The organism is Tateyamaria armeniaca (genome assembly GCF_045797845.1).
Lineage (GTDB): Bacteria > Pseudomonadota > Alphaproteobacteria > Rhodobacterales > Rhodobacteraceae > Tateyamaria > Tateyamaria armeniaca.
Genome location: NZ_JBHDIY010000002.1, coordinates 340,526 through 398,196 on the forward strand (window position 1 = coordinate 340,526; position 57,671 = coordinate 398,196).

At 59.9% G+C, this 57,671-nt stretch carries 48 protein-coding genes, 1 tRNA gene and 3 pseudogenes (2 of these 52 running past the window's edge); 27 read left to right on the forward strand and 25 right to left on the reverse strand.

Annotated features, from left to right (window positions below; all coding sequences use genetic code 11):
* Both ACERZ8_RS01760 and ACERZ8_RS01765 read left to right on the forward strand, forming a co-directional pair.
* Nucleotides 1–637: the 3' portion of an ABC transporter permease gene (locus ACERZ8_RS01760; protein ID WP_407590399.1), read on the forward strand. The gene continues 284 nt to the left of window position 1, outside the view; 637 of the gene's 921 nt are visible here — the last part of the coding sequence; the start codon falls outside the window, past its left edge; its stop codon occupies nt 635–637.
* 53 nt (nt 638–690) lie between these two features.
* Nucleotides 691–1,773 carry a BMP family ABC transporter substrate-binding protein gene (locus ACERZ8_RS01765; protein ID WP_407590400.1) on the forward strand — a complete coding sequence of 361 codons (1,083 nt, stop codon included), beginning with the start codon at nt 691–693 and terminating at the stop codon, nt 1,771–1,773.
* 478 nt (nt 1,774–2,251) lie between these two features.
* On the opposite strand, the gene ACERZ8_RS01770 is transcribed toward ACERZ8_RS01765, so the two are convergent.
* Nucleotides 2,252–2,449 carry a hypothetical protein gene (locus tag ACERZ8_RS01770; protein WP_407594331.1) on the reverse strand — a complete coding sequence of 66 codons (198 nt, stop codon included), beginning with the start codon at nt 2,447–2,449 and terminating at the stop codon, nt 2,252–2,254.
* On the opposite strand from ACERZ8_RS01770, the gene ACERZ8_RS01775 reads away from it, so the two are divergent.
* The 9 genes from ACERZ8_RS01775 to ACERZ8_RS01815 all read left to right on the forward strand — a co-directional run bounded on the left by ACERZ8_RS01775 (nt 2,391) and on the right by ACERZ8_RS01815 (nt 12,232).
* The gene (locus tag ACERZ8_RS01775; protein ID WP_407594129.1) at nt 2,391–3,125 is read left to right on the forward strand and encodes a DeoR/GlpR family DNA-binding transcription regulator; all 735 of its coding nucleotides are present in this window, start codon (nt 2,391–2,393) and stop codon (nt 3,123–3,125) included. The genes ACERZ8_RS01770 and ACERZ8_RS01775 overlap by 59 nt on opposite strands.
* Complete coding sequence (locus ACERZ8_RS01780) at nt 3,122–4,141, forward strand: ABC transporter ATP-binding protein (RefSeq protein ID WP_407590401.1); 1,020 nt, start codon at nt 3,122–3,124, stop codon at nt 4,139–4,141. Before ACERZ8_RS01775 ends, ACERZ8_RS01780 begins: the two co-directional genes overlap by 4 nt.
* Before the next feature lie 48 nt (nt 4,142–4,189).
* Nucleotides 4,190–5,458, forward strand: coding sequence for an ABC transporter substrate-binding protein (locus ACERZ8_RS01785; RefSeq protein WP_407590402.1), 1,269 nt, complete (start codon nt 4,190–4,192; stop codon nt 5,456–5,458).
* 61 nt (nt 5,459–5,519) lie between these two features.
* A complete protein-coding gene (locus ACERZ8_RS01790; RefSeq protein WP_407590403.1) occupies nt 5,520–6,413 on the forward strand; it encodes a carbohydrate ABC transporter permease in 894 nt (297 codons plus the stop codon).
* Entirely contained in the window at nt 6,410–7,219 is an 810-nt protein-coding gene (locus ACERZ8_RS01795; protein WP_407590404.1) for a carbohydrate ABC transporter permease, read from the forward strand. Before ACERZ8_RS01790 ends, ACERZ8_RS01795 begins: the two co-directional genes overlap by 4 nt.
* On the forward strand, nt 7,216–8,007 hold the full coding sequence (locus tag ACERZ8_RS01800; RefSeq protein WP_407590405.1) for a phosphodiesterase: 792 nt from the start codon (nt 7,216–7,218) through the stop codon (nt 8,005–8,007). Before ACERZ8_RS01795 ends, ACERZ8_RS01800 begins: the two co-directional genes overlap by 4 nt.
* Before the next feature lie 43 nt (nt 8,008–8,050).
* Nucleotides 8,051–9,691 (forward strand): Na/Pi cotransporter family protein, encoded by a 1,641-nt coding sequence (locus ACERZ8_RS01805; RefSeq protein WP_407590406.1) that lies wholly within the window; start codon nt 8,051–8,053, stop codon nt 9,689–9,691.
* A 245-nt stretch (nt 9,692–9,936) separates the two neighbouring features.
* Entirely contained in the window at nt 9,937–11,085 is a 1,149-nt protein-coding gene (locus ACERZ8_RS01810) for an amidohydrolase (RefSeq protein WP_407590407.1), read from the forward strand.
* A gap of 1 nt (nt 11,086) precedes the next feature.
* Nucleotides 11,087–12,232: a M24 family metallopeptidase gene (locus ACERZ8_RS01815; protein WP_407590408.1), complete on the forward strand. Its 1,146-nt coding sequence runs from the start codon at nt 11,087–11,089 to the stop codon at nt 12,230–12,232.
* 100 nt (nt 12,233–12,332) lie between these two features.
* On the opposite strand, the gene ACERZ8_RS01820 is transcribed toward ACERZ8_RS01815, so the two are convergent.
* From ACERZ8_RS01820 to ACERZ8_RS01890, 15 genes and pseudogenes are all read right to left on the reverse strand, one after another.
* Complete coding sequence (locus ACERZ8_RS01820; RefSeq protein ID WP_407590409.1) at nt 12,333–13,457, reverse strand: Gfo/Idh/MocA family protein; 1,125 nt, start codon at nt 13,455–13,457, stop codon at nt 12,333–12,335.
* Between the two features lie 82 nt (nt 13,458–13,539).
* Nucleotides 13,540–14,598: a sugar phosphate isomerase/epimerase family protein gene (locus ACERZ8_RS01825; RefSeq protein ID WP_407590410.1), complete on the reverse strand. Its 1,059-nt coding sequence runs from the start codon at nt 14,596–14,598 to the stop codon at nt 13,540–13,542.
* A 25-nt stretch (nt 14,599–14,623) separates the two neighbouring features.
* A complete protein-coding gene (locus ACERZ8_RS01830; protein WP_407590411.1) occupies nt 14,624–15,676 on the reverse strand; it encodes a LacI family DNA-binding transcriptional regulator in 1,053 nt (350 codons plus the stop codon).
* Between the two features lie 19 nt (nt 15,677–15,695).
* Complete coding sequence (locus tag ACERZ8_RS01835; protein ID WP_407590412.1) at nt 15,696–17,321, reverse strand: dihydroxyacetone kinase subunit DhaK; 1,626 nt, start codon at nt 17,319–17,321, stop codon at nt 15,696–15,698.
* Between the two features lie 14 nt (nt 17,322–17,335).
* A complete protein-coding gene (locus tag ACERZ8_RS01840) occupies nt 17,336–18,331 on the reverse strand; it encodes an ABC transporter ATP-binding protein (protein WP_407590413.1) in 996 nt (331 codons plus the stop codon).
* A pseudogene (locus tag ACERZ8_RS01845) lies at nt 18,324–19,420 on the reverse strand (ABC transporter ATP-binding protein). The gene ACERZ8_RS01840 and the pseudogene ACERZ8_RS01845 overlap by 8 nt, the downstream one beginning before the upstream one ends.
* 6 nt (nt 19,421–19,426) lie before the next feature.
* The gene (locus ACERZ8_RS01850; RefSeq protein ID WP_407590415.1) at nt 19,427–19,615 is read right to left on the reverse strand and encodes a hypothetical protein; all 189 of its coding nucleotides are present in this window, start codon (nt 19,613–19,615) and stop codon (nt 19,427–19,429) included.
* Nucleotides 19,612–20,550: a carbohydrate ABC transporter permease gene (locus tag ACERZ8_RS01855; RefSeq protein WP_407590416.1), complete on the reverse strand. Its 939-nt coding sequence runs from the start codon at nt 20,548–20,550 to the stop codon at nt 19,612–19,614. Before ACERZ8_RS01855 ends, ACERZ8_RS01850 begins: the two co-directional genes overlap by 4 nt.
* 107 nt (nt 20,551–20,657) lie before the next feature.
* Nucleotides 20,658–21,605: a carbohydrate ABC transporter permease gene (locus ACERZ8_RS01860; RefSeq protein WP_407590417.1), complete on the reverse strand. Its 948-nt coding sequence runs from the start codon at nt 21,603–21,605 to the stop codon at nt 20,658–20,660.
* A 97-nt stretch (nt 21,606–21,702) separates the two neighbouring features.
* Entirely contained in the window at nt 21,703–23,022 is a 1,320-nt protein-coding gene (locus ACERZ8_RS01865; protein WP_407590419.1) for an ABC transporter substrate-binding protein, read from the reverse strand.
* 367 nt (nt 23,023–23,389) lie between these two features.
* On the reverse strand, nt 23,390–24,121 hold the full coding sequence (locus ACERZ8_RS01870; protein ID WP_407590420.1) for a hypothetical protein: 732 nt from the start codon (nt 24,119–24,121) through the stop codon (nt 23,390–23,392).
* Between the two features lie 96 nt (nt 24,122–24,217).
* Entirely contained in the window at nt 24,218–25,417 is a 1,200-nt protein-coding gene (locus ACERZ8_RS01875; protein ID WP_407590421.1) for an RNA polymerase sigma factor, read from the reverse strand.
* Nucleotides 25,414–25,767 carry a YciI family protein gene (locus ACERZ8_RS01880; RefSeq protein ID WP_407590422.1) on the reverse strand — a complete coding sequence of 118 codons (354 nt, stop codon included), beginning with the start codon at nt 25,765–25,767 and terminating at the stop codon, nt 25,414–25,416. Before ACERZ8_RS01880 ends, ACERZ8_RS01875 begins: the two co-directional genes overlap by 4 nt.
* Before the next feature lie 13 nt (nt 25,768–25,780).
* Nucleotides 25,781–26,290, reverse strand: a complete 510-nt coding sequence (locus tag ACERZ8_RS01885; RefSeq protein ID WP_407590423.1) for an SRPBCC family protein — start codon at nt 26,288–26,290, stop codon at nt 25,781–25,783.
* A gap of 168 nt (nt 26,291–26,458) precedes the next feature.
* On the reverse strand, nt 26,459–27,124 hold the full coding sequence (locus tag ACERZ8_RS01890; RefSeq protein WP_407590424.1) for a TIGR02453 family protein: 666 nt from the start codon (nt 27,122–27,124) through the stop codon (nt 26,459–26,461).
* Between the two features lie 95 nt (nt 27,125–27,219).
* Here ACERZ8_RS01890 and ACERZ8_RS01895 point away from each other — a divergent pair.
* From ACERZ8_RS01895 to ACERZ8_RS01905, 3 genes and pseudogenes are all read left to right on the forward strand, one after another.
* Nucleotides 27,220–28,147: pseudogene (locus ACERZ8_RS01895) on the forward strand (aldo/keto reductase).
* Nucleotides 28,144–29,217 (forward strand): NAD(P)/FAD-dependent oxidoreductase, encoded by a 1,074-nt coding sequence (locus ACERZ8_RS01900; protein WP_407590425.1) that lies wholly within the window; start codon nt 28,144–28,146, stop codon nt 29,215–29,217. Before ACERZ8_RS01895 ends, ACERZ8_RS01900 begins: the two are co-directional and overlap by 4 nt.
* Nucleotides 29,211–29,975 (forward strand): GH25 family lysozyme, encoded by a 765-nt coding sequence (locus ACERZ8_RS01905; protein WP_407590426.1) that lies wholly within the window; start codon nt 29,211–29,213, stop codon nt 29,973–29,975. The genes ACERZ8_RS01900 and ACERZ8_RS01905 overlap by 7 nt, the downstream gene beginning before the upstream one ends.
* 12 nt (nt 29,976–29,987) lie before the next feature.
* Here ACERZ8_RS01905 and ACERZ8_RS01910 read toward each other — a convergent pair whose 3' ends face one another.
* From ACERZ8_RS01910 to ACERZ8_RS01930, 5 genes and pseudogenes are all read right to left on the reverse strand, one after another.
* Nucleotides 29,988–32,489, reverse strand: coding sequence for a GcvT family protein (locus tag ACERZ8_RS01910; RefSeq protein ID WP_407590427.1), 2,502 nt, complete (start codon nt 32,487–32,489; stop codon nt 29,988–29,990).
* 198 nt (nt 32,490–32,687) lie between these two features.
* Nucleotides 32,688–33,332, reverse strand: a complete 645-nt coding sequence (locus ACERZ8_RS01915; protein ID WP_407590428.1) for a spondin domain-containing protein — start codon at nt 33,330–33,332, stop codon at nt 32,688–32,690.
* 4 nt (nt 33,333–33,336) lie between these two features.
* Nucleotides 33,337–34,749, reverse strand: a complete 1,413-nt coding sequence (locus ACERZ8_RS01920; protein WP_407590429.1) for an FAD-binding oxidoreductase — start codon at nt 34,747–34,749, stop codon at nt 33,337–33,339.
* Nucleotides 34,750–34,776: 27 nt separating this feature from the next.
* Nucleotides 34,777–36,559 (reverse strand): annotated as a pseudogene (gene ggt / locus ACERZ8_RS01925) (gamma-glutamyltransferase).
* Nucleotides 36,560–36,629: 70 nt separating this feature from the next.
* The gene (locus ACERZ8_RS01930) at nt 36,630–37,616 is read right to left on the reverse strand and encodes a 2-hydroxyacid dehydrogenase (RefSeq protein ID WP_407590430.1); all 987 of its coding nucleotides are present in this window, start codon (nt 37,614–37,616) and stop codon (nt 36,630–36,632) included.
* A gap of 98 nt (nt 37,617–37,714) precedes the next feature.
* Here ACERZ8_RS01930 and ACERZ8_RS01935 point away from each other — a divergent pair, with 98 nt between their 5' ends.
* On the forward strand, nt 37,715–38,224 hold the full coding sequence (locus ACERZ8_RS01935; protein ID WP_407590431.1) for an SH3 domain-containing protein: 510 nt from the start codon (nt 37,715–37,717) through the stop codon (nt 38,222–38,224).
* Here the strand turns inward: ACERZ8_RS01935 and ACERZ8_RS01940 are convergent.
* Nucleotides 38,221–38,622 carry a Rid family hydrolase gene (locus ACERZ8_RS01940; RefSeq protein ID WP_407590432.1) on the reverse strand — a complete coding sequence of 134 codons (402 nt, stop codon included), beginning with the start codon at nt 38,620–38,622 and terminating at the stop codon, nt 38,221–38,223. The two genes, ACERZ8_RS01935 and ACERZ8_RS01940, sit on opposite strands and share 4 nt — an antisense overlap.
* Before the next feature lie 96 nt (nt 38,623–38,718).
* On the opposite strand from ACERZ8_RS01940, the gene ACERZ8_RS01945 reads away from it, so the two are divergent.
* From ACERZ8_RS01945 to ACERZ8_RS01980, 8 genes are all read left to right on the forward strand, one after another.
* On the forward strand, nt 38,719–39,711 hold the full coding sequence (locus ACERZ8_RS01945; RefSeq protein WP_407590433.1) for an NADPH:quinone reductase: 993 nt from the start codon (nt 38,719–38,721) through the stop codon (nt 39,709–39,711).
* Nucleotides 39,708–41,030: a mechanosensitive ion channel domain-containing protein gene (locus ACERZ8_RS01950; RefSeq protein WP_407590435.1), complete on the forward strand. Its 1,323-nt coding sequence runs from the start codon at nt 39,708–39,710 to the stop codon at nt 41,028–41,030. The genes ACERZ8_RS01945 and ACERZ8_RS01950 overlap by 4 nt, the downstream gene beginning before the upstream one ends.
* A gap of 63 nt (nt 41,031–41,093) precedes the next feature.
* Nucleotides 41,094–41,168: transfer RNA gene (locus ACERZ8_RS01955), tRNA-Gln, on the forward strand.
* Nucleotides 41,169–41,327: 159 nt separating this feature from the next.
* A complete protein-coding gene (locus ACERZ8_RS01960; protein ID WP_407594130.1) occupies nt 41,328–43,826 on the forward strand; it encodes a cation:proton antiporter in 2,499 nt (832 codons plus the stop codon).
* Between the two features lie 138 nt (nt 43,827–43,964).
* Entirely contained in the window at nt 43,965–45,266 is a 1,302-nt protein-coding gene (locus tag ACERZ8_RS01965; RefSeq protein WP_407590437.1) for an MFS transporter, read from the forward strand.
* 96 nt (nt 45,267–45,362) lie between these two features.
* On the forward strand, nt 45,363–46,619 hold the full coding sequence (locus tag ACERZ8_RS01970) for a cation:proton antiporter (protein ID WP_407590438.1): 1,257 nt from the start codon (nt 45,363–45,365) through the stop codon (nt 46,617–46,619).
* Between the two features lie 122 nt (nt 46,620–46,741).
* The gene (locus ACERZ8_RS01975) at nt 46,742–48,466 is read left to right on the forward strand and encodes an AMP-binding protein (RefSeq protein WP_407590439.1); all 1,725 of its coding nucleotides are present in this window, start codon (nt 46,742–46,744) and stop codon (nt 48,464–48,466) included.
* 6 nt (nt 48,467–48,472) lie between these two features.
* A complete protein-coding gene (locus ACERZ8_RS01980; protein ID WP_407590440.1) occupies nt 48,473–49,354 on the forward strand; it encodes a bile acid:sodium symporter family protein in 882 nt (293 codons plus the stop codon).
* A 49-nt stretch (nt 49,355–49,403) separates the two neighbouring features.
* Here ACERZ8_RS01980 and ACERZ8_RS01985 read toward each other — a convergent pair whose 3' ends face one another.
* Genes ACERZ8_RS01985 through ACERZ8_RS01995 form a run of 3 tightly spaced genes read right to left on the reverse strand, consistent with a single transcriptional unit; the run spans nt 49,404 to nt 53,728 of the window.
* Nucleotides 49,404–50,711 (reverse strand): efflux RND transporter permease subunit, encoded by a 1,308-nt coding sequence (locus ACERZ8_RS01985; protein ID WP_407590441.1) that lies wholly within the window; start codon nt 50,709–50,711, stop codon nt 49,404–49,406.
* The gene (locus ACERZ8_RS01990; protein ID WP_407590442.1) at nt 50,669–52,570 is read right to left on the reverse strand and encodes an efflux RND transporter permease subunit; all 1,902 of its coding nucleotides are present in this window, start codon (nt 52,568–52,570) and stop codon (nt 50,669–50,671) included. The genes ACERZ8_RS01985 and ACERZ8_RS01990 overlap by 43 nt, the downstream gene beginning before the upstream one ends.
* Before the next feature lie 3 nt (nt 52,571–52,573).
* Nucleotides 52,574–53,728 (reverse strand): efflux RND transporter periplasmic adaptor subunit, encoded by a 1,155-nt coding sequence (locus tag ACERZ8_RS01995; protein WP_407590443.1) that lies wholly within the window; start codon nt 53,726–53,728, stop codon nt 52,574–52,576.
* A 491-nt stretch (nt 53,729–54,219) separates the two neighbouring features.
* Here ACERZ8_RS01995 and acs point away from each other — a divergent pair, with 491 nt between their 5' ends.
* The 4 genes in view from acs to ACERZ8_RS02015 are tightly spaced (at most 57 nt apart) and all read left to right on the forward strand, a layout consistent with a single transcriptional unit that may run on beyond the window.
* Nucleotides 54,220–56,190, forward strand: a complete 1,971-nt coding sequence (acs, locus tag ACERZ8_RS02000) for an acetate--CoA ligase (protein WP_407590444.1) — start codon at nt 54,220–54,222, stop codon at nt 56,188–56,190.
* On the forward strand, nt 56,190–56,876 hold the full coding sequence (locus ACERZ8_RS02005) for an adenylate kinase (protein WP_407590445.1): 687 nt from the start codon (nt 56,190–56,192) through the stop codon (nt 56,874–56,876). Before acs ends, ACERZ8_RS02005 begins: the two co-directional genes overlap by 1 nt.
* 57 nt (nt 56,877–56,933) lie before the next feature.
* Nucleotides 56,934–57,194, forward strand: a complete 261-nt coding sequence (locus ACERZ8_RS02010; RefSeq protein WP_407590446.1) for a DUF4212 domain-containing protein — start codon at nt 56,934–56,936, stop codon at nt 57,192–57,194.
* A 4-nt stretch (nt 57,195–57,198) separates the two neighbouring features.
* A protein-coding gene (locus tag ACERZ8_RS02015; RefSeq protein WP_407590447.1) for a sodium:solute symporter family protein crosses the window boundary here: on the forward strand, nt 57,199–57,671 show its 5' end (the start). The gene runs 1,312 nt beyond the window's last position; 473 of the gene's 1,785 nt are visible here — the first part of the coding sequence; the start codon lies at nt 57,199–57,201; its stop codon lies beyond the right edge, outside the window.

Genomic DNA, 57,671 nt, shown 5'->3' on the forward strand with positions numbered 1-57,671 from the left:
CGGTCTCGCGCTCACCCTCTTTGGCCTCGGCCTGTCGGCACTGATGGGGCAAAGCTATGTGGGGATCAAGCCGCCCCGGACCGAAGCAACGCCCCTGGGTCCACTGGCCGAAATCCCGGTCATCGGGCCAATCGTCTTTGGCCATGACCTCGTTGTGTACCTCGGCCTCGCCATTGTCGCCGCCACCTGGGCGACGCTGAAATTCACGCGGGTCGGTCTGATTTTGCGGGCTGTGGGGGAAAACCATGACGCGGCCCACGCCCTTGGCTACAAGGTCAAGCGCATCCGCACGGCTGCCATCTTTTTCGGCGGTGCCTGCGCGGGACTGGGCGGGGCCTATATCAGCCTGATCCGCGTGCCCCAATGGACCGAAGGGATGACGGCTGGTGTGGGCTGGATCGCTCTCGCGCTGGTTGTTTTTGCATCATGGAAACCGTGGCGGGTGTTGCTGGGTGCCTATCTTTTTGGCGGAATCACCCAGTTGCAGCTGAACCTGCAGGGCGCAGGCGTTGCCATTCCGGTCGAGTATTTGGCAATGTCCCCCTACATCGTGACGATCATCGTTCTGGTGATTCTGTCGAGCGACAAATCGCGCGCGCCGGGATCGCTGGGGCGTACATTCCACGCCTCGGGATAAGGGGCGAAAGTAAACCGTGCCCCGATGGGGCGACAACAGGGGGAAACCTACACATGAAATTCACCACACTGATGGCCAGTGCGGCGCTTGCGCTCGGCTTTGCCGGGACGGCGATTGCCGACGGACACGAAAAGACCAAGGTCGGCTTCGTCTATGTCGGCCCCGTCGGCGACGGCGGCTGGACCTACGAACATGACAAGGGCCGCCTCGCGGTTGAAGCGGAATTTGGCGATGCGGTCGAAACCGTCTTTGTCGAAAACGTCGCCGAAGGCCCGGATTCCGAGCGGGTGATGACGCAGATGGCGCTGGACGGTGCGGACCTGATCTTTACCACGTCCTTTGGTTATATGGACGCCACCAACAACGTGGCCGCCAAATTCCCGGATGTGAAGTTTGAGCACGCCACTGGCTACAAGCGTCTGCACCCCAATGTGTCGACCTATTCGGCAAGGTTCTATGAGGGGCGCGCCATTCAGGGCCACATCGCGGGCAGCATGACGGAAAGCAACATCATCGGCTATATCGGTTCGTTCCCGATCCCCGAAGTGATCCGGGGCATCAACTCGGCCTACATCCACGCCTCGCGCGTGAACCCTGACGTCGAATTCAAGGTGATCTGGGTCTACACATGGTTCGACCCCGCCAAGGAAGCGGACGCTGCCAAGGTGCTGATCGAACAGGGTGCCGATGTTGTGCTGCAGCACACCGACTCGACCGCCCCACAGGCAGCCGCGCAAGAGGCGGGTAATGTGATCACTTTCGGTCAGGCGTCGGACATGGGCCAGTACGCGCCCTTCCCGCGCGTGTCGTCGATCATCGATGATTGGGCCCCCTATTACATCGCGCGCACCCGCGCCGTGATGGACGGGACGTGGGAAAGCACGGACACGTGGGATGGCATCGGTGCTGGTATGGTCGGCATTGGTGAGATCACGGATGCTGTGCCCGAAAAGGTCCGCGAAGAGGCACTGGCCCTCAAGGCCTCTCTGGCCGACGGGTCCTACCACGCCTTCACAGGCCCCCTGAACAAGCAGGACGGCTCACCCTTCCTTGCCGAAGGTGAGACGGCGGATGATGGCACGCTGGCGGGGATGAACTTCTATGTCGAAGGCATCGAAGGCGAAATCCCGCAGTAAGCGACGCCCCTAAACTGAAACGAAAGGCCTCGCAATTTGCGGGGCCTTTTGCTTTAGGGCGGTTGCTGAGCAACAGTCCTTGTTCTGAAAAGTGCATCCGGACGCACAAATGTGCATGGATCGCAGCGATCAGAAAAACAGGCGCGTGGCGGTGCGAGGCTGTTCCAATGCCGTTGAGACGCCAATAGGCGAAAAGGCACAACTGTGCTGAGTGCGACTGCTTCCTTAGGGTCACGTCACGGCGGCTGATGCCTTTGTCGCTCTGCACTTACAGCCCGAGACGTTTGGACCTGGCAGTGGCGCAGCCGCGGTCATAGCTGGCGGCGTTGATCGGAACGCGTCTCGCTTCGCCTTCTGTTTGTTTACTGCGTTACACCTTCGAGAAAACCACAGAAGTTGAAATCAAAACAACAAAGCAACAAAGTTTGAGGAGAGGTAATCATACTTAGCTCTTATTTTGCGGCCTATTTTCCAATTTCTATGGCAGATCGCTGAAAGAAGAGGCAACAATAATGTTGTTTTGTTGCTTTTTTCCTCCTAACGTCACCGCAGACACAGGGCCCGGGGGCGGAATGTCATCAAAAAAGAAAAAACGACGCCACGCGATCTCGACTTTGGTGTTGGAGCGCGGCGCGGTCACCGTGGGCTCATTGGCGGAGCGGTTCGATGTTTCCATGCAAACCATCCGCCGTGATGTGGATGCCTTATGCGAAGGTGACATGCTGCACCGCGTTCATGGCAGGATCGAGCTGAGCAAAGAGTTTCTGAACACGCCATTCGATCAACGTGCCGCGACCAACCTGTTGGGCAAGCAGGCCATCGGCAGTGCAGCGGCAAGTCTGATCCCGGATGGATCGACAGTTTTTATCTCCATTGGATCGACGCCGCTGAGCGTCGCACAAGCCCTGTGCAGCCGCAGCAATCTGACGATCATCACAAACAACCTGAGTGCGGCCATGGTTCTGAGCGAAGAGGTGTCCAACCGGATCATCCTGCCAGGGGGCGAGTTGCGTTTGCCCGATCGCGATATTCTGGGCGATGACGTTCTGGAATTTTTCGGCCGGTACCGGGCGGATTTCGGAGTATTTGGTGTCGCTGGCATCGCCGAAGACGGTGCGCTGTTGGACTTTCACTCGACCGAGGTCCGGGCGCGCCAGAAAATTCGAGCCAATTCCAGCACGTCCCTTCTGGTTGTCGATCAATCCAAATTTGGCCGTCCGGCACCTGCGCTTGGCGACAACATCGCAGACATGGATGTGACGATTGTCGACCGGATTCCGGCAGGGCCTTACGCGCCTCTGACGCACAACATCAATGGCAGGCTGCTTGTGGCCGAAGGAGATTCAACATGACGACGCCTCCCTTTGTGGTGCTGAAGGACGTGGCAAAGCGTTGGAACGGCCAATTGGGTGTTGAGGGCATAACTTTGGATATCCCCGAAGGCAGCTTTACCGCATTGCTGGGGCCGTCAGGCTGCGGGAAATCAACCACGTTGCGATTGCTGGCAGGGCTGGAATTGCCGGATGAGGGGCACATCCTGATCGATGGCAAGGACGTCACGACCAGTGCCGCATCCGACCGGAACCTGTCGATGGTGTTTCAGTCTTACGCACTGTTCCCCCACCTTTCCGTGGCCGAAAACGTCGTGTTCGGTTTGAAAGTCCGCCGCGTCCCCAAGAAAGAGCGGATGGAGAAACTGCACCGCGCGCTGGAAATCACCGGGTTGCTTGGCCTTGAGAATCGCAAGCCGGGTGAGTTGTCCGGTGGTCAGCGCCAGCGCGTCGCCCTCGCCCGTGCAATTGTGGCTGGACAACGCCTGTGTCTGATGGACGAACCACTGTCCAACCTTGATGCAAAACTGCGCAACGCGGTGCGCAAAGACATCAAGAAACTGCAACGTGATCTGGGCATCACGGTCGTCTACGTCACTCACGATCAGACCGAAGCGATGAGCATGGCCGACACGGTCGTGTTGATGAAAGACGGGCATATCCAACAGGTCGGTGCACCCGAAGACCTATACAGCAGGCCCAACAATACGTTTGTCGCCGAGTTCGTGGGAGCACCGCCCATGGCCCTGCTTCAGTCCGGCGTTGTCGATGGGTTCGGCGACGACAAGACAATCGGCATCCGGGCTGAGAACATTCAAATCGTCCCCAAGGGCGATGGCCGGATGCGCTGCACCGTCACGGAAAGCGAGTTTCTGGGTGCAGAGACCTTGATCGGGCTCAATCACGCAGGCGCCACAGGGCTTTGCGTGCTGAAACCCGGGCTGCCGATGATGGCCGAAGGCAACGAGATCGACATCACATTCAACGATGAAAACCTGCACGTCTTTGACGCGGCGGGCCAAAGGTTGGCGGGATAATCCCTGCCCAACCAAGACAATGAAGACTGAAAACCAAGGGAGAGAGACATGAAACTATTTTCGAAAACGGGATTGGGGCTGGCCACTGCGATGGCGGTTAGCCTGACCGCCCCGGCAAGTGCTGAGACTGAACTGACGATGTATTATCCGATTGCGGTCGGGGGCGCATTGACCGAGGTGGTGGACGGCATCGTGGCCGATTTTGAGGCGGCCAACCCGGATATCAAGGTGAATGCCATCTATTCGGGCAACTATGACGACACCCGCGTGCGCGCATTGTCTGCACTTGCTTCCGGCGAACCTGCACAACTGGCGGTGATGTTTTCCATCGACGCCTATGACCTGATCGAGCAGGAGTTGATCATTCCGTTCGAGGACGTCGCGACCACGGACGCCGACAAGGCATGGCTGAACAGCTTTTACCCCGCGCTGATGGCGAACGGCAAAATCGAAGGCAAGACATGGGGCATTCCGTTCCAACGCTCGACCATCGTGGCCTATTACAACAAGGACATGTTCCGCGCCGCAGGCCTTGACCCCGAAGCCCCGCCAACAACCTGGGACGAGATGATCGAGATGGGCAAGGCCCTGACCGAAGGCGACACCTACGGCGTGATGATCCCATCCACCGGATATCCCTACTGGATGTTTCAGGCGCTCGCGATCCAGAACGGCAAGGAAGTCATGTCCGGCGACGGTCTGACCACATATTTCGACGATCCGACGGTCGTCGAAACGCTGGAGTTCTGGAAATCGTTGTCGGCTGAGCACGGCATCATGCCGACGGGCACTGTCGAATGGGGCACATTGCGCCAAGCGTTTCTTGAAGGTCAGACCGCAATGATGTGGCATTCGACAGGCAACCTGACGGCGGTGAAAAACGGTGCAAGCTTTGACTTTGGCGTCGCAGAACTGCCTGCCAATGTGCGCAAAGGCTCACCCACGGGGGGCGGAAACTTCTATCTGTTCAAGGAGACGACGGATGAAGAACGTGCCGCAGCCCTCAAGCTGATGCAGTTCATGACCTCGCCTGAGCAAGCCGCTGCATGGTCCATCGGGACCGGTTACATGGGCGTGTCACCTGCCGCCTATGAGACAGAGGCGCTTCAGTCTTACACGGCTGAATTCCCGCCTGCTCTGGTCGCGCGCAACCAGCTCGAAAACGCTGTCGCCGAATTCTCGACCTTCGAGACGGCGCGTGTGCGGGATGGTCTGAACAACGCGATCCAGTCTGCATTGACCGGCGCCAAGGAACCGGCAGAGGCCCTGGCCGAAGCGCAGGCCGCCGCCGAACGCCTGTTGAAAGACTACCAGTAAAATTTGGATGGGCCGGTGCGTCATGCGCCGGCCCATCCCTTGCTGAAACCGGAGACGCGCAATGTCAGCCCATGCCAACCTAGAACGCCGCAGGCAGGCCATCTGTGGCTGGCTTTTGCTTTCACCTGCCGCCGTTCTGCTGACGTTGTTTGCGTTCTATCCGTCTGTCGCGACCCTGTGGTCGAGCATGTTTTCGCGCGGCACCCGCCGCAACCCGACAGAGTTTGTCGGCACCGAGAACTACGCCGACCTGTTCGCGGACCCGACTTTCTGGATCGTGGTCAAGAACAACCTGCTTTACGCAGGCGTCACGATCCCCGTTTCGATCTTCATCGCCCTGTCGATGGCACTTTGGGCCAATGGCAAGATCCGCGCGCGCGGCTTTGTCCGCACCGCCTATTTCACACCAACTGTCCTGCCGATGATCGCCGCGGCAAACCTGTGGCTGTTCTTTTACACCCCCGGCCTTGGCGTTCTGGACCAGATCGGCAGCCTTTTCGGCCTCCCTTCCGTGAACTGGCTCGGACAGCCGGAAACCGCCCTTTGGGCGATCATCATCGTGACCATCTGGAAAGAGGCGGGGTTCTTCATGATCTTTTACCTTGCCGCCCTGCAGACGATTCCCGAAGACCTGAAAGAAGCCGCCGACATCGAAGGGGCCAGCCGCTGGACCTATACCCGCCGCATCGTCTTGCCGCTTCTGATGCCCACAACGCTCTTTATCGCGGTGAATGCGATGATCAACTCGGTCAAGCTGATCGACCACCTCTTTATTCTGACCAAAGGCGGTCCGTCCGACGCCTCCAAACTGATCCTTTACTACATCTGGGAGATGGCGTTTGCCTTCTTTGATGCCCCAAGTGCCGCAGCCATGACGATCATGGTCATCGCGGTTCTGGGGATCGTCGCGGCGATCCAGTTCTTCTACCTTGATAGAAGGACGCATTACCAATGAAGGCCCTGACCAGTTTCATGGACAGCTTTGGTGCGATCCTGCTTGCGATCATCTGGATCGCACCTTTGCTCTTTGCCTTCTGGGCCGCGACGCATTCCACATCCGATGCGGTCAATCTGAACCTGTTCTCGCCCTGGACGCTTGAGAATTTCCGCGTAGCCTGGTCCGGTGCGCCATGGCTGAAGTATTTCATCAATACCTTCCTGCTGGTGACCGTGATCCTGATCGGACAGTTCGTCCTGACGACACTCGCCGGGTTCGCCTTTGCGCAACTGCGGTTCCCGGGCAAGGACTACGTGTTCATTCTGGTGCTGATGCAGCTTTTCATCCTGCCCGAAGTGCTGATCGTGGAAAACTACGCTATGATCTCGCGCCTTGGGCTGTTCGATACCATCCTCGGCGTCGGCATGCCCTACATGGCGAGCGCCTTTGGCATTTTCCTGATGCGACAGGCGTTCAAAGGGGTTCCCATTGAATTGCACGAGGCTGCGCGGATCGAGGGCTGCGGGCTTCTTGGTATTCTGTGGCGAGTCTATGTGCCTTTGGCGAAACCGACCTATCTGGCCTACGCGCTGGTGTCCGTATCGACCCACTGGAATAACTTTCTGTGGCCGCTGATCGTCACCAACTCGCCCGAGACACGGCCCCTGACCGTCGGACTATCAATCTTTGGCGCACCTGAAAACGGTGTCGATATCAGCATCATTTCTGCCGCGACTCTCATGTCTGTCGCGCCCTTGTTGATCGCCTTCCTGATCTTCCAGCGACAGTTCGTGCAAGCCTTCCTGCGCGCAGGGATCAAATGACGGCGATCCTGCAACTGTCCGACACGCATGTCGTGGCCGAGGGCGCGCTGGTATCAGGCCGTCTTGACACTGTGGATGCTTTGACGCGGCTGGTCGATCGGATCGGCAGCATCCGCGAACAAGTCGGGCCGATCGATGCGCTGCTGGTCAGTGGCGATCTGAGCGATGATGGAAGTGCCGAAAGCTATGAGCGGTTCAAGGCGCTCATCGCGCCGCTGGATCTGCCGACCTATGTGATCCCGGGCAACCATGACGCACGCGAACCGATGCGCGCCGCCTTTACCAGCGATCTTCCATCAGATGGCCCGTTGAACTGGGCCCGCAAAGTGGGTGACGTCCATATGATCGGGCTGGACACATTGGTCGGCGGGCAAAAACACGGGATGCTCACCGCTGACAGCCTGTCTTTTCTGGACACCGCATTGTCCAAAGCAGGGGATGCGCCCGTGCTTTTGGCCTTGCATCATCCACCGTTTGCCTGCGGCATCAGCTTCATGGACGATATCGGGCTGCACAACCGGGCGGAGTTGCAAGACGTTCTGAGGGGGTTTTCCGGAACCATGCGAATTCTTTGCGGTCACATCCACACGATGATCGTCAGCGATGTTGCAGGGCAAATCGCCATTTCCGGGCCTTCACCGAACAGCACCTTCGCCTATGATCGTCGTCCAGATGCGCCGGTTGGATTCATGACGCAGGAAGATGGCTGCCTGTTGCACCGCTGGGACGGCGGGTTTCAATCGATCCGGATCGATCCTGTGGCCGGGTCCGGCCCGTTTCCGTTCTGATCGCCACACCTGACCAAAGGCAACACCATTGAATGAACCGCACATGATCCAGATTCTGATCCACATCGCAGGCGCTGCGGCCCTGTTGATTTGGGCCGTGCGCCTAGTGCGCACCGGGGTCGAGCGTGGGTTTGCCGCCCCCATGCGCATCTGGATGCGCCATTCCGCCAAGAACCGGTTTCTGGCGGCCGGAACCGGGATGGCGGCGGCGGTCTTGTTGCAAAGCTCCACAGCCGTTGCTGTCCTTGTGTCCAACTTTGTCTCGAAAGGGGGGCTCGCGACAGCGACCGGTCTGGCGATCTTGTTGGGGGCCGATGTCGGATCGGCGGTTGTCACGCAGCTGTTGATGGTGCGCCAGCCTGTGCTGATCCCCCTGTTGCTGTTGATCGGTGTGACGATTTTTCTGCGCGGCGAAGGCGGCAACACCCGTCAGATCGGGCGGATTATGATCGGGCTTGCGCTTATTTTCGTCTCGCTGGACATGATCCGCGCCGCGACCGAGCCGATGTTATCCAACCCGGGCACACAGGCAGTGATGGCCTATCTGGGTCGCGATTTGCTGACCGCCTTTGTGATCGGCGCCATTTTTGCCTGGGGTGTCCATTCAAGCGTCGCAGCCGTGTTGCTGTTCGTCACGCTTGCAGGTCAATCTATCCTTCCGGCCCCTGCGGCTGCGGCCATGATCCTCGGGGCCAATCTGGGCGGAGGGTTCATCGCCTACGTTCTGACCTATTCCGCACCACTTGCGTCGCGGCAAATGGTCATGGCCAACCTGATCCTGCGTGGCGGCGGGGCGGCGCTGGCGGTCCTTGTGGTCAACGCGGTGCCGGACCTGTTGACCCAACTTGGCACTGCACCCGCCCGGCAGGCCATCAATCTGCACCTCGCCTTCAATCTGGCGCTGGCCCTTGCAGCGCTGCCGTTTGTCGGGCCGATCACTGCGCTGTTGTCGCATGTCATGACCGAAAAACCCAATGCGGACGTCGCCCTGAGCATCACAAGTGCGCTTGACCCTGCTCTGCTGGACCGCCCTCAGCGCGCCATCGACTGTACGGCGCGCGAACTGCTTGGGATGGGCCAAAAGATCGAACAGATGCTGGTTGCCGTCGAACCGCTGTACGACCAGTGGAACGCGGCCACCGCCAATGTCATTGCGGATCAGGACAAGCTGATCAAGCAGACCCATCTGGACATTAAACTCTATCTTGCGCGGCTTGCGCAAAAGGGAATGGACGAAGACCTGAGCCGCCGCTCGATGGAGCTGGCCTCCATTTCATCCAGCCTTGATTCCGCGTCTGATGCGATCGCCCGCATCATGCTTGATCTCGCCCGGCGTCTGGATACGCAAAGGCTGCAATTCTCCCCTCAGGGCCGCGAAGAAATCCGCGACTTTGCAGATCGCGTACAAAGCAACGTGCAACTGGCGCTGAATGTGATGATGAACCAGAACCCCGCCGAAGCTCGCGAACTGGTTGCAGCCAAGGAAAAGGTGCGCAAAGTCGAGCAAAAACTGCAGCGCAGCCATATCGGCCGTCTGCGCGAGGGGCTCGCCGAAAGCATAGAGACGAGCAACATCCACCAGGAAACGCTGCGCGCGCTGAAACAGATCAACACAGCGTTTTCGATGGTGGGTCATCCGATCCTTTTGAAGTCAGGCGATCTGCTGAAAAGCCGTCTCGCTTAGGTCCATAGCTTAAACAACAGGGAAAGCTCTTTTCCCTATCAAAGCGGTGTTTCCGTGGGTGATCACTGGGCAACTGCATAGGTCCCGCCGCCGACCCGACACGTCAAGAGTGACAGCCCAGTAAGGTATCTTGGCGATCAGGCACGCTTCAGCATCGCGGTTCGAAAACAATTGCATGATTGACCTTTGCTTCGTCAGATGATGGCCTCCGGCGCGTGTACCCACCCTTCAAATGGGATGCCCTTATGGACGACCTAGACCTTATCGCCTTGCGCCATGACTTTCACAAAACGCCCGAACTGGGCTTTGCTGAAGACAGAACGAAGGCGCGTGTCGCTGCAATTCTCAATGATCTGGGCCTCGAAGTACATGTCGGCACTGGCGTTGTCGGCGTCCTGAAACGCGGCACTGGCAATCGTGCCATTGGCCTGCGCGCCGATATGGACGCACTGCCGATTCACGAGGCCAGCACGCATGATTATGTGTCCCAAACCCCTGGCGTCATGCATGCCTGCGGCCATGACGGCCACGTGACGATGCTCTTGGGGGCGGCGGCGACGCTTGCCAAGAATACCGACTTTGACGGCACGGTGGTCTTCATCTTCCAACCCAACGAAGAACATGGGCTGGGCGCACAGGCCATGATTGCCGAGGGCGTGCTGAAGCGTTTTCCGGTCGAGGAGATCTATGCGATTCACAACCTTCCGGGCGCGCCCGTGGGGCAGGTGTCCACACGGCCTGGACAAGTCTGTTCCAGCGAAAGCCTGTTCGAAATTCTGATCGAAGGGCAAGGCGGCCACGCCTCCATGCCGCATGTCGGGCGTGATGCGATCACCATCGGCGCAGAGATCGTGCAATGCCTGCAAACCATCGTCTCGCGCAAACTGGCCCCCGGTGCAGGTGTTGTGGTTTCGGTGACGGAGTTCCTGACCGACGGTCAGCGCAACGTTCTGCCTGGCACGGCCACCCTCAAAGGTGATGTGCGCGCACGCACGCCTGCGGATCGCGAGGACGCAGATCGCTTGATGCGCCAGATCGCAGAAGGGATCGGAGCCGCGCATGGCGTAACGGTTTCCGTGAAATTCTACACGGAGTTCATTGAGACGATCAACGCATCCGAGCCAACCCGCGCAGTCGTAAATGCAGCACGTGCGATGGGCCTCGAGGCGGACGGCAACTGCGCGCCCATGAGTTTCTCAGAGGATTTCGCCCATTTCTCTGCCGCTGTGCCGGGCTGCTTTCTGCTGATGGGCAATGGGCAAGAAGGACCGTGTGGCCAACCGCTCCATTCGGATGACTATGACTTCAACGACGATCTGCTGCCCATCGGGGCCGCTTTTTGGGCGCAACTGGTGCGCGACCGTCTGCCAGTGACCCTAGCCAACGAGGTGTGAAATGTTCCACGCCCGCATGAACACACTTCGCACCCGCATGGCCGAAAAGGACATCGACGTCGCACTCATCACCGATGACGATACTGTCTATTACCTCACCGGCTATTACGACTATCTGCATATGGAGTTTGGCCGACCAACCATTCTGGTGGTCCCGCGCGATGGTCCCAGCGTGTTGATCACACCATCGATCGATCTCAACACGGCCCGGTCCGCCGCGCGGGTGGACAGGATTGCGGCGTGGAATGACGGGATGGGGGAGGAGTGGCGCGCCGAATTGCCCGCTGCACTCAAAGGGGCGGCAACCATCGGGATCGAGCCCGATCACATGCCCGCGCTGGTACGCAGATGCGTGGATGAGTTGGTGGGTGCACAAAACCTCACCTCTCTCACCCCGATCCTGTCCAAGATGCGGATGATCAAATCCACGCAAGAGCTACAGCTTGCACGCCATGCCGGTGAGGTTGCCAACGCAATGATGAACGCAGGCCGCGATGCAATCGGGGACGGTGTGCCGGAATTCGAGGTTGCCCTGGCCACATCACAGGCCGGCACGCGCAAGGCGGCCGCCCTGCTGAACGCACATTATGACGATGCCGATATGTCGCCAAACACTCATTTCCTGCAGATCATGGCCTCTGGCGAGACGATCACCAAGACCCATCACCGCGCGTCGACCCGCATCATGCGACGGGGAGATCCCGTGTTTTTGTGCTTTTGCGGAATGACCAATTTCCACCGCTTCAAGCTCGGGTTTGATCGCACCTTCTGGATTGGTGAGATGGCAGACCCGTCTCAGGCAGAGGTGTGCGAGGTCGCTTTGGCCAGCCAGCAAGCCGCCCTTGATGCGCTGCGCCCCGGTGTGACGGCAGAAAGCGTGCACGCCGCCTATGCCGAGGTCATTCAGGGCGCGGGATATGAATATCCCTTCCGGTGCGGGCGCGCGACCGGCTTCAGCTTTTTGGAGGCCCCGCAACTGGTCACCGGAGACACGACGGTACTGCAACCCGGAATGGTTCTGGCCGTGGATGGGTCCGTCACTGTTGATACATTCCGCGCGCAGATTGGGGACAGATTCATTGTCACGGAAGATGGGTATGAGCCGCTGACGGACCATCCGAAAGCAATTGATCAGCTCATCCTGTGACACGATTAAGCCATGTGCCCTTGCGGGGTGCCACGTCACTGCGCGGATCGTATCAGGTGCAGTGCGCGCCGAACCCTGCGCCGACTAGCCCCAGCCGCCTCTACAAATCAACCCACGCCGCGTTTCGCTTGGACGAACGCACGCAGGCATCAATGAACTCCACCCCGCGCAAACCATCCTGAATGGTTGGGTAGATGACATCCCCCGACAGTGGCGTGCCGGTGCGATGCGCCTCGATCGCATCCGCAGCCTCGGAATAGATGTTGGCAAACCCTTCCAGGTACCCTTCGGGATGGCCCGGTGGAATGCGGCTCATCCGGGCGGCGGCCTCCCCTGCTCCGGCCCCGTTGCGGGTGATCTTGCGCTTGGGTTCACCAAAGGGTGTGTGCCACAGGTAGTTCGGATCTTCCTGCGCCCATTCAAGGCCGCCCTTGTCGCCATAGACCCGGATGCGCAGGGCGTTTTCGTTGCCCGGTGCGACTTGCGAACACCACAGCATCCCCTTGGCTCCGCCTTTGAACCGCAGCATCACATGGCCATTGTCATCAACCTGCCGACCGGGAACGAAGGCGTCCAGATCCGCGGCCAAACTCGCAACCTCCAACCCGGTGACAAAACAGGCAAGATTGTGTGCATGAGTGCCGATGTCGCCGGTTGACCCGCCGGCACCGGAACGTGCCGGGTCGGTGCGCCACTCGGCCTGCTTGAAGGTTTCTTCCTGTGTCAGCCAATCCTGCGGATACTCGACCTGCACGACGCGAATGGTACCAATCTGCCCACTCGCCACCATCTCGCGCGCCTGTCGCACCATCGGGTAGCCAGTGTAATTGTGGGTCAGGACAAACAGCGCGTCCGAGGCCTCGGCGGCCTTCAACAGCTTCTTTGCATCTGCCAGGGTCGAGGTCAGCGGCTTGTCGCAGATGACGTGAATACCTCGCTTCAGAAACTCGCGCGCGGCGGCAAAGTGCACGTGGTTGGGGGTGACGATGGACACCGCTTCGATCCCCTCTTTCAAACGGGCCTCACGGATCGCCATCGCCTTGAAATCATCATAGATACGCGGCAGGCCCAATGCCTCACCCGAGGCCTGCGCCTTTTCAGGGGTCGAGGACAACGCGCCTGCCACCAGTTCAAAGCGATCATCTATGCGGGACGCGATGCGATGCACACCCCCGATAAAGGCGTCATTGCCTCCACCCACCATTCCCAGTCTGATCCGTGCCATATTTATTTTCCTCATCTCGTGGAGTGCCAACGCCACACCACTTCAGCTTCATCTCGCCAAATAAACTCCCCCGGAGGGTCGCTCAGCCGTCTATGCCCAGCATCTTGCGGTTGGCCGCCTCGTCCGTGCCGCCATCGGCAAAATCGTCAAAGGCCCGCTCGGTCACCCGAATGATATGGTCAGAGACAAATTGCGCCCCTTCACGTGCGCCATCCTCGGGGTGTTTCAGACAGCATTCCCATTCCACCACGGCCCAGCCATCAAAGTCATTGGCCGCCATCTTGGAAAAGATCGCCGCGAAATCGACCTGGCCGTCACCCAAGGACCGAAAGCGCCCGGCGCGATCCACCCAGGGCTGATAGCCGGAATAGACGCCCTGACGGCCCGTTGGGTTGAACTCCGCATCCTTGACATGAAACATCTTGATGCGCTCGGCGTATATGTCGATGTTGTCCAGATAGTCGAGGCACTGCAGCACATAGTGCGACGGATCGTAGAGCATGTTGCAACGTGCGTGATTGTCGACGCGCTCAAGGAACATCTCGAACGTCACGCCATCATGCAGGTCCTCGCCGGGATGGATTTCGTAGCAGATGTTGACGTCGTTTTCCTCGGCGTGATCAAGGATCGGACGCCAGCGGCGCGCCAGTTCGTCAAATGCAGTTTCGACCAGCCCTGCGGGGCGTTGCGGCCATGGGTAAACATAGGGCCACGCCAGCGCGCCCGAAAAGGAGACGTGGTTCTTGATCCCCATATTGGCCGAGGCCGAAATCGCCTTCATCACCTGATCGACAGCCCATTCCTGCCGCGCCCTGGGATTGCCATGCACAGACGGGTCGGCAAAGCCGTCAAAGGCGGCGTCATAGGCCGGATGCACTGCCACCAACTGACCCTGCAGATGGGTGGACAACTCGGTCACTTCAACGCCGTTGGCTTCGGCCTGTCCCTTGAATTCGTCGCAGTAATCCTTGGATTCTGCCGCACGCGCCAGATCGAACAGGCGCACATCCCAGCTGGGCACCTGAACCCCCTTATAGCCGCAATCGGCCGCCCATTTCGTTATAGCGTCCCAAGAGTTGAACGGTGCTTCGTCGCCTGCAAACTGCGCCAGAAACAGCGCAGGGCCTTTGATGGTTTTCATGTCTGATCCTCCCAAATCCGTGCCCTTACTGGGCCATGTTTTCCTTCAGATAGATGTCGATGCGAATGCGTTCCTGTGCCGGATTGATCGGCATCCGGTCGCTGTTGGCGCGCATGATCCGCACGGCACTGCGCACCAGGTGACCCGCATCCTGACTGATGACCGCATCAAAGCGACCCTGCGCAAGAGCCGCACGCGACAAGGGCGTAAGTTCGTGCGCGATCACCACGGGTCGGCGCGCCATCTCATACGTTTCAAAATGGCGCAGCAGGCCGTCATTCCCGGCTGCCGATGAATAGATGCCGACGATATCAGGGCTGTCGGCAAAGGCCTCGGGCAGCAGGCGCTGGATCAGATCCGGATCGTCACGCCCCTCAAGCGAGGCAAGCACATCCAGATGCGGGAAATCCCGGGCCATCACCTCGTCAAAGCCAAGGCGACGTTCAAGATGATCGCGTGCCAACATCGAACCAGTGAGCACCAGTATTTTGCCGGTGGCGTTGCCCAGAAACCGGCCCAGCAACTGCGCGGCCGTCCGCCCCGCCGCGATGTTGTCAACGCCGACATAATTGTCGCGCTCCGAACTCGGAATGTCAGAGACAAGGGATACCACGGTCACCCCATGCTCTTTCAGGTGGGCAATGGAATCCCGCACGGAGGGCGTTTCCGGGCCAAAAATGGCCACGCCGTCCACCTGGCCCGGATCGATTGCATCAATCGCACCTGCCAGCGCCATAGGATCAAAGGCGGCAACGCGGACAAAGGACAGCTTGGTGCGTTCGTGACGCATACCCCGCGCCAGCAACTCGATCTGCGCCTTAAGCAGCGCGATGAATTCATTTTCGTTCGACGGTAGGATGAAGGTGAAGTGATAGACACGGCCCCGGGCCAGATTTGCCGCCGCCGTGTCGCGGACATAGCCGAGTTCCGCAATCGCTTCATTGACCTTGCGCACCGTGACCTCGCGCACACCGGGGCGCGCATTCAAGACACGGTCCACCGTCGCAAGACTGACCTCAGCGACACGGGCAATGTCGTTGATCGTCGGGTTGGAAAGGGTCGCGTCAGGGTGCTTCACGTGCGTCCTTCTTGTTGTCTCACATGGCCTTGGCCAGCCCTTCAAACAGGCGCGCGACGGCTTCGGCGCCCGGGTCATTGTGGCCGAGCAGGTTTTCTTCGGGCACGTAAGAGGCACGGCCTGCCTTGGCACTGCCCATCGCCGCCGTTCCGTCCGCGCCGGTGCGCGCAGCCGTCGCTGCGGCTGCGACGCCCTCGGGCAACGCGCTCAACGCCGGGGCCAGGGCATCAATCATCGTTCTGTCGCCTTTTTGTGCGCCGCCGACCTGGCTGATCCGATCCAGCCCTGCCATCAGCGCCTTGGGCGTCGGTTTGCCACTGGCGCAGGCATCCCCTGTCGCCCCAAAGAAGATGGCAAGGATCACGCCCGACGACCCTCCCATCGTCTGGCTCAATTCGTTGCTGATGGCGCGGAACAGTTGCGTGAGGTCGGCCAGCGGCATCCGGTCCAACGCGCCCTTCAGCGCGCGCGCCGCCGTGGCGAGGGTGCTGCCGGTGTCGCCATCGCCCGATTTCGCATCAAGTGTGTTCAGGTCATTCTCGGCCGCGATCAGCAGGTCACAGCATTGCGCAATGATCTGGGCCGTCTTGTCATTGGCGGACGGGATCGGCTGGATCGGGCTAAGGCCATCCGGCAGCGGTTGAACCCGCGCGGGACCCACATCGTTCATGCCCGGCCAGGCCGCCAAGTGAACGGGCGTGGCCAGATGCCCAAGGTTCGCCTCGTCCACGGGAAGGACAGAAACCGAGAACCCGTGCATGTCGAGCGAGGTCATGAGCGGCGCCGGGCCAATGATGTGTTGGATGTTCTTCGCCTTCGGCGAGGTCGCAAGACAATGGGCAAGGATCGACATCTCAAGCGGGGTGGTCGAGCCGAGGTTGTTCAGGATCGCCACATGCGTGCCGGTTTCAATCTTGGCGCTCAACTTGTCGAGCACCATGTCCATCGCCGAATGCGCACCATCCAGCGTTACCTGCTCGACACCCGCCTCGCCGTGGATGCCAAGGCCCAGTTCAGCCTTGCCTGCCGGAATGCGGTTTTCCTTGGCCGAGCCGGGAACAGTGCAGGTGTCCAACGACATCCCGATCGAGGACATGGCCGCGATGGTGCGATCTGCTGCTGCGCGGACTTCGGCCAGATCGGCACCGCTTTCGGCCAGATCGCCCGCGATCTTGTGGACGAACAGCGTGCCTGCGACGCCGCGCGGCTGGGGCAGATGCGGCAGGGCGATGTCGTCATCCACGATGACCATCTCGACGTCCAGACCAAAGGCGCGCGCCCGTTCCGCCGCCAGACCAAAGTTCAACCGATCCCCGGTATAGTTCTTGACGATCAGCAAGCACCCCGCCTTGCCGGTGACCGCCAGAATGCCCGCCAGCACAGCATCGACCGAGGGTGAGGCAAACACCTCTCCGCACACCGCGGCTGTCAGCATGCCTTTGCCAACGAACCCCGCATGGGCAGGTTCATGGCCCGACCCACCGCCCGAGATCAGAGCGACTTTGGACTTGTCCCAATCACTGCGGCACACCACCTTGATATGAGGGTATCCATCCAGCCGGCTCAACCGCCCGCCGGAGGTTTCCAGCAGCCCGTCCAGGGCATCGGTGACAAGCGTGTCCTTGGCGTTGATAAACTGGCTCATGTCGGTGTCCTTCCTTACAAAATCCGCGCGCCCTGGGCGTCAAAGCACAGCGGGTTCTTTGGTGCGATCTTGATATGCGCGCCGGGTGTGTAGGTCGTGTGCGGGTCGGCAATCGTGGTGATGGAGTGGCCCTTGAGGACCAGATGCAGACGCGCCTGATCGCCCAGATGTTCGACCCGCTGCACTTCGGCCTCTTGCCCCTCGCCCTGCAGAATATGTTCGGGACGCATCCCGATCTGTGTCGCGCCGGCGGGTGCGCCGCCAAACAGGTCGGCAGGCACAATGTTGATGCGCGGCAACCCAAGGCGCGAGGCGACATAAAGGCTGTTTGGGTTTTCGTAGATCTCGCGCGGGGTGCCGTATTGCACCAGCCGTCCTTCGTTCAGCACACCGACTTGGGTGGCCATGGTCATCGCTTCGATCTGGTCGTGAGTGACATATAGCAGCGTCGCGCCAAGGCTGGCGTGGATACGTTTCAGCTCCACCCGCAGATCGGTGCGCAACTTGGCATCCAGCGAGCTGAGCGGTTCGTCCATCAGGTAAATCGACGGATCGCGCACCAATGCACGACCGATGGAGACGCGCTGCATTTCGCCACCTGACAGTTCAGTGGCCTTGTTGTCGAGCTTGTGGGCGATCTGCAGAACGCTGGCCACTTCAGCGACCTTGCGCTCGATCTCGTCCGAGGGCGTTTTCAGGATCGGGGATTTAAGCGGGAAGGCTAGATTATCCCGCACGGTCAGATGCGGATAAAGCGAGTATTGCTGGAACACCATCGCCACATCGCGCTGTGCCGGAGTTTCGGAACCGACATTGCGCCCGCCGATCCAGACCTCGCCCGCATCCGCCTTTTCCAGCCCCGAAATCAGCCGCAGAGTCGTGGTTTTGCCCGCGCCGGTTGGGCCCAGCAACACGACAAAAGCACCGTCGGGAATGGTCATCGACACATCCGCGATCCCGACATCCTTTCCAAAGGACTTGGACAGGTTCTTCAGCACAACCTCAGCCATGGGTCAGCACCTCGTCGTTGAGTTCCGAGCGCAAGGCGCGACCAGACCCCCGTCAAACAGCGTCACGGTCTTGGGATTGAACCCCAGCCCCACTTTTTCGCCTACTTTTGCGACCTGCGCGCTGTCGATGCGGGCCTTCAATTCGCCATTGGGTGTGTCCAGCGTGATGATCTGCGTGGTGCCGAGGTATTCCGAGGCCAGAACCTCGCCCCTGTATTCACCACCGTCGGACAAGGTCACATGTTCCGGGCGCACGCCAAACACCAGCTTGCCGGATGCGCCATCCATATGGCGCGGAACGTACATTGTCTGACCGTCGAGGGTGACACTGTCCGCCCCGTCACCGACCGATCCATCAAAGTGCAGAAAGTTCATCGAGGGCGATCCGATGAAATCGGCCACGAACATGGTCGCGGGCTTGTCATAGATCTGCTGGGGTGTGCCGAACTGTTCGACCACGGCGTTGTTCATCACCACGATCTTGTCGCCCATCTGCATCGCCTCAAGCTGATCGTGGGTCACGTAGACGGTTGTGGCCCCCATGCGGTCATGCAGGTTGCGCAACTCTTCGGACATGTGTTCGCGAAATTCGGCATCCAGCGCGCCCAGCGGTTCGTCCATCATGAAGGCCTTGGGTTCGCGCACAATGGCCCGACCCAGCGCAACGCGCTGCCGGTCCCCGCCCGACAACCCGCCGACGGGGCGGTTCAGGATGTCGGTGATGCCGAGGATCTGCGCGACCTCTTCGACCTTGGATTTCACATCACGGCGCGTCATGCCCTGACTGACCAGCGGATAGCTGAGATTGCGGCGCACGTTCAGATGCGGGTACAGCGCAAACATTTGGAAAACAAAGGCAATGTCGCGCTTGGACGGAGGCAGCTGGCTGATCTCTTCCCCGTCCAGATAAATCTCTCCTGACGTGGGCAGTTCCAGGCCCGCAATCATGCGCAAGGTGGTGGTCTTGCCACAGCCTGAGGGGCCAAGCAGCATGAAAAATTCGCCATCCTCGATGGTAAAGCTGCTTTCCTTCACAGCGTTGAAGCTGCCAAAATCCTTGCGGATGTTCTTGATGATGATCTGCGCCACGCGGACCTACTCCTTGAAGTGGGACACGATGATGAACATCACGGTGCCCACCAGCGTGACGATGAAGGAATAGGTATAAAGCCACAGCACAAAGGGCTGCATCAGCATGAACACTCCCAGTCCGATGAGGATGGTTGCCAGCATCTCCCACGGGCCGCGCCGCAGACGCATGAGACCGGATATGAAATTGCTCATTTGCGCACCGCTCCGAATGTGATGCCTCGCAGCAGGTGCTTGCGCAGCAGAATGGTGAAGATCATGACAGGCAACAGGAAGATGGTCGCGCCCGCCGCAACCGCGGGCCAGTCCAGACCGCCCACGCCGATGATCGTGGGGATGAAGGGCGGTGCCGTTTGCGCGGTGCCGGATGTCAGCAGCACGGCAAAGGCGTATTCGTTCCACGCAAAGATCAGACAGAAGATGGCGGTCGATGCGATGCCCGTGGCCGCCTGCGGCAGCACCACTTTGTAAAAGGCCTGAAACCGGGTGTAGCCGTCGATCAACGCCGCCTCTTCGTATTCCAGCGGAATTTCGTCGATGAAGCCCTTGAGCAGCCAGACGGCGAGGGAAATGTTGACCCCTGTATAGAGCAGGATCATGCCCAGATGCGTGTCCGACAGACCGAGTTGCCGGTACATGAGGAAAATGGGGATCGCGACGGCAATGGGCGGCATCATCCGCGTGCTGAGGATGAAAAACAGCAGATCATCCGCGAGCGGTATCTTGAAACGTGAAAACGCGTAGGCCGCCAGAGTGCCAAGAAAGATGCTCAGGAAGGTCGATCCAAACCCGATGATGACCGAGTTCAGAAAACGCTCGCCAAACTTCGAGGGGCCCGCGATGACCATGTCATATTCGCGCACGATCTCTTCGTACCAGGTCTGGGGCGGGTTGGCCTCAAGGAACTCTGGCGTTTGGCGGGTGCGGGTTGTGAACAGGTTCACATAGCCTTCCAGCGTGGGTTCAAAGACCACTTTGGGCGGATAGCTGATCGCATCCGAGGGGGATTTGAACCCGGTCAGCATGATCCACGCCAGCGGCACCATGGTGACAAGCGCGTAGATGATGACCAGCGTGCCTGCGAACCACTTGGAGCGTTTGGAAGGTTCTGTGACGGAGTAACTGCTCATGATTTTTTGCCCGTCTGGGTTTTCCGGGTCCGGAGGGGGCTGTCTGCCCCCCGCGCTGACGCGCCCCCCGAGAGTTTTTCTGGCGAGATGAAGATGCATGAATACGGTCATCGTTCTTTCACCTTGTTCAGTGCTTTGACGTAGATCGAGGCAAGCCCGAACACAGTGACAAAAAGGATGATAGCATAGGCGCTCGCATACCCCGTGCGCCACTTTTCGAACGCCTCACGCTTGAGGTTGATCGAGGTGAGTTCCGTGGTCGACCCCGGCCCGCCACCCGTTAATTGCACAACCAGATCGAACATTTTGAAGTTTTCAATGCCGCGGAACAGAACCGCCAGCATCAGGAATGGCAGGACCATCGGGATGGTAATGGTAAAAAACTGACGCAACTTGCTGGCGCGATCCACTTCGGCGGCTTCATAGATGTAGTCGGGAATGGATCGCAGGCCCGCCAGGCAGATCAGCATCACGAATGGCGTCCACATCCACGTGTCCACGATGACGATAGACCAGGGCGCGAGTTGAACAGACCCGAGCATCTCGAAGCTCGACGGATCTTTGCCGGTGAGGAACGATACGATGTAGTTAAAAAGACCGATCTGCGGCTGATAGAGAAATTTCCAGAAGTTGCCGACGACGGCGGGCGACAGCATCATGGGCAGCACGATGATCGTGGTCCACAGATCGTTGCCCTTGAATTTCTTGTTGATGAGATAGGCGAGCGTGAAGCCGATCAGCACCTGAAAAAAGATCGTCCAGAACAGGAAATGCGCCGTGGCCTGCATGTTCAGCCAGATATCGCTGTCGGTCAGGATGCGCTCGTAGTTGCGCAGGCCGATATAGTCGACCTCCCGGTTCAGGCGGTTGGCCCTGAAATTGGTAAAGCTGAGGTTGATCGTCCAGATCAGGGGAAAGATGTTGATCGCGAGCAGCAGAAAGATCGTCGGGCCGACGAAAATCCATGCGATGGCCCGGTCGCTCAGGCCTTTGATCTTGCGGGCCACCCGAACCGGGGTCGCTTTGGCTGCGCGTGTGGCGGGAGTATCGGTCATCGACTCAAAACTTTCCTGCGGCAAGGCGGGAATATCCCCGCCCTACCTGAGAGGTGTGTCCAATGGGCGGGGTCTTTACCCCGCCGCACTGTTTGGTTCAGAGTTTGCCTTCGTCTTCAAAGACTTCGGTCCAGTCCTCGACCAGTTTGTCGAGCGCTTCCTGCGCGGTGCCCTGATCGGCAACCACATAGTCATGCAGGCGTTTCTGCATGGCCAGCAACAGTTCGGCATAGGCCGGCTCCTGCCAGAAATCCTGCACAGACCCCATCGCTTCGAGGAAGTCACCGGCAAAAGGCGCGCTGTCCTTGAACCCGGGATCATTCAAGACCGAATTGTGCGCCGAATAGCCGCCCAGCGACCACCACTTGGCCTGCACTTCGGGGTCAGCAAACCACTTGATGTATTCAAGGGCCGCGTCCTGCTTGTCCGAATAGGCCACGACTGAAATGCCCTGACCACCCAGTGTCGAACCAGCCTGATTTTGCGGTGGGTTCACGAAAAAGTCGATCTTGTCACCACCCACGTCCGGATCGGCATAAAGACCGGGGAAGAAGGCAAACCAGTTCATCGCCATAGCGACCTGACCGGATTTGAACGCATCAAGGCTTTCGCCCATATAGCTGTTCGTATAGCCGGGTGGGGTCGCTGTTTCGTAGAATTCCTTATAGAATTCAAGGGCCTCAACCGCTTCGGGCGAGTTCACGGCGCCGTCCATGTCGTAAGAGCCGGGCGTGTTCTCGTATTTGAACCCCCAAGGATAAAGCGCGGATGTCACGCCCATCGTGATCCCTTCGGACCCACGCTCGGTAAAGATCGACGCGCCATAAACGGTCTTGCCGTCGATCTCGCGACCTTGGAAGAATTGAGCGATCTGCAGCATTTCCTTCTGGCTTTGCGGCTCGCGCAGATCCTGACCTGTCGCGTCCTTGTAGGCGGCCTGAATCTCGGGATCAGCAAACCAGTCAGCGCGGTAGAACCAGCCATTCGCATCGCCCATCGCAGGCAGCGCGTAATAGTTTGGCGTGCCCTTGGGCCACGTGGAATAGGCATACACAGTCGCCTCGGCGAAGTCGTCCATGCTGATGCCCTCGGCATCAAAGAAATCGTTCAGCTTGACGTAATGTCCGTTTTCGGCACCGCCACCAATCCACTGGCTGTCACCGATCAGCAGGTCGCACAGCTTGCCGCCCGAGTTCAGTTCGTTCAGCATGCGGTCGGCAAAATTGGGCCATGGGATGAACTCAAAGCTCATGGTGTGGCCGGATTGCTCTTCAAATTCCTTGCTGAGTTCCACAAGCGCGTTTGCCGGATCCCAAGCAGCCCAGCACAATGTCAGGTCGTCGGCCTGAGCAGAGCTGGCAAATGATGCCGCTGCAATGCTCAAAGCGCTGGCTGAGGCCAGTTTCAAATGTTTCATAGGTTCTCCTCCCAGAGTGAAATCGACAGTTCAAATGCTGCCGTCGAGATCGTCCATCAGACAGGTTAAACGCTATTTGAGGTACGCACCTCACGTCCACTCATTTTTTGAGGTACGCACCTCATTTGAAGCTTTCGCATATCTAAATACATATTTTATATAGACTAATTTCTTATCTGGAGGGTGTTTTGATTTGGCGTACAATCTCGCCCACCTCCGTGCCTTTCCAACCGTAGGTTTGTAGAGATTGCTCAGGACCACTTGCCTGTCTCAAAATTCTAATCGGACATTTTGGGTGCATGGGAACGTCCTGTGGGACAGTTTCAAACAGGCTAGCAGCACGGCCCTCGGCCATCCACTGGCTTTGTCAGCCAGGAAAAATGCGGGCCATTTGCGCGTCAAAGAAGGTCCAGGTCATTGTCGCCTTGTTGCCTGCGAAACCGTGATAGTGCGACTTGCCAGTGTCATTGGGCAGTCCCGCCCAAATCTTGGCAAGGTTGTTCATAAACACCTGCCGCTCCATCTCTCCGCGAAGGAAACGGTGCAAGCCTGCTTCCTGCAGCAAGATGTCTGCCAGTTGATCCTGTACGTGCGGGCTGAACCGCGCTTTTGGACTGATGCCCAGTCGTTTGACCAGCCGGTGCAATGTCGGCGGGATGAACTGGTAGCGCCCGATCGCGTGCGGCTGTCCCGGTGTCTCGTCGATCCAGTCGAAAATCTCTTGCAAGGTCAGCGACGTCGGTGGCCCGTCTGGCAGAATGTCAGCCCCGTATTGCACCGCGTCATACCCTTTGGCACCCGCCTCGGCGTGCGCGATCAGCGATCTGAGTTGACCAACAGGTCCAAGACCGGGGGTGGGAATGGAACCAAATGCAGGTGGTGCGGCCAGCGAAACGGGCATGGGGGCAAACAGGCTTTTGCCGCTTGTCCCGGCAAACAGGCTGGGTGAAGAGGGTGCAGAAACCGATGTCTGGACATATAACGGAGCCCGTTCGGTCAAAAGGCTCGCCCGGCTCGCCATCGGCAACGCTTCGGCCCAGGCATAAGCGGCCTGAACACACAATCCCACGCAGGCCAACAGGCCCCAAACACGCTCCATACCAACCTCATTCTGAAATCATCGCGTGAGTACAGATGTGGAACATCAGGCGTTGACAATCGGTTGCCACCGGCCACGCCGCACCGGAATTTTCGTTCAAATGCGATCTATAAATGCCGCACGCTGTGCTTGTAAAAACCGGATCACCGGGGCCTCTGTCGCCAGTGCAATGGCCTTTTGGTAGGCCACATCGGCCCCAGCAGCGTCTCCGATCTGGGCCAGCAATTCGGCGCGCGCGGCCCACAAAGGCTGCAAAGCCAGCCCTGTTTCGGCCTCAATGCGGCCCAGCGCGTCCAACCCGGCAGTTGCCCCATGCACCCGCGCTGTCACAACGGCCTGTGCAACCAACGCCCCCGCCGACGGCGCAATCTGCACCAGCGCGTGATAGAGCCGATTTAGGGCGTCCCAGTCCGTAGTGCCGGTGGTCTTGCGCGCCATGTGCACCTGTTGGATTGCCGCCTCGATCTGGAAACGGCCCGGAGCACCCAATGCAAAGGCGCGGGTCAACTGGCGGTCTGCGTATTGCTGCAACGGCACATTCCATCGCGTCACATCCTGTTGGCTTGTTGGCACCAAAACGCCGTCAACAACGCGCGCATCCGCCCGCGCATGCCCAAAGGCGATCAACGCGGCAAGGCCCGCCGCCTCGGGATCATCGGGCAACAGGGATGTCAGCAGATCGGCAAGGTACAACGCCTCGTCCCCAAGCCCATCCCCGGGATCGACCCAGTCCAATCCGTGCACGCCATAAATCGCTTCGCGGATGGCCTCGGCCCTTGCGGGCAAGTCATCCGGACCGGGTAGGGAAAACGGAATTCCGGCCGCTTTCACCTTGGCCTTGGCGCGCCCCAATCGTTTGGTGAGCGCCGTCGGAGAGACCATGAACAGGCGGGCAATGACACGCGCCTCGACACCAAGAACTGTCTGCAACATCAACGGCGTATGCAAGTCGCGAGCAAGGGCGGGATGCGCGCACACCATGAGCAACGCCAGCCGTTCGTCCGGCAAATCGGTGACCGTTTCCGGGGCAGGCATGTCAGGCACCTCCGCATCGTCGTGAAATCGCGCCAGGCGGCGCTGTTGGTCGGTCATCGCGTTGCGCGCCACGCGCATCAACCATGCATCCGGCTTGTCCGGGACACCCTGCGCGGGCCACGTGCTCAGTGCTTTGGCAAAGGCATCCGAAAGAGCATCTTCGGCAAGACCGATGTCGCGCGTACGCGCCGCAAGATAAGCAAGCAAGCGCCCGTAACTGTCCCGCGCCGCCTGTTCGGCAGCGCGGGCTGCATCGCTCACTCGGCCCCCATGGCGGTGGCACGGATTTCGACTTTGCCGGTTTTGGCCGCTGGACATTTCCGGGCCCAGGCCAAGGCCGCATCCAGATCAGGCACATCAATGACGAAGTATCCGCCGAGTGTCTCCTTAGTGTCGGCAAAGGGACCATCCTGCACGACCTGTGTGCCGCCCTTTAGCGTGAGTGTTGTTGCGGTTGTCACAGGTTGCAACCAATCAGTGTCCACAAACACTCCGGCCGCATTCAGCGCGCCAATGTAAGCGCCATAGACTTCCTTTTCAGCCGCCCAGTCCTCGGGCGTCATGTGGGCCAGATCCGCCGGATCGGTATAAAGCAAAAACGTGTAACGCATGGATAGTCCTCCTTCAGATCTTAGCGGCAAGGTTGCCCAGGCCGGTTTCGAAAGTCTTGCCGATCATGCCGTCAAGGAAAAGGCCCATGACGCGCCCCACGGGGTTAAATCCCATATCGGAGTCCATGCTCCAGGTGACGCGCACGCCCTCGGGCACCGGCTCAGCTTTGATCGTTTGCGTCGGCTGACCCATGGGACCGAGGTCGATGTCATAATGCACCGCCGTTTCGTTCACTGCGGCGATGACCAGCGTGCCTTTCCCGTCCTTGCCGTCAAAGGCAAAACCCGACCCCACGCCCGTTTCAGGGCCGAAGGGTGCTATTTTCAACGCCGGATCAGCGCTGAGATAGGGGTTGAACTCTTGGTAGCCCGTGTTGGAAGCGGCCAGCGCAAGCACAGCCTCGGGGGCGCCCTGCAGGGTTGCGTGGCGTTCGACATGGACGTGGCGGGGCAACAGCAAAGTGCCCGCCGCAGCAAGGGCAAGCACGCCTGCGCCGCTCGCAAGTAGGGTCCAGATGGTCATGATCGTCTCTCCTCATGTTGGCGAAAGCGTGAGTGCTTTCACTTCCATGACGAATGGGACGGGCGCCGATGGACATTGGGGTTAAAAAAATCTGCGGATTACTGGGACAAGCAGTTCAAAGACAGCGTCGTGGCACTGTTTGTCACCGCCACTCAGCAGATGAAGCCGTCAGAGATGCTTGTCGAACATCTCCCACACTGGCAGCAGCCCTTCGACATTGTTCAAAGTCGCCTTGACCACACCCGTGTCGCGCCAATTCTCGGGGATCGGCGCACTGACAGCCAAGGCCTTGCGCTTGAGCAAGTCAGCATGCGGATGGTCTGCATCATAGGGCTTGGGCACTTTCTTCAGCGGCGCCGGCCCCCAGTCGCTCAGCGTCGCACCAAGATCGGCAGCCGCATCATCCAGCGCCTCTTGCAAGCCATCACCCCAACTGTCCACAAAAGCGCGGTAACGGGTCAGGCTTTCGCCCTGCAGCCCCATCACGCCCATGCCAAGGATGAAATAGTCCGGGCTCAGCCCCCAGAACCACGACGGGGCAAGCACATCTTTGTCAGCCGGGGACCACATCACATGCAGATGGGTGTTCAACGGCGTCTTGTCCTTGGAAAACCGCACATCGCGGTAGATTCGAAAGACCTTGGGGGCGTGTGCCTTGCCCGTAAGGCGCGCAAGGTCTTCGGCCATCAGGTCAGCAAAGAATCCAGCCGGGGCCGCAATCGCCTCCTTGTAATGATCCTTGCGCGGGTTGAACCAATCCTTGGAGTTGTTCGCGTCCAACTGGGTGAAAAAGGCGCACGCCTCGTCCACCATCTTTTCGAACCCATCAGCCATAGCGTTCACCTCCTCTGTCGGGTCAAATCCTAGCACAGGACACGTCACTGCGATAACCGTTGCGTACCCGGTGCCGGTCATGGCACCAATCGGGGATGATCACATCCCTCGACGGCACCCCGCTCTCGCCCCTCACTTTTGGCACCATGCAATTTGGCGGACGCTCTGACGCGGCGCAAAGCCGGGCGATGTATGACGCCGCCCGTGCTGCCGGGATCACGCATTTCGACACGGCTTTTGTCTACAATGGTGGCGCCTCCGAAACCCTGCTGGGTGAGATGATTAAGGACGAACGAGACAGCCTGATCATCGCGACCAAGGCCGCATTTGAAGGTGGGTCGACCCGCGACAATATCCTCACCGGTTTCGCCACGTCCCAGCAGCGCTTGCAACTCGATATGGTCGATATCCTATACCTGCACCGCTTTGACGACGACACGCCCTTGCAGGAAACCTTTGACGCCCTCGCGACCCTCAAACACGAAGGCAAGATCAGGCATATTGCCGTCTCGAACTTTGCTGCGTGGCAGGTGATGAAGGCACAAACCGTCGCTGCCAGTTTCGAGATCAGGATCGAAATGGTGCAACCCATGCACAGTCTGGTCAAACGGCAGGCTGAGGTTGAAATCTTTCCGATGTGTGTGGATCAGGGGCTTGAGATCGTACCCTATTCCCCGCTTGGCGGCGGGCTGCTGACCGGGAAATACGCGCGCGGCGAAACCGGGAGGCTGACCGAAGATCTCGATGTACGCGGCACGCTACAACGTGGAATGGATGCGCCAGGCAGCGGTACAAATCAGCGATCTGGCTGCCGATCTGGGCACCAGCGCGGCAACCCTCGCCGTCGCATGGGCGATGGCCCATCCCGCACGCCCGCGCCCCATCATCTCTGCCCGCTCGGCTGAACAACTTGCGCCGTCACTTGCCGCGCTCGACTTTGACATGACGACAGAGGTTTATGATCAGATCACGGCCTTCAGCGTCACACCGCCCCCCGCCACGGACCGGATCGAAGAGGCATGAGCGATATCATCGTGATCGGAGGGGGCATTGCAGGTGTCTCGGCCGCCGCACGGTTGTCCGCCCATGCCAAAGTGACGCTGATCGAAGGCGAGGATGCACTTGGCTACCATGCATCCGGACGATCCGCCGCGCTGTTCGAGGAAAACTATGGGCTGCCGTCTGTTATTGAACTCAACCGGGCTAGTGCCGCGTTCCACCAACCTTATCTGAGCCCGAGAGGATTCTTGCTCGTCGGTCGAACAAGCGAGGACGCCTTATTCGAAGCGGATGCGACAACCATGAAATGCCCTGAGATTTCCGTGAAGGACGCACGCGATCTCGTTCCAATTCTGAACGACACAATAACCCGCGCGGCCTATCACGCAGATGCGTTCGACATCGACACCGACCGCATGATCCAGGATTTTGCGAAAACAGTGCGTGCCAACGGCGGTGAGGTGCGAATTGGCAAACCTGTTACAGCGATCACCCATGACAAACAGTGGAGCGTCAGGTGCGGTGATGAAGTTACAACCGCCGACATCATTGTGAACGCCGCCGGTGCATGGGCCGACCAGATCGCAGGTATGGCTGGCATCATGCCAATCGGGATCACACCACAGCGCCGCTCCATGGCGCGCATCCCCGCACCAGGGGGGCACAACGTGGCGCATTGGCCCATTTTCTTTGGGGTTGGTGAGGCATGGTACGCTAAACCAGACGCGGGCGCCCTGCTTGTTTCACCGGCGGACGAGGATGCGGTGGAACCGCATGACGCATGGGCCGACGACATGGTGCTGGCCGAAGGGTTTGACCGCTATGCACAGCACGTCACCGAACCGGTCACACGGGTGGAAACCTCATGGGCGGGCCTGCGCAGCTTTGCGCCTGATCGCACGCTGGTCTTGGGGCGAGACCCCGAAAACGCGTCCTTTGTCTGGTGCGCAGGGCAAGGCGGCTATGGGTTTCAAACTGCACCCGCCGCCAGCCAGTTGCTCGCTGATATCGTCTTTGGGCACAGTCCTGAAATTGACCATGCGACCATCGCATCCCTGTCCCCCGCACGTTTCCACGAGAGGCCGCCATGCTGATCCGAACCTTCGCCCTTCTGCTCTTTTTCCTTGCCGCCTGCGCCCCAGGTCCTGCGCCGTTTAATGGCCCTATGGTCATCGGGGACACGGACCCGGTCAAATTCTCGGGTCGCCAGCCGACCACGTTTCCGGTGCGCGGCATGGACGCTGCCCGCTTCCAGACCTTTGTCGATTGGGACCGGGCCAAGGCAGTGGGCATCGAATTCGCCTTTCTGAAAGCGACAGAAGGGGGCGATCTGAAAGACATCAAGTTCGATGACCACTGGCAAGGTGCAGGCCGTGCTGGGATCAAACGTGGCGCCTACCATTTCTACTATTTCTGCACCGCGCCCGAGGTACAGGCGCAGTTCTTCATCGACAACGTACCCCGTACACGCGGCACCCTGCCCCCGGTGCTCGACATGGAGTGGAACCCGTTTTCGCCCACCTGCCAGCGCCGGCCTGATGGGGCCACCGTCCGCAATGAAATGCAGCGCTGGATGGACATCGTTGCCGCCCATTTCGGACAGACACCGATCATCTATACCACCCCGAGGTTTTACCGCGAGAACGGGCTAGGTGCCTTCAAGGGCGTTGATTTCTGGCTGCGTACGACGGCCAAGGCCCCGCGCGAAGCCTTTCCCGGTCAGCCCTGGCGCTTTTGGCAGTACACCGCCACCGGCACTCTGCCCAACACGCCCGGCTCCGTCGACATCAACGCCTTCAACGGCACGACGGAAGCTTGGGAATCGTGGTTGCGGCAACGCACAATCCGGTAACTTGACCAAGCCTTACCCGTCCTTGCGGATCACCTCGTTCTTGGGATCATAGGGGCTGTCTTGCACAACTTCGGCGTCCCAGAGCTGGTCAAACATCTTGACCTGCAACTTGGTGCCCGGCACCGCCTGCTCTGGTCTGACGTAACCCATGCCGATGGATTTCCCGAAGGCCACTGAATAGCCACCGGAGGTCAGACGACCGACGCGGGTGTCGCCGTGATAGAGCGCCTCTCGCCCCCACGGGTCCGCATCGTCGGGCCCGTCTATCAGCAGCGTCACGCACTTTGAACGCACACCAATCGCCTCCATCGCCGCTTTGCCATGAAAGTCTTTGCTGAGATCGACAAAGCGCGGCAAATCCGCTTCAAGTGGCGTCGCATCGCGCCCCAGTTCGGTACCAAAAGCGCGATAGGACTTCTCTTGCCGCAACCAGTTCTGTGCCCGCGCGCCGACCAGCTTCATGCCATGCGGCTCTCCGGCGGCGACCAGCTGATCCCAAAGGTAATTCTGCATCTCGATGGGGTGATGCAATTCCCAGCCGAGCTCGCCCGTATAGGCCACACGGATCGCTTTCACCGGGCACATCCCCAGTTCGATATCTCGCACACTCAACCACGGGAACCGCTTGTTGGACAGCGCGGTGTCAGGGTCGGCATCCTTGATCAACGCCTTCAAAACTTCGCGCGACTTCGGTCCCGCAATGGCGAACACGCCCCACTGGGTTGTCACCTCTTGTTCGTTGATACGGCCAAACTTGGGCTCCATATCCTCGATCGCCTTGTAAAGGTAATCCTGATCATAGGCCGTCCAGGCCCCCGCAGAGACCAGATAGTAATCATTCTCGCCATTGCGCACGATGGTATATTCCGTGCGTGTCGTTCCGGCAGCCGTCAAAGCGTAGGTCAGGTTGATCCGGCCTACTTTCGGCAGCTTGTTGGTGGTGAACCAATCCAGAAACGCAGTCGCACCCGGCCCGGTAATCCGGTGCTTGGTAAAGGCGGTGGCATCGATCAGGCCAACGCCCTCACGGATCGCCTTTGCCTCGTCCACCGCATATTGCCACCAGCCACCGCGTCGAAATGATCGCGCGTCATGGTCAAAGTTTTCCGGTGCATCCAGAGGGCCATAGTAGTTCGGCCGCTCCCACCCGTTCACAAACCCGAACTGCGCGCCTTTGGCCGCTTGGCGGTCGTAGGCGGGCGAGGTGCGCAAGGGGCGACAAGCAGGCCGCTCCTCATCCGGGTGGTGCAGGATATAGACGTGGTCGTAGCATTCCTCGTTCTTGCGCGCGGCAAACTCGGTGGTCATCCAGTCGCCGTAGCGCTTGGGGTCAAGCGAGGCCATGTCGATCTCGGCCTCGCCCTCCACCATCATCTGCGCCAGGTAATAGCCTGTGCCGCCCGCCGCCGTGATGCCAAAGGAAAAGCCCTCGGCCAGCCACATGTTGCGCAGGCCCGGCGCAGGGCCGACCAGTGGATTGCCGTCGGGTGTGTAGCAGATCGGTCCGTTGAAATCGTCCTTGAGGCCACTTTCCTCACAGGACGGCACACGGTGGATCATCGCCATGTACTGTTCCTCGATCCGCTCCAGATCAAGCTGGAACAGGTCCGCGCGGAAGCTGTCAGGCACGCCGTATTCAAAACGCGCGGGCGCATTCTTTTCATAGACACCCAGAATCCAGCCGCCGCGTTCTTCACGCACATAGGATTGTGCATCCGCGTCACGGATCACCGGGTGCTCTGGGTTGCCAGCCTCGCGAAACTTCACCAGTTCGGGGTCCTGTTCCATCACAATAAACTGGTGCTCGACCGGGATGGCGGGCATCTTGATGCCCAGCATCTTGGCCGTGCGTTGTGCGTGGTTGCCCGAGGCTGTGACCACATGCTCGGCGGTGATCACGATCTGCTCGTCACTGGGCACAAGGTTGCCGCCTTTTTCCACCATCTTGGTGGCCGTCACTTCCCAGGCCTCACCATTCCAGTGAAAGGCGTCCGCCTGCCACTTGCGCTCGATCATCACACCGCGCTGACGGGCCCCCTTGGCCATCGCCATGGTGACATCAGCCGGGTTTATGTAGCCGTCGGTCTGGTGATACAGCGCGCCCTTCAGATCCTCGGTACGGATCAGCGGCCATTTCGCCTTGATCTGCTCTGGCGTCATGAATTCGTAAGGCACGCCGCAGGTTTCGGCGGTCGAGGCATAGAGCATGTATTCGTCCATGCGCTCCTGCGTCTGCGCCATGCGCAGGTTGCCTACGACAGCAAAGCCCGCGTTCAGGCCGGTTTCTTCCTCAAGAGTTTTGTAGAACTTGATCGAATAGTCGTGGATGTGCGTCGTTGCGAAAGACATGTTGAAATAGGGCAGCAACCCGGCCGCATGCCATGTGGACCCAGAGGTCAACTCGTCACGCTCCAGCAGCATCACATCGTCCCAGCCCGCGCGCGCCAGATGATAGGCGATCGAGGTTCCAACGGCGCCGCCGCCGACCACCAGTGCTTTGACTTGCGTTTTCATGTCCCGACTCCCTCGCACAGACAGGTATCTTCTAGAAAACCCAGCGGAAACGCGCGCCAACAAGCCGACCGCTCACAGTGAAAAAACGACGTGTGACGCGCATCTGACTTCTCTTGGCCCAAATTACCACGGGGAGGCCGCACGGCCGGGGGCAGAGCCCCCTTAACAATCGCGTCGAGCGCCTGCGCGTCCGCCAGATTACGGGAGGCGGGTGAAAGTCGCCGTTCCGATGGGCCTCATCCCATCTGGCCGCAAGAATGCGGGATGGGTCAGCAGTCGCACTGATTGTCGTGGTTGTGTGTCCACATTTGGCCCTTCAAAGTCGGGGCCGCTGTCAGCGCCTGCGTCCCAGACCCATAAAGGCACACGCACCTGTTCCAACCACGCATCATCCACGTACAAGGCCACGCCACTGACACCCGAAAACCAATCCGGGCTGGGGGCCAGCATCGTCACAAAGGCGACATGCGAGAGTTTTGTATCCAGCTTCAGTTGCAGATCAAACGTCCCGACACCGCTTGCAAGGCCCGGAACAACCACTGGCTCACCTGCCCGCCCCCGCCGACGCGCCTCGGCCAATTCCGCATCCAGAACGGATACCCGCCCGTTTGTGGCAACGAGGGCGAGGCCCGAAGACGCCGTGCTGCCATCTTCGAACAGCGCGTATCGAGAGGAATGTGCAACGGCGATCAGGCGCGACCAATGCGGATCAGCCGGATGACCCTCCGCCGGATCTGCTGACCAGTCGAGCGCGATCTCGATGCGATAGGCCGCGCTGTTGTCTTGAGCAAATGCTGCAAAAGGTGACAACATCAGGACCGCGGCAAAGATCAATCGCAGCACTGGTCTAACCCTGACGCGCGCTGAAAATCTTGCCCGGGTTCATAATGCCCTGTGGATCCAGTGCGCCCTTGATGGCGGCCATGAACTCGACAGCGGCTCCCAATTCCTTGACCAGATAGGGCATCTTGCCCTGCCCAATCCCATGCTCACCCGTGCACGTGCCATCAAGGCGGATCGCCTCATCCGCAAGGTACGCGGTGAACATTTCGGCGCGGGCCACTTCATCTTTGTCGTCCATATCGATCAGCACGAGGCTGTGGAAATTCCCATCCCCGACATGACCGACAATCGGGGCGAGAAGGTCCAATTCCTTGGCCTTGGCCTGCGCCCCCGTAACCGCTTCGGCAAGACGAGAGATTGGCACACAGACATCCGTCGAAATCCCTTGCGCGCCCGGGCGCAACTGCAACGTCGCCCAGTAAAGATCATGGCGTGCCTTCCACAACTTGTTGCGCTCCTCCGCCGATCCGGTGGCTGCAAAATCAAAGCCGCCCGCATCCTCTGCTATTGACCCAAACATCTCGGCCTGTTCCACGACCGAATTGTCCGAGCCGTGAAATTCCAGCAGCAACAGCGGTGTTTCCGGCAGATCAAGACCGGCATAGGCGTTGGCGGCGCGCACGTTCAACTCGTCCATCAACTCGATACGGGCGACGGGGATGCCATACTGGATCGTGGTCATCACCGCCTGACAGGCCGCATCAATTGATGGGAATGACATCCGAGCGGCGTGTATTGCCTCGGGTATGCCCTGCAGTTTCAACGTAACTTCGGTGATCAGGCCCAGTGTCCCTTCGGATCCGATCAAAAGCCGTGTCAGATCATAGCCCGCCGACGTCTTCTTGGCGCGCTGCGCTGTACGGATCACGCGCCCGTCCGCCATCACGGCTTCAAGCGCCAGAACGTTGTCCTTCATCGTGCCATAGCGCACCGCGTTGGTGCCCGACGCCCGGGTCGAAGCCATGCCCCCAAGCGACGCATTGGCCCCCGGATCAATCGGAAAAAACAGGCCACGGTCGCGCAGATAGGTGTTGAGTTGTTCGCGCGTCACGCCGGGCTGCACCACGCAATCAAGGTCTTCGGCGTTTACGCAAATGATCTCGTCCATCCCGCTCAGATCAACCGAAATTCCACCCGCAGGCGCATTCACATGTCCTTCCAGCGACGTGCCCGTCCCATAGGGGATAACCGGCACCGAATGCGTGGCGCACACTTTTACGATGTCCGACACTTCTTTGGTCGAGTTGGGGAAGACAACAGCGTCAGGGGCCTGGGGCACGATCCATGTGGTTGTGTGCGCGTGCTGGTCGCGCATCGCCTGCCCGGTGTGGAACCGGTCGCCAAATTGCTGCTTGAGGACGCCGAGCGCTGTGGCGATCCCATCCTCATTGCGTGGCAGATCAATAGCTTGTGCCATAAGTGTTCTCTTTCCCCTTGGCCGGGCTCAGTCGCCCAGCGCAATCCCTTCACGCCTTGGATCGGCCCCGCCTTGCAACACATCGCCAATGGCAATGGCATGAAGGCCCGAATTCAGATCGCGCACATTGACTTCGAGATCCCATGCCCTCAAGGGCCGGTCCGAGATCGGTGGCCGTAGTGCCGTCTTCGACGTCATATGTCCCGAACCGGTTCACCGCATGTGGCAGGCTGACGGCCTGTTGAACGTCCATATCCCAGTCGAGCCACGCAATGATCGATTTGGCGGTATAGCCGATGATCCGACTGCCACCGGGGCTGCCAATTGCCAGAACCGGTGCACCATCCTTCATAACGATGGTCGGGGCCATCGAAGATCGTGGCCGCTTGCCCGGCGCAATGGCATTGGCAATCGGCACGCCGTCAACATGGGTGGCAAAGCTGAAATCGGTCAACTCGTTGTTCAGCAGGAACCCGTGCACCATGAGGCGCGAGCCAAAGGCATTTTCGATGGTCGTCGTCATCGAAACGACATTGCCATAGCTGTCGACGATCGAGATATGAGAGGTCGATGGCAGTTCGATGCTTTGATCGTCTGCCCAGTTCAGGCTGTGATCAAAGGCGGGGCTGCCCGGCGCAACCTCGGGCAATGCGGCATCTGCGTCCAACAGGGCAGCACGCTCGGCCAGATAGGATGGGTCCACCAGACCTGCCGTGGGCATCGGCACATAATCACTGTCCGCCATGTAGCGCCCGCGATCCGCAAAGGCGAGGCGCGAGGCATCCCCGATCAAACGCCAGCTTTCCGGGTTCTCAGGCCCAAGGTCCGCCAGATCATAGTTTTCCAGCATCCCCAGGATTTGCCCAATCGTCAGCGCGCCGGAAGATGGTGGACCCATTCCACAGATATCATGGGCCCTATACGTGGCGCAGACCGGCGGACGTTCCTTGACCTGATAAACGGCAAGATCAAGCTGAGACAGCACACCGGGATTGGCGGAGAATTGCTGCACCGTCGCTTCGATGTCCTGAGCGATCTGACCGGTATAGAACGCGTCCACCCCGCTTGTGGCAAGGGCGCGCAAGGTGACCGCATAAGGCGTGTTCTTGAGCGTGGTGCCCGCCGCCAACGGCGCTCCATCCGGCAGGAAATAATCGGCAGTCTCTGGAAAAACAGACAACCGCTCAGCGTCCCGCTCGATCAGGCCTGCAAGGCGCGGCGAAACTTCAAACCCGTCCGTTGCCAGATCAATGCCCGCATCAAACAGACCTTCCCACGGCTGATTGCCCCACCGCGCATGCGCCTCGGCCAGAAGTGCGGGCGTGCCGGGTGTTCCGACAGAACGGCCACCAACAACCGCGTCGAAAAAGCCCATCGTTGTGCCATCATCGTTCTGAAACAGCGTAGGCGTGACCGCAAGCGGTGCGGTTTCGCGACCATCCAGCGTTGTCAGGCTTTGCGTGGCAGCGTCATACCAGACCAGAAATGCGCCACCGCCAAGACCTGACGATTGCGGTTCGACCAAACCCAAGACCGTCTGCACCGCGACCAGCGCATCGGCGGCTGTGCCGCCCTCGGCCAGCACATCAACTCCGGCCTGCACGGCCAGCGGATTTGCGGCCGCGACCATATAGTTCTGGGCCGTGATCGGGGTGCCGGCATCCTTGGCGGCCAATGCGGCAGCGACGTTTTCAGATGTGGCAACCGCAGCTCCGGTCGTCCCGCCCTCGGGCTGGACAGCGTCGGCGGTCTGCTGGGCAATCGCGGCCCCCGCGATCAGGGAAAAGGCAACAGTCAGGCAAAAGCGCATATCTCTCTCCTTTTGAGCAAACAGGGTCTTTTGGAGACCCTCGGCGGATAACGGGGTGTTGTCCGCTGTCTTACAACATGGAAGGCACCACCTGATCAGGCGGACGGTGCCCATCGTCGAAGGTCTTGATATTGATGATAACTTTCTCGCCCATCTCAACCCGGCTTTCGCGCGTTGCCGACCCCATATGCGGCAGCAGGACGACATTCTGCAATTCGCGCAGGCGCGGGTTCACCTGTGTGCCGCCCTCGTAGACATCTAGGCCTGCGCCCGCAATTTCACCTGCACGCAGCATACGTGTCAGCGCGTTTTCGTCGACGACCTCGCCGCGCGACGTGTTTACAAGCACGGCGTCGGGTTTCATCAACTTCAGACGGCGCGCGTTCATCAGATGAAATGTCGACGGTGTGTGCGGGCAGTTCACGCTCAGCACATCCATCCGCGCCACCATCTGATCAAGGCTTTCCCACCACGTGGCTTGCAATTCGTCCTCGACTTCCGGGCGCAGGCGACGGCGGTTGTGATAATGCACCTGCATGCCGAACGCAGCGGCACGCTTTGCGACCGCCCGGCCAATCCGCCCCATGCCCAGAATGCCCAGACGGCGCCCCGCGATGCGACCGCCGAGAAACGCGGTCGGGGTCCAGCCATCCCATGTCCCGGACTGCATCGCCGCCAGCCCTTCGGGCATGCGCCGGGTCACGGCAAGGATCAGACCCATGGTCATGTCCGCTGTGTCCTCAGTCAAAACGCCGGGCGTGTTGGACACCAGAATGCCGCGCTGGCGGGCGGTGGCCACGTCGATATTGTCCACCCCTGCCCCGTAATTCGCGATCAGTTTAAGGCGATCCCCGGACTGTCCGATCATCGCGGCATCAATCGTATCCGTGATCGTGGGCACCAGCACGTCCGCGGTCTTCATCGCCTCGACAATCTCGGCCCGGCTCATCGCGTCATCGCTGTCGCGCAGACGGACGTCAAACAATTCGCTCAGCCGGGTTTCCACCTCTGCGGGCAACCGTCGCGTAACGACAACACTCAGACGATCCTTTGGCATTTGCGCCCTCCCCGGCCTTGGCGTTTGCGCCATTTCAGAGCATGGTGGCGGATGTGAGCACGAGGCACAAGAACCTCGGCCATTTCAAGAGGCGAGAGATGCGCAAAACTTCACAAATCGTGGATGTCCTGCGGGCACTGCTATGCGTTTGCATTCTGGCGGGGCCTGCGCTGGCCAAGGATGTCGGCCCGGTCACCAATCTGCCACTGCCCCGCTACGTGTCTCTCAAGGCCGCCGAGGGCAACGTGCGCCGTGGTCCGTCCCTGTCCCACCGGATCGACTGGGTGTACACCCGCCGCGATATGCCGCTTCAGATCACCGCCGAACATGGCCATTGGCGGCGGGTCGAGGATCGTGACGGTCTGGGCGGCTGGGTGCATTATTCGCTGCTTTCAGGTACCCGCACGGTACTGATCGAACAGGACATGCTGACCATCCGCACCCGCCCCGAGGCCGAGGCGCCGGTTGCCGCAGCACTTGAAGCAGGCGTGATCGCACGTCTGGGCAAATGCGATCCGGAATGGTGCCGCGTGACGGCGGCCGGATACAAAGGCTGGGCACCCAAGGCACGTCTATGGGGTGTCGCCATGGACGAATTGCGCGACTAGCCTGCCGCGCCCGGCAACGCCGCCACTGCCCGGATTTCAACAACAGCTCCGATGCGGCGCAATCCCGCCACTTCGACAGCCGTCCACGCCGGATAGGGATCGCTCAGATACATTCGCCGCACAGTATCGAAGTCATCGAAATGCGCGCGCAGGCCCACATGATAGCTTGTCATCTCGACAAGATTGTCCAAACCCATATCCGCCTCGGACAGCACCGATGCAATCTTGTCAAAGCAGGCTTTGAATTGCGCCACGTCCTCTGTTGGCATCGCCCCATCCGGCGCAGAGCCCGTCACCCCGGTCAAAAACACAAAGCCCCCGGATTGGATGCCGGGTGACATACCTGCCTGCGCACAGGCCGCGCGCAGCGCTGGCGGGATGAGGACGCGTTTGGTCATTTCGGGTTTTCCTGTCAAAGTCGCGGGTCTGGGCTGGCCATTCCGCCCCGCTTGTTTAGTCTTGGTGACATAACATCGCCTTGCCGGACAATTATCATGCAATCCGTATCCTACACCACTTTCGGCCCTGCACGCGACGTGCTTGAGGTCACGAACATTCCGACGCCTACGCCCGGACCGGGCGAGGTGCTGGTGCGGCTGGCATTCTCCGGTGTGAATCCGTCCGACGTCAAGGCGCGCGCCGGGACGCGCCCCGGTGTGACAAAACCACCGTTCGAGCGGATCATCCCGCACAGCGATGGATCAGGCGTGATCGAGGCTGTCGGCGCTGGTGTGCCGAGCGGGCGTATCGGCAGCCGTGTTTGGATCTGGAACGGGCAGTGGCAACGCGCCTTCGGCACGGCGGCCACGCATATTTGCCTTCCAGCCGATCAGGCAATCACCTTGCCAGACGCCATATCACTGGAAACCGGCGCTGTTTTGGGCATTCCGGGCCTGACGGCCGCCCATGCAGTCTTTGGCGGTGGCGATGTGGCCGGCCAAACCGTGCTGGTGCAAGGCGGCGCGGGAACCGTGGGGTTGCTAGCGGTTCAACTGGCAAAATGGGGTGGTGCGCACGTCATTGCGACAGCGCGTGGTGATGGGCTGACTGCGGCCAAAGATGCTGGTGCGGATGCGGTGATTGACTACACCAACAACAACCTTGCGAAGGCGATCCTTGAAGAAACGAACCAAGTCTTTGTGGACCGGATCGTCGAAGTCGAATTCGGCGTCAACGCCGCCGTTGATGCCGAAGTGATCGCGCCCAATGGCACCATCGCCGCTTACGGTTCGGCCAAGAATATGACACCCGAACTCGCCTTTGGGCCAATGCTGTTCAAGGCCGTGACCATCGACATCCTTCTGATCTACCTGTTGCCTCCGACTGAACGCGAACAGGCGATCAAGCGCCTGCACGCGGCCCTCGAACAAGGCGCTCTGAAATGCCCCATCGCCGAGGTTCACGCCCTGAAAGACTGCGCCACCGCGCACGAAGCGGTCGAGGCCGGCAATCGCGCGGGCGCAATCCTTGTGGATGTCAGCCAATGATGCGCGTTCTCGTTCTGCTGTTATGCCTGTGTGCGGCACCGGCACTTGCTCAGAACACAGACCAACCCCAAGGCACGATTGAGGTTGAGGACAGTGCAACGCAGGACGCGGCCATCGCCGTGCGTATCCGCGACATCCTTAGTGAATTGGACGGCTACGAAGAGGTCACCGTCACCGTGTCATCCGGCATCGTGACCCTGCGCGGCACAACCATCGACGGCCCCAAGGCCGACCGGCTGAACGACATCGTGGCCCGTGTCGCAGGGGTCGTGGCCATCGAAAACGAAGTGACCGAAACGACGGACGTGGTGGCGCGCCTGAACCCGGCAGTCGAACGGTTCCAGACCCGTCTTACCCAGGCCATTGCCCTGTTGCCACTGGCAGCGGTGGCCTTGTGTGCGTTTCTGGTGGTGCTGTTTGCCGGTATTCTGCTCGCACGCATGCGCTACCCTTGGGATCGCATCGCGCCCAACGCCTTCATCGCCAACATCTATCGCCAGATCGTGCGCATGGTGTTCTTTGTCAGCGGGCTGGTGATAGCGCTCGATATCCTCGGGGCGACGGCCCTGCTGGGCACGATCCTCGGGGCTGCGGGGATCGTCGGCCTTGCCATCGGTTTTGCGGTGCGCGACACGGTTGAAAACTTTATCGCATCGATCATGCTGTCGATCCGCCAGCCCTTCCGGCCCAATGACATTGTCGAGATCGAGGGGGATGTCGGCAAGGTCATCCGCCTGACCAGCCGGGCCACCATCCTGCTCAGTTTTGATGGCAACCACATCCGCATCCCCAACGCGACCGTGTTCAAAAGCCGGATCGTGAACTATTCGACCAACAACGAACGGCGTTTTGATTTCGAAATCGGCGTGGCCTCGGACGCTGATCTGGATCAGGTGCGCACGCTGACAGACCGTGTGGTGGGAGAGCTGCCATTTGTCCTCAAGGATCCCGCGCCAATGTCGTGGATCGAGCGGATTGGCGACGGATCGGTGATTCTTGTGGTGACGGGATGGATCGATCAGAACGATACGTCCCTTGCACTTGCCAAGGGCGAAGGGATCCGCATGGTCAAGGCCGCCATCGAAGCCGAGGGGATCGAGGTGCCCGACACGACCTATCGTATCCAGATGGTCGGCGGCGCGCCAAGCCTCGAAGAAATCGCCCGCCCCGAAGTGCGCCCCGAGCCACCCAAGGCAGCCCTGACAGTCGCCACAGATGTCGAGGACACATCCAAAGCCGCCCTTGACCGCATCGCCGAAGCCGAAAGAAACGATCCCGAAACGCCGGATCTTCTATCTGACAACGGGCTAACGGAATGATCAGCTTTTTGCGGCAAAAGGGCTTGCGCGCTGTGCCGTGGCAGACTAATTAGCGCGTCACGTTGGGATGTAGCCAAGTGGTAAGGCAACTGTTTTTGGTACAGTGTACCGTAGGTTCGAATCCTACCATCCCAGCCACACTCACCTGAAGTCCGAACAACAGCCGCGCTTTGCGCATTCTCATGACAGTCAATGTTGCCAAACGGACGCTCATCCACAGCGCTCTGCCTACGCGTCACATGAATGGCCTCCCTCCAATTGCGGTTCGTCGCGTGGCACCTTAGCGTGTCGGGACGAATGGACATCGTCATCGTCATCACAATTGTCGTATCGCTTTTTGCGGTCATCGGGTTTGCCGAACCGCTCGCTGCGCGGTTGCGCCTGCCTTATACCGTCATTCTTGCGATGCTGGGCGTGCTGATCGGGGTCAGCGCGACCTTTTTCCTGCGCACGCACCTGACGGATGCCCTGAACCCCGTGGCCGAGGCGATCCTCAGCTTTCCCATCCGCTCAAACGTCTTTTTGTATCTCTTTCTACCCACACTTCTGTTTCAGGCGACGCTGGGCATGAATCTGCGGCGCGTCATTGACGACTGGGTGCCCATTCTGGTCATGGCCGTGGTGGCCGTCGTCGTGGCGACACTGTTCGTGGGATACGCCCTGTCCTGGGTCAGTGCACTGCCCCTAGCCGGGTGTCTGCTGATCGGCGCGATCATCTCAACGACGGACCCTTCCGCCGTCGTCAGCATCTTCCGCTCCTTTGCAGCGCCCAGCCGACTTGTGCGGATCATTGAAGGGGAAAGCCTGCTCAATGACGCCGCCGCCATCGCGCTGTTCGGGCTGTTCATGGGGTTTGTTACGCTTGGCATGCCTGACCCTAATCTGGGTGATGCGCTGGCCCGCTTTCCGCTTCTGATGTTGGGCGGCGCTGTCACGGGTTGGATTGTCGCGCGCATTGCGCTGTGGTCCATGGCCCTCTTTGCCAACTATGATCGTGCGCAGATTTCGATCTCGGTCGCGCTGCCCTATCTGGCCTATATCATTGCAGAGCAAAGCGTGGGCGCATCCGGCGTCATTGCCGTTGTGGTGTCTGGCCTGACGCTTGCATTTCTGGGGCCGGGGCGTCTGTCGCCCGCGTCATGGGGCAATCTGCGCGAGGTGTGGGACCTTCTTGCTCACTGGTCCGGCTCCCTGATCTTTATTCTTGCGGCCCTGTTGATCCCCCGGATGCTCGAAGAAGTCCGGCTGTCCGATTTCTGGTTGCTGGCCGTTGTTATTCTGGCCGCCACCGCCGCGCGGGCCGCTGTGCTTTACGGGTTGCTTCCGGTTCTGAACCAATTGCGCCTGTCACCGCCCGTGGAACGCCCATATCGCACGGCAATTCTGTGGGGTGGTCTGCGCGGGGCCGTCACATTGGCACTGGCGCTGGCCGTCACCGAAAGCCTGCGCATCCCGCTCGAACTCAAACGGTTGGTTGGTATTCTGGCCACGGGGTACGTGTTGTTCACGCTGATTGTGCAGGGGACCACCTTGCGCATGGTGATTGCGTGGCTTGGGCTTGATCGCCTGTCCCCGCTGGACGAGGCCCTGTCCCGGCAGGTGGTCGCGGTCTCACTGCAAACCGTGCGCGAGGACATCGCCGAAACCTCGCGCAACTACGAACTGACCCATGACATCGTGCGATCCGAGGCCAAACAATTTGGCGAACGGTTGGAAGACGCGGTCCGCGCCGCCGAAGAGAGCAAGGATATCTTGGACCGGGACCGCATCACGCTGGGCCTGATCGCATTGGCCGGAGCGGAGCGGGACACCATTCTGAGCTGTCGCCGCGAGCGCACCATTTCGGCACGCATGAGCGAGCAGTTGCTGAACGGCGCGGATCGCCTGATCGAAAGCACACGCACAAACGGGCGCACGGGATATCGCAAGGCCGCCCAGCAAAGCACGAATTACGGGCCGTCCTTCCGCCTTGCGCTGTTGCTGCATAACACGTTTCGGCTGCCTGGAATGCTCGCGCGGATGACGGCCGACAGGTTTGAGTTTCTTCTGTCGCTAAAGCTGATCCTGCGCGATCTCGACGACTTTATCGGCGGGCGCATCCGGCGCATTCACGGGCGACGCGTGGCCGATCTGCTGGCAGAGTTGCTGGCACGTCGGATCGAGACGGTCGACACTGCTCTTGAGGGTCTGCGCCTGCAATATCCCGGATATGCGGACGAGTTGGAGCGACGGTTCATTCGGCGCACGGCGCTGCGGCTGGAAACGCGCGAATACGCGGCCATGCGCGACGACGGTTTGATCGGCTCAGAGCTGTTCATCGCCCTCATGCAGGACGTCGCCACCCGTGAAAGCGATGTCGAAGAGAGACCCAAGCTCGACATTGCTGTGCAAAAGGCAGAACTGGCCCGCCAGGTTCCGATCTTTGCGTCCCTGGGGGACAGTGACCTGCGGCGGCTGGCGCGCGTATTGAAAACGACATTCGTCGATGCCGGAGAGTTGATCGTCGCGCGGAACAGCCCGCCCAAGGGCGTATTCTTTATCGCGTTGGGGGCGGTGGAGTTGAAGGGGGCCGGGCACACATGGCGCCTTGGCCGGGGCGAGATGTTTGGGCAGATGGCCATCCTGACCCAAAAACCCTTTCGCACAGACGCGCGCGCCATTGCTCCGTCAATCCTGCTTGTTCTGGACGAAGCACGGTTTCGTCGTTTGCTGGCCAAAAACCAGACCCTGCAAGAAGCAGTCACTGCCGGTGCCGCGAAACGGGGTCTGGAACTGCCAATGGACTTTGGGGGGTAACCGGACGCCCGCCACCAAACAAACATGTTGGGCAATACCGGCTTTTAACTCTATCCTGAGAAAACAAGCCGAGTTTCTCGTCGTGGTCCGACACCAACGCATGGAATTCGATACTGCGTAACGGGATACGTCTGGTCTATGGTCAAAAGCCTTCTGTCACTGGCCGCACTTCTCTTGGGTTCAGCATTTTTGTTGTTCGCCGGGGGGGTCAACAGCCTGATCCTGCCCATCCGCGGCGAGGCCGAAGGTTTCACCGCAACATCACTTGGACTGCTCGGGACGGGCTGGGCGATTGGTTACGTGACCGGATGCCTGCGCACCCCGTCACTTGTGGCGCGCGTCGGACATATTCGGGCATTTGGCGCGATGTGCGCGATTGCCGCCATTGCCGTCCTGCTCTCGCTGGTTGCGATCACACCCTGGGTGTGGATACCCGTGCGCGCCCTGTCGGGCTTTTGCTTTGCCGGTGCGGCGATGATCGTGGAAAGCTGGCTGAACGAGCGGACCGAAGCGTCATCGCGCGGGCGCGTCTTTGGCATTTACACGATGGTGAACCTTGCCGCGACAACGGCGGGCCAGATGGTCTTGACGCTTGGGGATGCAAACGGGTTCTTCTTCTTTGTGCTTGCGGCCATGGTCTATTGCCTCGCACTGCTGCCCACCGCGATCAGCGCGACAACAACGCCGCGACCGCTGACACAGGTGTCCCTGAACCTCAAAAGCCTGTGGAAAAATTCGCCAATTGCCTTCTTTGCGGTGCTGATGGTCGGAGTGTCTAACGCATCCTTCGGCACGCTGGCTGCGGTCTACGGTGCGCGGATCGGTCTTTCGCTCGGGGACATCGCGCTGTTCGCCAGCATTCCAATTCTGGCGGGCGCCGCGCTGCAAATTCCGGTCGGCATCGCGTCTGACCGGCTTGATCGGCGCAAGGTGCTGATTGGCATCACGGGCTTTGCGCTGCTGGCCGATGTTCTGTTCCTGGTCAGCGGCGCGTCCCATCCGGGCGTCGTTCTGGGCCTGTCTGCACTGTTTGGCGCAACTGTGTTCTCAATGTACCCGGTGATCGTCGCCCATGCCAATGACCATGCCGAACCCGGCACCTACATTCAGGTCAGCGGCGGGCTATTGCTGGTGTTCGGTCTCGGATCAATCGTCGGGCCGACCGTTGCCGGGTTTTCCATGGCCAATTTCGGTCCGGCCAGTCTGTTTGCTGTCACCGGAATCGCGCACATCTTCCTGATCGTCTTTGCCGTCATCCGGATCAGAAAAGCGCCACCTGTCAAAACCGAGAACAAAGTGTCGTTCCAGGCAAAACCAATGGCCCGCATGTCGACGCCGGAAACAGCCGCGCTGGGTGCGGACCAGGATGAGTTGGATGCAGATCAGCCAATCGAGGCTGCAGACACATCAGCGGCCCCCAAAAGCGAGTCAAAAGAGTGATGAGCATCCAAGGCGTTCAGATGTGTTAGAACCTGACGCAACCGGCCTGGGGATCCCGTGCTCAGGCGGCGGGCAATGCGAGGGCACGCGAAACAAGTGACCGGCTTTCTCATCATATGCGCGACAACGGCTGCGTTTTCGATGATCGCACATCGTCTGTCCACAACCAGCCTGACACCGCCGATGGTCTTTATTGCACTCGGGGTCGCTCTGGCGCTGTCGGGGCTGGTGTCAGAGGCCAACAGCCATCGGCTTTTGCATCCTGTCGCAGAGATCACTCTGGTCGTGCTGTTGTTTCTTGATGCCGCACAAATCGACCTTGCGGCCTTGCGCAAGCGGCATGTCTGGCCCCTGCGGATGCTGTTGATCGGGCTACCGCTGGCGATGGTGCTGGGCACGCTTGGCGGGATGATCTTTCTGCCTGCGTGGCCAATCGTTGCCGTTGCGTTGCTGGCCGCGATCCTGTCGCCGACGGATGCCGCCCTTGGGCAGGCCGTTGTCACAAACTCGAACGTCCCGATCCGGCCAAGGCGCGCGCTGACCGTCGAAAGCGGACTTAACGATGGCCTTGCCCTGCCGGTTATTCTGTTTTTCACCAGCCTGACGGGCGCGGAAACAGATGTGGATGGCGGCGTCTGGCTGGTCTTTGGGCTCAAGCAGATCCTGCTCGGCCCTCTGGTTGGCATCGCTGTGGGTGCAGTTGGCGGGTGGGCCTTGCTGCGCGCAAAGGCGCTGAAATCGACATCCGAGATATATGAAGGCGTCGGCGCGCTTGCCATGGCAGGGGCGGCCTACCTCGCCGCTGTGCAGGTCGGGGGCAACGGCTTTATCTCGGCCTTTGTTGCGGGCCTCGTTTTTGGCGCGATCATCAAGGGTGCGTGCAAATTCGTCTACGAATTCACCGAAAGCGAAGGACAACTCCTTGCCTGGGCCTCCTTCCTGCTCTTGGGGGCCGCACTGGTGCCGGAGGCGATTGCACATCTGAACGTCACGATGCTTGCCGTCATCCTGTTCAGCCTTTTCGTTGTGCGCCCCCTGGCCATCTGGCTGTCGCTGATCGGGACCGATGCAACCTTTATGACCCGCATCTTTTTCGGCTGGTTCGGGCCGCGCGGACTGGCCACAGCGCTATTCGCGCTTCTGATCGTGGAACAAATCCCCGAAGCATATGGTGATCCTATTTTGCACACCGCCATCAACGCCGTCTGGATCAGCGCGGTCCTGCACGGGATCACCGCCGCACCCGCGGCACGCTGGTATGGGAACAAGATCAGGAACATGGGCGATATGGCGGAAACGCGCGCCATCGAACACAGCGCAAAACCGGTAATCACACGGGATGGCGAAGGCTAAGCCGGACGGGAGCGAACACATCTACAGCCACTGTGCCGCAAGGTAAAATCCAAGCATTATTTCCCAACATACGATTATCAGTTAACAACTTGCAGAACCAAGGATCGGGCAGGGTAGCAGCAATGAAAAATACGGATCGACCGTGGAGGTCGTTTTACGCACCGGGCGTGCGGGCTGAAATAGATACGCCAGCGTACAGGAACCTGCCTGATTTCATCCACTCGGTCGCCGAGACATTCAAGGACAGCAAGGCGTTTACCTGCTGTTTGCCCAACGGGATGAATGGCACCGCGACCTATGGCCAGATCGACGAGATGTCGGATGCCTTCGCCGTCTACCTGCGCGAAGTTGCGGGACTGTCGGTGGGGGACCGGGTCGCAGTTCAGATGCCCAACTGCCTCAGCTTTCCGGTTGTGGCCTTTGGTGTTTTCAAGGCTGGCTGCATTCTGGTGAACGTGAACCCGCTTTATACCGCCGAGGAAATGGCCAAGCAGTTCGAGGATGCAGAACCGCACGCGCTGGTCATCGTGGACATGTTCGCCGACAAGATCCCGGCCGCGACCCAAGGCCATCCGATCCCGAACGTGATCGTGACGCGCGTGGCCGAATTCCTGCCATCCATGCCGCGCGGCATTGTCGGGCTGGTGCAGAAATACTGGGATAAGTCGGTCAAGCCCATCGAATTGGCGCATATTCGACTGCCCGACACTCTGGCCGCCGGGCGCACGCACAAGGCGCGCAACAATATCGAGGTCCGGTCCTATCATCAGGGTGTCGCCACCGATGACGTCGCCGTATTGCAATACACCGGCGGCACAACGGGCGTTGCCAAGGGCGCAATGCTGACCCACGGCAACCTGCTGTTCAACACAGAGCAGGCGATGGAACTGCTGGGAAGTGACCTTGAAAAAGGCAAGGAAGTCATCCTGACCGCCCTGCCGCTTTATCACATCTTCGCCTTCACGGTGAATATGATGGCGTTCTTCAAACTGGGCGCACACAACATCCTGATCCCCAACCCGCGCCCCCTGTCCAACCTGAAACGCGCGTTCGAGAACTACAAAATCACGTGGATGAGCGGCGTGAACACGCTGTTCAACGGGCTGTGCAACGAAATCTGGTTTCTGGACTCACCGCCCAAGCACATGAAATTCGCAGGGGCGGGCGGCATGGCACTGCAATCCTCCGTTGCCGAGCGCTGGCGCGAGATCACGGGCACAGAAGTGCTGCAAGGCTACGGGTTGACTGAAACCTCGCCCGTTCTGACCTTTGAACCGCCCGGAAAGGCGCGCGAGGGCACAATTGGTATCCCGGTGCCCTCAACGGATGTTGCCTGTTTCGACGACGCGGGCAAACAACTCGCCCTCGGCGAGACCGGAGAGATCGCCGCCCGTGGCCCGCAGATCATGAAGGGTTATTGGAAAAAGACGGACGAAACCGCGAACGTCATGATCGACGACTGGTTCCTGACTGGCGACATCGGGTTCATGGACCCCGATGGCTACTTCCGCATCGTGGATCGCAAGAAGGACATGGTGGTCGTTTCCGGGTTCAACGTCTATCCGAACGAGATCGAGGATGTGCTGGCCGCTCACCCCGCAGTGATCGAGGCTGCGGTGATCGGCGTGCCAGACGGGGCCACTGGTGAGGCCGTCAAAGCGTACATCGTGACAGCCGACACCGCATTGAACCAGGCCGCGATACGCGCCTACTGCAAAGAGCATCTGACCGGATACAAAGTGCCCAAGCGGGTGGAATTCCGCGATGAGTTGCCGAAATCCAACGTCGGCAAGATCCTTCGAAAAGACCTGCGCGCCGAAGCGCTGGCACAAACAGCGGCGGAGTAACGGACCATGGTCGGAGCATTTGAACAGGCCATTCTGGCGCTGATGATCTTTGTGATCATGCTGGGAATGGGCGCATCGCTGACACCCCGCGACTTTTACCTTGCACTGAAACGCCCACAGGGACTGGCAATCGGGGTGATCAGCCAATATGGCTTCATGCCCTTCATCGGCTTCATGCTGATCACATTGCTGCCGCTGCCATCAGCGGTCGCTGTCGGTGTTCTGGTCATGTCGTGCATGCCGGGTGGCACGACATCCAACATCTTTACCTATTTCTCCAAGGGCAATCTGGCGCTGTCGGTTTTGATGACAGTCACATCGACCGTGTTTGGCGTGATCTTGATCCCCATCATACTGGTGCTTTATGCCGCCGCCCTTGATCTGCAGATACCGCGCGAAAACATCATCGCCACTCTTGTTCTGCTGCTTGTGCCCGTGGCCATCGGTATGATCCTGCGCAAGGCGAATGCCAATGTGGGCGCCGTGACCGAATTTCTGGGCTCTGCCCTCGCGCTCTTCTTCATCATGTTCCTGCTGCTCAGTTGGGTGCCGCGCAACTGGCAGTTTCTGGTGACCACGACCCCGGCGACATATGTCGCGGCGATTGGGCTGGGGCTGTTCGGGATTGCCATCGGCTATGCCTTTGCCCGCGCCCTGCGTCTGCATCCGCGCAATGCCCGGACTGTCGGCATGGAAACAGGCATCCAGAACGGTCCGTTGGCGATTGCCATCATCGCCTTCACCTTCAGCGGGGATGAAGCGCAAAGCTATATGGCCGTGCCTGCGCTTTATTCGCTTTTCATCGTGATCACCGCCAGCCTCGTGACGCTTGTGTTCCGGCGCGCCAATACGGCGGCCGAGCAAAAGATGCCCGACGGGCTATTGTAGGGTTTTGGCGTCCCCAGCGATGTGATCCCGTCGTCATCCGTGGTCGGGATCACTCCGCCGCAACCGGCTCTGCCGTTTTGGCAGCACTGGGCGCAGTGGACAGAACCAGCCGCAGCAGTGGCGGAACAGTCAACAAAGTCAGAAAGGCGGACATCGACAGCCCGCCAACCACAACTGCCCCAAGGCCACGGTAAAGCTCGGAACCCGCACCGGGAAAGATCACCAGTGGCAGCATCCCGCAAACCGAAGTCAGCGTGGACATGAAAATGGGCCGGATGCGGTTGCGCGTGGCTTCCTCGATCGCATCCACCGCTGACATGTCTTCTTCGCGCAGGTGATAGAGCGATTGGTGCACGATCAGGATCGCGTTGTTCACCACGATCCCGACCAGAATGACAAAACCCAGAAGCGTGAGCATATCGAGCGGTTGCGTGCCCACCATGTTGAGCACCGCCAGCCCCCCGACACCCCCGGCAGCAGCAACAGGCACCGAGATCAGGACCACGAGGGGCAAAACGAAACTTTCAAACAGTATGGCCATCACAAGGAACACGATCAGCAGCGCGACGATCAGATTGATCTGGATCGCGCTCCACGTCTGCGACAACTGATCTGCCGTGCCTGACACGGACAGGCGAACGCCCGGTGGCAGACCCTGCGCCTCGAGCTGTTCGATCACATCGTTTTGCAAGATCTCGACCGCGGCCTCCAGCGGCAGCGCATCTGACGGGCGCACCTCCAGCGTCACGGTGCGCAGCCGTTCAAGGTGCCGGATTTCGGTCGGCCCGGCGGTCACGCGTACTTCGGCAAGTTCCGAGGCAGGCACGATCTGCCCCGACGGCGTCACAACCGGGAACGATCCGATGTCCTGTGTGCGCAAGGCCGATTGTACAGTCTCATCACCTTTCAGGGTCAGATCAATCCGGCGATTGCCGACGTTGATTTCAGCCACCCGGATGCCGTCATTATAGGCGTCGATGGTCGAGGCGAGTGCCTGCGTTGTCAGCCCGGCATCGGCCAGACGCAAACGGTTCGGGATCAGGCGTACCTCTGGCGCACCAAGTTCAAGCCCGGGGATCGGCCTGAACTGGTGTCCTTCGGAGCGCGGGAAAAGCTGCGAGATACTGCCAGCGGCGCGTCCGGCAACGCTCAGGATGTCTTCCAGTTCATTGCCCGACACATTGAGTTCGATGGTGCGCCCACCCCCGACGCCGCGCCCGAACAGCGATGGCTGGGTCATGAAGCCGAACGTGCCCGGTTCTGCAAAGATAGGGCGGGACAGGATCGGAATGACTTCGGCGACGCGTTCTCCGTTCACTGCTGCGGCCCCGACAAAACTATTGCCCGGCGTAGCCACGAAAAGAAGCTTTCCAATGTCGGTGTGCCATCATCGGTCTGCGCCTCAGGCGCGGCTTCCCACAAGGGGCGCGCTACGTTTTCGATCCTTTGGGCAATCGTCTCTGTCGTTTCAAGATTGTAACCCGGCGGCGGGATGATCAGCCCGAACACGAGGTTGCGATTGCCTTCGGGCAGGTATTCCAGTTTGGGCAGGAAGGTGATGGCAGCCAGGGCAGCCCCGGCCGTGATCCCGGAGACGACCAGCAGACCCAGCAGGCGAAAGCGCACCGTCAGCTTGACGTATTTCATCACCAGCCAATGGAACGCGCCCGCGACGTGGTCCACGACGGGCAGGCGCAGCGTCTTGGATTCTCCACTGGCCAGCAGGCGGCTGGACAGTGCGGGAATGACGGTGACCGCGACAAGCAGCGACAACATCACCGAAACCGAAATGGCAACGGCAATATCGCGGAACAATTGTCCGGCCTCCAACTCCATCACGAGGATCGGGATGAACACCATGACCGTCGTCAGCGCCGACACAAGGATGGCCCCCCACACCTGCCTTGCCCCGTGATAGGCCGCATCGCGCCGGTTCATGCCATGTTCGCGCAGGCGGTAGATGTTTTCCAGCACGACAATGGCCGCATCCACGATCATCCCGATGGCAAAGGCGATGCCCGCAAGCGAAATCACGTTCAGGGTGCGCCCCGTTGCGGCCATCGCCACAAAGGTCGCCACAATGGAAACCGGGATGGCCAGACTGATCACAAGCGTCGCACGCGGGCTGCGCAAGAACAGCAGAAGGACAACCGCCGCCAGCAACCCGCCAATCCAGATGTTCTGGACAACCAGATCAATCGCGCCCTCGATATAGATCGTCTCGTCGTAGACCTGTTCCAGAACTAGATTTTCACGGGCAATCGGGCCTGCATCAAGTTCTTCGATGACCGCCTTGATTTCTTCCATCGTCGAAATGACATTCGCGCCCTGTTCGCGAATAATATTGAACGCAAGGGCCTGTTCACCCCGGAAACGCAATTGCGACGTGTTCTCTTTGTAGGCAAAGGCGACGTCGGCCACATCAGACACGTGCACCCGCCCCAGAATGCCCGCGCTGCCCTGCCCTTCGCTGCGCAACACCACGTCCTGAATGGCCTGGATGGTGTTCAACCGCCCCTCGGCGCGTACCACATAGCGCCGCTTTCCTTCGTCGATCACGCCCGCTGACACGCTGATGTTCTCGGTGCGCAGGCTGGAGACCACGGCAGGGATCGTCAGGTTGAAACGTGCGAGTTCCTCGGGCTTGATGATGATCTGCAATTCGCGCGAAACACCACCAAAGACATTCACGGCAGACACACCGTCAATCCGCTCAAGCCGTTCCTTCACTTCGTCTTCCAGAAAGTCGCCGTATTCGGGCAAGGGCCGGGTATTGCCCTCACCTGCGCGCACCATCACCCATGCAATCGGACTGTCATCCGAGCCGGACGTGTTCATCGTCGGCTCACCAGCCTCTTCGGGGTATCCGCCCACGCGGTCCAACCGGTTGGAGACCAGCAACAGAACGTCGCCCATATCCGCACCAACCGCAAATTCCAGCGTAACGGAGGCTTCGCCCGTCCGCGACCGGCTGGTCATGCGCTCAAGCCCCTCAAGACCGCGAAACGCGTCTTCCTGCGGGATCACGATTTCGCGCTCAACTTCTGCTGGGGCAGCACCGGGCCAAACGGTTTCGACAACAACAATCGGTTTGCGGACATCCGGGGCAAGCTGGACGGGGATGCGGGTCAGGGCCAGGGCCCCGAACAAGACGGCCATCACGACGAGGGCCACAACGGCGATGGGACGCTCAATCGCGATGCGGATCGGGTTCATGGGCTAGCCCTTTTCCGCGCTGGAGCTGTCGCTGCTAGACTGTGCGTTCCCATCTGACGGCTGATCCGCACTTGGTGCAGGCGCGATGTCCTGCCCCGGGCGCAGTCTTTCATTGCCGCGCACGACAACTTCGTCGCCGGCTGCAAGCCCGTCGATCACCTCGAATGTGTCACCAATGGCGGCACCGATGCTGACTGTCCGGGGCGTAGCTTTGCCGTCTTCGTTCACAAAAGCGGTCCAGCCGCCCTGCCCTTGCACCAGCGCGTCCTTGGGCACGACAAGCACGGCGCGCGAGGCCCCAATCGGCACATCCAGCGTTACGGGCTGGCCGATGGCGAACGACGGGTCGATCCCTTCCAGCGAAAAGCGAACTGGACGCGTTCTGGTCTCCGAAAACTCGGTCGGCAATACGGCGCGCAAGGTCAGGGTCAACGTCGTGCCCGCATCATTCTCACCCCGGACTTCGCCGCCGGTTTGCAAAGCGTGGATAAAGCGCGACGGCACATTGGCCTCCACCTCCATCGTGCCGATGTCGAGCAAGGTGGCAACCGTGCTGCCCGAGGCTGCAAACTGTCCGGGTTGCGTATTCACACTCAGCACGATCCCATCGAAAGGCGCGCGCACAGTGGCATTGCGCAGGTTGTATTGCGCCAGTTCGATATCGTTTTCGGCGGCTGCAATACGGGCGCGGGCCTGCGCGATCCCGCCTTGCGCCTCTGCCACGGCACTTGTCCTGTCGTCCAACTGCGCGCCCGAGATCGACGCGTTGACTGTCAACTCCCGCGCCCGCTCAAGTGCCTTTTCTGCCCGCTCGGCCTGCGCCTCGGCGACCTCGAAACCGGCATTGGCAATTGCCAGTTCAGCTTGCGCGCTTGCCAGTTCAATGCCCAGCCTTGCGGTGTCCATCGCGGCAAGCTCTTCGCCTTCCGAAACAACTGAGCCCACCTGTATTGGAACTGCATTCACCACGCCGCCCACCCGCGTGGCAACGGCACTTTCGCGCACGGCGACGATCTGGCCAAAGACTGTGACCGTCTCGGTCATCTCGCGCATTTCGACGACATCCGTTTGCACCGCCGCCGCGCGGCCCTGAGCAATTGCAGATACCGGAAGGAAGATCGCCAGCAGAAAGGCCTGTGTAAGAATGCGACGGCGCATGCGGCGTTCCCCATAAACATGTAGCTTGCAAGGTTTACGTGCCCGAGCCCGCATTGGATTGATATTCGCTCGGCAAGCCCAGCCCCAATTTTGCGGGCATTTTGGAGCTCAGCAAACACGCACACCTCGATCAGTCCTGCGTTTCCCAAAACCAGTCACGATTCGCGCAAACATCAGCGTAGACAGCGCGCTTTGACAATTTGCCGCAGGCTTGGCGAGATCAAAGAACGCGAGAACCCGTATACAATTGTATGCCGATGTATGCCCAGGGGCTCTTTCCCGTTAACCTACCTGCCGGAAAACATTGACAGAAACTGTCGCCTGAAAACTTGTTATCATATTGACATAGTTTTCGGCGAAAAACTTTACAAGAAATGTGTTTAAAATCTGTATATTGAACAAAATCTGACAAATCTGTGTATTTTCCTACTGCAAGCGCCCCACGTCCATCGATCAGACGGATCAGTCGGCGCAGCGTTAGGAGGACGCCCATGCAATCCACGGATTTGATCAAACCCATTGATGCGCCGACACCGACAAAGCCCGGCCCAACGCCCCATGTTTCCGCCGCCGATTATAGCTCAATGTACGCCGCTTCCTTAAATGATCCGGACGCGTTCTGGGCCGAACAGGGTCAGCGCGTTGACTGGATGAAACCATTCACCAAGGTCAAGAATACGTCCTTTGAACCGGACAATATCGACATCCGCTGGTTCGAAGACGGCACGTTGAACGTGTCCGCAAACTGCATTGACCGCCACCTGGCCGACCGTGCCGACCAGACCGCCATCATCTGGGAACCAGATGACCCCAGAACCGAAGACGCCCGGCACATCACCTACGCCCAGTTGCATCGCTCTGTCAGCAAAATGGCAAATGTGCTGCGCGACCTTGGTGTGGAAAAGGGCGATCGCGTCATCATCTACCTGCCCATGATCCCCGAGGCGGCCTATGCCATGCTGGCCTGCACCCGGATCGGGGCGATTCATTCCATCGTATTTGCCGGTTTCTCCCCGGACGCTCTCGGGGCGCGGATCAATGGTTGTGACGCCAAAATTGTCATCACCGCAGATCACGCACCCCGAGGCGGACGAGAAACGCCGCTGAAATCAAACACCGACACAGCGCTGTTACACTGCAAGGATGACGTGAAATGCCTCGTTGTGAAACGCACCGGTGGTCAGACAACGTGGACGGACCGCGACTATGACTGCAACGCGCTGATGGCAGAGGCATCCGCCGACTGCCCTGCGGTCGAAATGGCCGCCGAAGACCCGCTGTTCATCCTCTACACCTCCGGCTCGACCGGCCAGCCCAAGGGCGTGGTGCACACAACGGGCGGCTATCTGGTTTACGCCGCGATGACCCACGAGATCGTTTTTGACTACCATGACGGTGATATCTTCTGGTGCACGGCAGACGTGGGCTGGGTCACCGGGCACAGCTATATCGTGTATGGCCCCCTCGCCAATGGCGGGACCACGATCATGTTCGAGGGCGTACCAACCTATCCCGATGCGGGCCGTTTCTGGGACGTCTGCGCAAAGCACAAGGTCAACCAGTTCTATACCGCGCCCACGGCCATTCGCGCCCTCATGGGGGCGGGCAACGATTGGGTGGAAAAGCACGACTTGTCTGACTTGCGCGTTCTGGGATCAGTCGGCGAACCGATCAACCCCGAGGCCTGGAACTGGTACAACGAGGTTGTCGGCAAGGGCAAATGCCCGATCGTCGACACGTTCTGGCAGACTGAAACCGGGGGCCACATGCTGACCCCGCTGCCTTGCACCAAGCTGAAGCCGGGTGCGGCGCAACAGCCGTTCTTTGGGGTGCAGCCGGTCGTTCTGGAACCCACAAGCGGTCAGATCATCGACGGCAATGATGTCGAGGGTGTGCTGTGCATTGCCGACAGTTGGCCCGGTCAGATGCGCACTGTCTGGGGTGATCATGAACGGTTCGAAAAGACCTACTTCTCGGATTACAAAGGCTACTACTTTTCGGGTGATGGCTGCCGCCGGGACGCAGATGGCGATTACTGGATCACGGGCCGCGTCGATGACGTGATCAACGTCTCGGGCCACCGCATGGGCACCGCCGAAGTCGAAAGCGCGCTGGTCGCTCACCCCAAAGTCGCGGAAAGCGCCGTGGTCGGGTACCCCCACGACGTAAAGGGGCAAGGTATCTATGCCTACGTCACACTGATGAACGGTCAGGAGCCTTCGGACGAGCTGCGCAAAGAACTGGAAAAATGGGTACGCACGGAAATCGGCCCCATCGCCAAACCTGACCTGATCCAGTGGGCGCCGGGCCTGCCAAAAACACGGTCCGGCAAGATCATGCGTCGCATCCTGCGCAAGATTGCGGAGGACGATTTCGGAGCACTTGGCGACACGTCGACCTTGGCCGATCCGTCCGTGGTGGATGATCTGATTGAAAACCGCATGAACCGGGGAGAGGGATGATGAACGGCACCGACACCATGACAGCCGCGCCGGTTCTGATACTGCTTGGCCCGCCTGGTGCCGGCAAAGGCACGCAGGCCCGGATGCTGGAAGAGACGCACGGGCTGACCCAGCTGTCCACCGGCGATCTCTTGCGCGCCGCTGTGGCAGCCGGGACAGATGCGGGCAAACAGGCCAAGGCGGTGATGGAGGCAGGCGATCTGGTCAGCGACGAGATCGTCATCGCAATTCTGCGCGACCGTCTGGGCGAACCTGACTGCGCACGCGGCGTGATCCTTGACGGTTTCCCTCGCACAATTGTTCAGGCTGAGGCGCTGGATGCGCTGCTGCGCCAGACAGGCCAGCGCATCAACGCCGCCATCAGCCTTGCAGTGGAAGATGCGGCCATGGTCGAACGGATCTCGGGCAGGTTCACCTGCGGGGGATGCGGCGAGGGGTATCACGACACCTTCAAGCCAACCGCAAAGGCGGGCACCTGCGATCACTGCGGCGCGACGGACATGAAACGCAGGGCCGATGACACCGCAGAAACGGTGGCGCAACGGCTTGAGGCCTATCACGCCCAGACCGCACCGCTGATTGACTACTACCAGACCAAAGGGGCGGTTTCCCACGTCCCCGCGATGGGGGCGATCAATGACGTCGCCACCGCACTCAACGCCGTTGTGCGCCGCGCCACGGCATAACGCCTTTTGGGAGGCCGGCCCCACCCTGACGGGGCCAATCGAAGGAGGAGCATATCCATGTCCCAAGACAACGAAAACAACGCCTATTGGTCCGCCAATGTGCGTCTCATCCTGATCAGCCTCGCCATATGGGCGCTGGTCTCATTCGGGTTCGGGATCATCCTGCGCCCGCTCTTGTCGGGCATCGCCGTGGGTGGCACCGACCTGGGCTTTTGGTTCGCACAGCAAGGGTCGATCATCGTCTTTCTGATCCTGATCTTCTTTTATGCGTGGCGGATGAACAAGCTCGACCAGCAACACGGCGTGGACGAGGAATAAAATCATGGATCAGTTTACACTTAACCTGTTGTTTGTGGGCGCGTCCTTTGCGCTCTACATCGGCATCGCGATCTGGGCTCGTGCGGGGTCTACATCTGAATTCTATGCAGCCGGACGCGGCGTACACCCTGTCACCAACGGCATGGCGACCGCTGCTGACTGGATGTCTGCCGCGTCCTTCATTTCGATGGCGGGCCTCATCGCCTTTACGGGCTATGACAATTCGTCCTTCCTAATGGGCTGGACCGGTGGCTATGTGCTGCTGGCCCTGCTGCTGGCCCCTTACCTGCGCAAGTTCGGCAAGTTCACGGTGTCGGAGTTCATTGGCGACCGCTTCTATTCCAAGACCGCGCGCATGGTGGCGGTGATCTGTCTGCTGGTGGCCTCTATCACTTACGTGATCGGCCAGATGCAGGGCGTGGGTATCGCCTTTGGCCGCTTCCTTGAGATCGACGCCTTCTGGGGTCTTCTCATCGG

Coding starts and splice junctions, on each gene's coding strand:
- ACERZ8_RS01765 (WP_407590400.1), top strand. CDS start 691: ATGAAATTCACCACACTGATGGCCAGTGCGGCGCTTGCGCTCGGCTTT.
- ACERZ8_RS01770 (WP_407594331.1), bottom strand. CDS start 2,449: ATGGAAACATCGAACCGCTCCGCCAATGAGCCCACGGTGACCGCGCCG.
- ACERZ8_RS01780 (WP_407590401.1), top strand. CDS start 3,122: ATGACGACGCCTCCCTTTGTGGTGCTGAAGGACGTGGCAAAGCGTTGG.
- ACERZ8_RS01785 (WP_407590402.1), top strand. CDS start 4,190: ATGAAACTATTTTCGAAAACGGGATTGGGGCTGGCCACTGCGATGGCG.
- ACERZ8_RS01790 (WP_407590403.1), top strand. CDS start 5,520: ATGTCAGCCCATGCCAACCTAGAACGCCGCAGGCAGGCCATCTGTGGC.
- ACERZ8_RS01795 (WP_407590404.1), top strand. CDS start 6,410: ATGAAGGCCCTGACCAGTTTCATGGACAGCTTTGGTGCGATCCTGCTT.
- ACERZ8_RS01800 (WP_407590405.1), top strand. CDS start 7,216: ATGACGGCGATCCTGCAACTGTCCGACACGCATGTCGTGGCCGAGGGC.
- ACERZ8_RS01805 (WP_407590406.1), top strand. CDS start 8,051: ATGATCCAGATTCTGATCCACATCGCAGGCGCTGCGGCCCTGTTGATT.
- ACERZ8_RS01810 (WP_407590407.1), top strand. CDS start 9,937: ATGGACGACCTAGACCTTATCGCCTTGCGCCATGACTTTCACAAAACG.
- ACERZ8_RS01815 (WP_407590408.1), top strand. CDS start 11,087: ATGTTCCACGCCCGCATGAACACACTTCGCACCCGCATGGCCGAAAAG.
- ACERZ8_RS01820 (WP_407590409.1), bottom strand. CDS start 13,457: ATGGCACGGATCAGACTGGGAATGGTGGGTGGAGGCAATGACGCCTTT.
- ACERZ8_RS01825 (WP_407590410.1), bottom strand. CDS start 14,598: ATGAAAACCATCAAAGGCCCTGCGCTGTTTCTGGCGCAGTTTGCAGGC.
- ACERZ8_RS01835 (WP_407590412.1), bottom strand. CDS start 17,321: ATGAGCCAGTTTATCAACGCCAAGGACACGCTTGTCACCGATGCCCTG.
- ACERZ8_RS01840 (WP_407590413.1), bottom strand. CDS start 18,331: ATGGCTGAGGTTGTGCTGAAGAACCTGTCCAAGTCCTTTGGAAAGGAT.
- ACERZ8_RS01850 (WP_407590415.1), bottom strand. CDS start 19,615: ATGAGCAATTTCATATCCGGTCTCATGCGTCTGCGGCGCGGCCCGTGG.
- ACERZ8_RS01855 (WP_407590416.1), bottom strand. CDS start 20,550: ATGAGCAGTTACTCCGTCACAGAACCTTCCAAACGCTCCAAGTGGTTC.
- ACERZ8_RS01860 (WP_407590417.1), bottom strand. CDS start 21,605: ATGACCGATACTCCCGCCACACGCGCAGCCAAAGCGACCCCGGTTCGG.
- ACERZ8_RS01865 (WP_407590419.1), bottom strand. CDS start 23,022: ATGAAACATTTGAAACTGGCCTCAGCCAGCGCTTTGAGCATTGCAGCG.
- ACERZ8_RS01870 (WP_407590420.1), bottom strand. CDS start 24,121: ATGGAGCGTGTTTGGGGCCTGTTGGCCTGCGTGGGATTGTGTGTTCAG.
- ACERZ8_RS01880 (WP_407590422.1), bottom strand. CDS start 25,767: ATGCGTTACACGTTTTTGCTTTATACCGATCCGGCGGATCTGGCCCAC.
- ACERZ8_RS01885 (WP_407590423.1), bottom strand. CDS start 26,290: ATGACCATCTGGACCCTACTTGCGAGCGGCGCAGGCGTGCTTGCCCTT.
- ACERZ8_RS01890 (WP_407590424.1), bottom strand. CDS start 27,124: ATGGCTGATGGGTTCGAAAAGATGGTGGACGAGGCGTGCGCCTTTTTC.
- ACERZ8_RS01900 (WP_407590425.1), top strand. CDS start 28,144: ATGAGCGATATCATCGTGATCGGAGGGGGCATTGCAGGTGTCTCGGCC.
- ACERZ8_RS01905 (WP_407590426.1), top strand. CDS start 29,211: ATGCTGATCCGAACCTTCGCCCTTCTGCTCTTTTTCCTTGCCGCCTGC.
- ACERZ8_RS01910 (WP_407590427.1), bottom strand. CDS start 32,489: ATGAAAACGCAAGTCAAAGCACTGGTGGTCGGCGGCGGCGCCGTTGGA.
- ACERZ8_RS01920 (WP_407590429.1), bottom strand. CDS start 34,749: ATGGCACAAGCTATTGATCTGCCACGCAATGAGGATGGGATCGCCACA.
- ACERZ8_RS01930 (WP_407590430.1), bottom strand. CDS start 37,616: ATGCCAAAGGATCGTCTGAGTGTTGTCGTTACGCGACGGTTGCCCGCA.
- ACERZ8_RS01935 (WP_407590431.1), top strand. CDS start 37,715: ATGCGCAAAACTTCACAAATCGTGGATGTCCTGCGGGCACTGCTATGC.
- ACERZ8_RS01940 (WP_407590432.1), bottom strand. CDS start 38,622: ATGACCAAACGCGTCCTCATCCCGCCAGCGCTGCGCGCGGCCTGTGCG.
- ACERZ8_RS01945 (WP_407590433.1), top strand. CDS start 38,719: ATGCAATCCGTATCCTACACCACTTTCGGCCCTGCACGCGACGTGCTT.
- ACERZ8_RS01950 (WP_407590435.1), top strand. CDS start 39,708: ATGATGCGCGTTCTCGTTCTGCTGTTATGCCTGTGTGCGGCACCGGCA.
- ACERZ8_RS01960 (WP_407594130.1), top strand. CDS start 41,328: ATGGACATCGTCATCGTCATCACAATTGTCGTATCGCTTTTTGCGGTC.
- ACERZ8_RS01965 (WP_407590437.1), top strand. CDS start 43,965: ATGGTCAAAAGCCTTCTGTCACTGGCCGCACTTCTCTTGGGTTCAGCA.
- ACERZ8_RS01975 (WP_407590439.1), top strand. CDS start 46,742: ATGAAAAATACGGATCGACCGTGGAGGTCGTTTTACGCACCGGGCGTG.
- ACERZ8_RS01980 (WP_407590440.1), top strand. CDS start 48,473: ATGGTCGGAGCATTTGAACAGGCCATTCTGGCGCTGATGATCTTTGTG.
- ACERZ8_RS01990 (WP_407590442.1), bottom strand. CDS start 52,570: ATGAACCCGATCCGCATCGCGATTGAGCGTCCCATCGCCGTTGTGGCC.
- ACERZ8_RS01995 (WP_407590443.1), bottom strand. CDS start 53,728: ATGCGCCGTCGCATTCTTACACAGGCCTTTCTGCTGGCGATCTTCCTT.
- acs (WP_407590444.1), top strand. CDS start 54,220: ATGCAATCCACGGATTTGATCAAACCCATTGATGCGCCGACACCGACA.
- ACERZ8_RS02005 (WP_407590445.1), top strand. CDS start 56,190: ATGAACGGCACCGACACCATGACAGCCGCGCCGGTTCTGATACTGCTT.
- ACERZ8_RS02010 (WP_407590446.1), top strand. CDS start 56,934: ATGTCCCAAGACAACGAAAACAACGCCTATTGGTCCGCCAATGTGCGT.